This is a genomic window from Microbispora sp. GKU 823 (genome assembly GCF_002027145.1).
Classification (GTDB): Bacteria; Actinomycetota; Actinomycetes; order Streptosporangiales; family Streptosporangiaceae; genus Microbispora; species Microbispora siamensis.
The window spans coordinates 1-55,939 of the sequence record NZ_MWJN01000019.1; the positions used below are offsets into that span (position 1 = coordinate 1).

Annotated in this window: 51 protein-coding genes, 1 tRNA gene and 7 pseudogenes (1 of these 59 cut by a window edge); 27 read left to right on the forward strand and 32 right to left on the reverse strand. The window is 72.3% G+C overall.

Annotated elements, in window-relative coordinates:
* A partial coding sequence (locus tag B1L11_RS48145) for a hypothetical protein (RefSeq protein WP_218671064.1) occupies positions 1-194 on the reverse strand: 194 nt, incomplete at its 3' end.
* Positions 195-412: 218 nt separating this feature from the next.
* Here B1L11_RS48145 and B1L11_RS12630 point away from each other — a divergent pair.
* The 3 genes and pseudogenes from B1L11_RS12630 (at position 413) to B1L11_RS12640 (ending at position 3,350) form a co-directional block, all read left to right on the forward strand.
* Positions 413-1,351 (forward strand): mechanosensitive ion channel family protein, encoded by a 939-nt coding sequence (locus tag B1L11_RS12630; RefSeq protein ID WP_256862479.1) that lies wholly within the window; start codon positions 413-415, stop codon positions 1,349-1,351.
* Between the two features lie 52 nt (positions 1,352-1,403).
* Positions 1,404-1,763 (forward strand): annotated as a pseudogene (locus B1L11_RS12635) (globin); the annotation flags it as partial.
* Positions 1,764-1,799: 36 nt separating this feature from the next.
* Positions 1,800-3,350, forward strand: a complete 1,551-nt coding sequence (locus B1L11_RS12640; RefSeq protein WP_079314652.1) for a glycoside hydrolase family 13 protein — start codon at positions 1,800-1,802, stop codon at positions 3,348-3,350.
* Between the two features lie 49 nt (positions 3,351-3,399).
* On the opposite strand, the gene B1L11_RS12645 is transcribed toward B1L11_RS12640, so the two are convergent.
* The 12 genes and pseudogenes from B1L11_RS12645 to B1L11_RS12695 all read right to left on the reverse strand — a co-directional run bounded on the left by B1L11_RS12645 (position 3,400) and on the right by B1L11_RS12695 (position 17,734).
* Positions 3,400-3,834: a thioesterase family protein gene (locus B1L11_RS12645; protein ID WP_256862480.1), complete on the reverse strand. Its 435-nt coding sequence runs from the start codon at positions 3,832-3,834 to the stop codon at positions 3,400-3,402.
* A gap of 70 nt (positions 3,835-3,904) precedes the next feature.
* A complete protein-coding gene (gene ettA / locus B1L11_RS12650; RefSeq protein WP_079314653.1) occupies positions 3,905-5,569 on the reverse strand; it encodes an energy-dependent translational throttle protein EttA in 1,665 nt (554 codons plus the stop codon).
* A 10-nt stretch (positions 5,570-5,579) separates the two neighbouring features.
* Positions 5,580-6,881: a GGDEF domain-containing protein gene (locus tag B1L11_RS12655; RefSeq protein ID WP_079314654.1), complete on the reverse strand. Its 1,302-nt coding sequence runs from the start codon at positions 6,879-6,881 to the stop codon at positions 5,580-5,582.
* A 219-nt stretch (positions 6,882-7,100) separates the two neighbouring features.
* The gene (locus B1L11_RS50570; RefSeq protein ID WP_256862481.1) at positions 7,101-7,310 is read right to left on the reverse strand and encodes a hypothetical protein; all 210 of its coding nucleotides are present in this window, start codon (positions 7,308-7,310) and stop codon (positions 7,101-7,103) included.
* Positions 7,288-7,692: a pyridoxamine 5'-phosphate oxidase family protein gene (locus B1L11_RS12660; RefSeq protein ID WP_256862482.1), complete on the reverse strand. Its 405-nt coding sequence runs from the start codon at positions 7,690-7,692 to the stop codon at positions 7,288-7,290. Before B1L11_RS12660 ends, B1L11_RS50570 begins: the two co-directional genes overlap by 23 nt.
* 289 nt (positions 7,693-7,981) lie before the next feature.
* Positions 7,982-8,734 (reverse strand): single-stranded DNA-binding protein, encoded by a 753-nt coding sequence (locus B1L11_RS12665; RefSeq protein WP_079314655.1) that lies wholly within the window; start codon positions 8,732-8,734, stop codon positions 7,982-7,984.
* A 222-nt stretch (positions 8,735-8,956) separates the two neighbouring features.
* On the reverse strand, positions 8,957-10,588 hold the full coding sequence (locus B1L11_RS12670; protein WP_079314656.1) for a GTPase: 1,632 nt from the start codon (positions 10,586-10,588) through the stop codon (positions 8,957-8,959).
* Between the two features lie 7 nt (positions 10,589-10,595).
* Positions 10,596-12,767, reverse strand: a complete 2,172-nt coding sequence (locus B1L11_RS12675; protein WP_256862483.1) for a dynamin family protein — start codon at positions 12,765-12,767, stop codon at positions 10,596-10,598.
* Positions 12,764-13,995, reverse strand: a pseudogene (gene cobA, locus B1L11_RS12680) (uroporphyrinogen-III C-methyltransferase). The gene B1L11_RS12675 and the pseudogene cobA overlap by 4 nt, the downstream one beginning before the upstream one ends.
* 128 nt (positions 13,996-14,123) lie before the next feature.
* Positions 14,124-15,280: pseudogene (cobT, locus tag B1L11_RS54755) on the reverse strand (nicotinate-nucleotide--dimethylbenzimidazole phosphoribosyltransferase).
* Positions 15,231-16,427: a sirohydrochlorin chelatase gene (locus B1L11_RS12690; protein WP_256862484.1), complete on the reverse strand. Its 1,197-nt coding sequence runs from the start codon at positions 16,425-16,427 to the stop codon at positions 15,231-15,233. Before B1L11_RS12690 ends, cobT begins: the two are co-directional and overlap by 50 nt.
* Positions 16,428-16,645: 218 nt before the next feature.
* A complete protein-coding gene (locus tag B1L11_RS12695; protein WP_079314657.1) occupies positions 16,646-17,734 on the reverse strand; it encodes a GNAT family N-acetyltransferase in 1,089 nt (362 codons plus the stop codon).
* Between the two features lie 134 nt (positions 17,735-17,868).
* Between B1L11_RS12695 and B1L11_RS12700 the strand changes: the two genes are divergently transcribed.
* The gene (locus B1L11_RS12700) at positions 17,869-18,288 is read left to right on the forward strand and encodes a DUF2795 domain-containing protein (RefSeq protein ID WP_079314658.1); all 420 of its coding nucleotides are present in this window, start codon (positions 17,869-17,871) and stop codon (positions 18,286-18,288) included.
* A gap of 10 nt (positions 18,289-18,298) precedes the next feature.
* Entirely contained in the window at positions 18,299-19,474 is a 1,176-nt protein-coding gene (locus tag B1L11_RS45115; RefSeq protein ID WP_143737215.1) for a Vms1/Ankzf1 family peptidyl-tRNA hydrolase, read from the forward strand.
* Here the strand turns inward: B1L11_RS45115 and B1L11_RS12710 are convergent.
* The 3 genes and pseudogenes from B1L11_RS12710 to B1L11_RS12720 all read right to left on the reverse strand — a co-directional run bounded on the left by B1L11_RS12710 (position 19,383) and on the right by B1L11_RS12720 (position 22,137).
* Positions 19,383-19,993, reverse strand: a pseudogene (locus B1L11_RS12710) (lactate utilization protein C). The gene B1L11_RS45115 and the pseudogene B1L11_RS12710 overlap by 92 nt on opposite strands.
* Positions 19,990-21,403, reverse strand: a pseudogene (locus B1L11_RS12715) (lactate utilization protein B). Before B1L11_RS12715 ends, B1L11_RS12710 begins: the two co-directional pseudogenes overlap by 4 nt.
* Positions 21,400-22,137: a (Fe-S)-binding protein gene (locus B1L11_RS12720; protein ID WP_079314660.1), complete on the reverse strand. Its 738-nt coding sequence runs from the start codon at positions 22,135-22,137 to the stop codon at positions 21,400-21,402. Before B1L11_RS12720 ends, B1L11_RS12715 begins: the two are co-directional and overlap by 4 nt.
* Before the next feature lie 91 nt (positions 22,138-22,228).
* On the opposite strand from B1L11_RS12720, the gene B1L11_RS12725 reads away from it, so the two are divergent.
* Positions 22,229-22,969, forward strand: a complete 741-nt coding sequence (locus B1L11_RS12725; RefSeq protein ID WP_079314661.1) for a FadR/GntR family transcriptional regulator — start codon at positions 22,229-22,231, stop codon at positions 22,967-22,969.
* Positions 22,970-22,989: 20 nt separating this feature from the next.
* Complete coding sequence (locus tag B1L11_RS12730) at positions 22,990-24,003, forward strand: LLM class F420-dependent oxidoreductase (protein ID WP_079314662.1); 1,014 nt, start codon at positions 22,990-22,992, stop codon at positions 24,001-24,003.
* Here B1L11_RS12730 and B1L11_RS12735 read toward each other — a convergent pair.
* Positions 23,972-24,682, reverse strand: a complete 711-nt coding sequence (locus tag B1L11_RS12735; RefSeq protein WP_079314726.1) for a hypothetical protein — start codon at positions 24,680-24,682, stop codon at positions 23,972-23,974. The genes B1L11_RS12730 and B1L11_RS12735 overlap by 32 nt on opposite strands.
* Before the next feature lie 75 nt (positions 24,683-24,757).
* On the opposite strand from B1L11_RS12735, the gene B1L11_RS48150 reads away from it, so the two are divergent.
* Both B1L11_RS48150 and B1L11_RS48155 read left to right on the forward strand, forming a co-directional pair.
* Positions 24,758-25,090 carry a LysR family transcriptional regulator gene (locus B1L11_RS48150; protein WP_256862485.1) on the forward strand — a complete coding sequence of 111 codons (333 nt, stop codon included), beginning with the start codon at positions 24,758-24,760 and terminating at the stop codon, positions 25,088-25,090.
* Positions 25,087-25,632, forward strand: a complete 546-nt coding sequence (locus B1L11_RS48155; RefSeq protein ID WP_218671065.1) for a LysR family transcriptional regulator substrate-binding protein — start codon at positions 25,087-25,089, stop codon at positions 25,630-25,632. The genes B1L11_RS48150 and B1L11_RS48155 overlap by 4 nt, the downstream gene beginning before the upstream one ends.
* On the opposite strand, the gene B1L11_RS12745 is transcribed toward B1L11_RS48155, so the two are convergent.
* The gene (locus B1L11_RS12745) at positions 25,593-26,069 is read right to left on the reverse strand and encodes a hypothetical protein (protein WP_079314663.1); all 477 of its coding nucleotides are present in this window, start codon (positions 26,067-26,069) and stop codon (positions 25,593-25,595) included. The genes B1L11_RS48155 and B1L11_RS12745 overlap by 40 nt on opposite strands.
* A 199-nt stretch (positions 26,070-26,268) precedes the next feature.
* On the opposite strand from B1L11_RS12745, the gene B1L11_RS12750 reads away from it, so the two are divergent.
* Both B1L11_RS12750 and B1L11_RS12755 read left to right on the forward strand, forming a co-directional pair.
* On the forward strand, positions 26,269-27,294 hold the full coding sequence (locus B1L11_RS12750) for a DUF4328 domain-containing protein (RefSeq protein ID WP_079314664.1): 1,026 nt from the start codon (positions 26,269-26,271) through the stop codon (positions 27,292-27,294).
* Positions 27,295-27,882: 588 nt separating this feature from the next.
* A complete protein-coding gene (locus B1L11_RS12755) occupies positions 27,883-30,012 on the forward strand; it encodes a GDSL-type esterase/lipase family protein (RefSeq protein WP_143737217.1) in 2,130 nt (709 codons plus the stop codon).
* Between the two features lie 79 nt (positions 30,013-30,091).
* Here B1L11_RS12755 and dnaE read toward each other — a convergent pair whose 3' ends face one another.
* The 4 genes from dnaE to B1L11_RS12770 form a co-directional block, all read right to left on the reverse strand.
* Positions 30,092-32,668: a DNA polymerase III subunit alpha gene (gene dnaE / locus B1L11_RS12760; RefSeq protein WP_306291647.1), complete on the reverse strand. Its 2,577-nt coding sequence runs from the start codon at positions 32,666-32,668 to the stop codon at positions 30,092-30,094.
* 492 nt (positions 32,669-33,160) lie between these two features.
* Entirely contained in the window at positions 33,161-33,643 is a 483-nt protein-coding gene (locus tag B1L11_RS50575; RefSeq protein ID WP_256862486.1) for a PHP domain-containing protein, read from the reverse strand.
* Between the two features lie 79 nt (positions 33,644-33,722).
* Complete coding sequence (locus B1L11_RS12765; protein ID WP_079314666.1) at positions 33,723-33,989, reverse strand: DUF6504 family protein; 267 nt, start codon at positions 33,987-33,989, stop codon at positions 33,723-33,725.
* A 161-nt stretch (positions 33,990-34,150) separates the two neighbouring features.
* Complete coding sequence (locus tag B1L11_RS12770) at positions 34,151-35,380, reverse strand: hypothetical protein (RefSeq protein ID WP_079314667.1); 1,230 nt, start codon at positions 35,378-35,380, stop codon at positions 34,151-34,153.
* Between the two features lie 192 nt (positions 35,381-35,572).
* Between B1L11_RS12770 and B1L11_RS12775 the strand changes: the two genes are divergently transcribed.
* Entirely contained in the window at positions 35,573-36,694 is a 1,122-nt protein-coding gene (locus B1L11_RS12775) for a glycosyltransferase family 4 protein (protein ID WP_079314668.1), read from the forward strand.
* Between the two features lie 72 nt (positions 36,695-36,766).
* Here the strand turns inward: B1L11_RS12775 and B1L11_RS12780 are convergent, their stop codons facing one another.
* Complete coding sequence (locus B1L11_RS12780) at positions 36,767-37,465, reverse strand: GntR family transcriptional regulator (protein ID WP_079314669.1); 699 nt, start codon at positions 37,463-37,465, stop codon at positions 36,767-36,769.
* A gap of 188 nt (positions 37,466-37,653) precedes the next feature.
* Between B1L11_RS12780 and B1L11_RS12785 the strand changes: the two genes are divergently transcribed.
* Genes B1L11_RS12785 through B1L11_RS12805 form a run of 5 tightly spaced genes read left to right on the forward strand, consistent with a single transcriptional unit; the run spans position 37,654 to position 42,030 of the window.
* The gene (locus B1L11_RS12785; RefSeq protein WP_079314670.1) at positions 37,654-38,895 is read left to right on the forward strand and encodes an NRAMP family divalent metal transporter; all 1,242 of its coding nucleotides are present in this window, start codon (positions 37,654-37,656) and stop codon (positions 38,893-38,895) included.
* Positions 38,896-38,911: 16 nt separating this feature from the next.
* Positions 38,912-39,676, forward strand: a complete 765-nt coding sequence (locus B1L11_RS12790) for a LamB/YcsF family protein (protein ID WP_079314727.1) — start codon at positions 38,912-38,914, stop codon at positions 39,674-39,676.
* A complete protein-coding gene (locus B1L11_RS12795) occupies positions 39,673-40,287 on the forward strand; it encodes an allophanate hydrolase subunit 1 (protein ID WP_079314671.1) in 615 nt (204 codons plus the stop codon). The genes B1L11_RS12790 and B1L11_RS12795 overlap by 4 nt, the downstream gene beginning before the upstream one ends.
* A 25-nt stretch (positions 40,288-40,312) precedes the next feature.
* A complete protein-coding gene (locus tag B1L11_RS12800) occupies positions 40,313-41,245 on the forward strand; it encodes a biotin-dependent carboxyltransferase family protein (protein WP_256862487.1) in 933 nt (310 codons plus the stop codon).
* Positions 41,245-42,030 carry a putative hydro-lyase gene (locus tag B1L11_RS12805; RefSeq protein ID WP_079314673.1) on the forward strand — a complete coding sequence of 262 codons (786 nt, stop codon included), beginning with the start codon at positions 41,245-41,247 and terminating at the stop codon, positions 42,028-42,030. The genes B1L11_RS12800 and B1L11_RS12805 overlap by 1 nt, the downstream gene beginning before the upstream one ends.
* Positions 42,031-42,039: 9 nt before the next feature.
* On the opposite strand, the gene B1L11_RS12810 is transcribed toward B1L11_RS12805, so the two are convergent.
* Complete coding sequence (locus B1L11_RS12810; RefSeq protein WP_079314674.1) at positions 42,040-42,777, reverse strand: GntR family transcriptional regulator; 738 nt, start codon at positions 42,775-42,777, stop codon at positions 42,040-42,042.
* Between the two features lie 112 nt (positions 42,778-42,889).
* Here B1L11_RS12810 and B1L11_RS12815 point away from each other — a divergent pair, with 112 nt between their 5' ends.
* The 6 genes and pseudogenes from B1L11_RS12815 (at position 42,890) to B1L11_RS12835 (ending at position 47,411) form a co-directional block, all read left to right on the forward strand.
* Complete coding sequence (locus tag B1L11_RS12815; protein WP_256862488.1) at positions 42,890-44,041, forward strand: ABC transporter substrate-binding protein; 1,152 nt, start codon at positions 42,890-42,892, stop codon at positions 44,039-44,041.
* A gap of 4 nt (positions 44,042-44,045) precedes the next feature.
* Positions 44,046-44,882: an ABC transporter permease subunit gene (locus B1L11_RS12820; protein ID WP_239108758.1), complete on the forward strand. Its 837-nt coding sequence runs from the start codon at positions 44,046-44,048 to the stop codon at positions 44,880-44,882.
* Positions 44,870-45,745 carry an ABC transporter permease gene (locus tag B1L11_RS12825; protein WP_079314676.1) on the forward strand — a complete coding sequence of 292 codons (876 nt, stop codon included), beginning with the start codon at positions 44,870-44,872 and terminating at the stop codon, positions 45,743-45,745. The genes B1L11_RS12820 and B1L11_RS12825 overlap by 13 nt, the downstream gene beginning before the upstream one ends.
* Positions 45,742-46,170, forward strand: a pseudogene (locus tag B1L11_RS50580) (ABC transporter ATP-binding protein); the annotation flags it as partial. The gene B1L11_RS12825 and the pseudogene B1L11_RS50580, both read left to right, overlap by 4 nt.
* A 283-nt stretch (positions 46,171-46,453) precedes the next feature.
* Positions 46,454-46,822 carry a TOBE domain-containing protein gene (locus B1L11_RS50585; RefSeq protein ID WP_256862489.1) on the forward strand — a complete coding sequence of 123 codons (369 nt, stop codon included), beginning with the start codon at positions 46,454-46,456 and terminating at the stop codon, positions 46,820-46,822.
* Complete coding sequence (locus B1L11_RS12835) at positions 46,812-47,411, forward strand: HAD family phosphatase (RefSeq protein WP_256862490.1); 600 nt, start codon at positions 46,812-46,814, stop codon at positions 47,409-47,411. The genes B1L11_RS50585 and B1L11_RS12835 overlap by 11 nt, the downstream gene beginning before the upstream one ends.
* 202 nt (positions 47,412-47,613) lie before the next feature.
* Here the strand turns inward: B1L11_RS12835 and B1L11_RS12840 are convergent, their stop codons facing one another.
* A complete protein-coding gene (locus B1L11_RS12840) occupies positions 47,614-48,405 on the reverse strand; it encodes a helix-turn-helix domain-containing protein (RefSeq protein ID WP_079314677.1) in 792 nt (263 codons plus the stop codon).
* A gap of 88 nt (positions 48,406-48,493) precedes the next feature.
* Here B1L11_RS12840 and B1L11_RS12845 point away from each other — a divergent pair, with 88 nt between their 5' ends.
* From B1L11_RS12845 to B1L11_RS12855, 3 genes and pseudogenes are all read left to right on the forward strand, one after another.
* Positions 48,494-48,874: a nuclear transport factor 2 family protein gene (locus tag B1L11_RS12845; protein WP_079314678.1), complete on the forward strand. Its 381-nt coding sequence runs from the start codon at positions 48,494-48,496 to the stop codon at positions 48,872-48,874.
* A 9-nt stretch (positions 48,875-48,883) separates the two neighbouring features.
* The gene (locus B1L11_RS12850; RefSeq protein ID WP_079314679.1) at positions 48,884-49,387 is read left to right on the forward strand and encodes an MBL fold metallo-hydrolase; all 504 of its coding nucleotides are present in this window, start codon (positions 48,884-48,886) and stop codon (positions 49,385-49,387) included.
* A gap of 139 nt (positions 49,388-49,526) precedes the next feature.
* A pseudogene (locus B1L11_RS12855) lies at positions 49,527-50,488 on the forward strand (quinone oxidoreductase).
* A 26-nt stretch (positions 50,489-50,514) separates the two neighbouring features.
* Here B1L11_RS12855 and B1L11_RS12860 read toward each other — a convergent pair.
* The 7 genes from B1L11_RS12860 to B1L11_RS12885 all read right to left on the reverse strand — a co-directional run bounded on the left by B1L11_RS12860 (position 50,515) and on the right by B1L11_RS12885 (position 55,690).
* Positions 50,515-51,567, reverse strand: coding sequence for a CdaR family transcriptional regulator (locus B1L11_RS12860; protein ID WP_079314680.1), 1,053 nt, complete (start codon positions 51,565-51,567; stop codon positions 50,515-50,517).
* Positions 51,567-52,367: an ABC transporter permease subunit gene (locus B1L11_RS12865; protein ID WP_079314681.1), complete on the reverse strand. Its 801-nt coding sequence runs from the start codon at positions 52,365-52,367 to the stop codon at positions 51,567-51,569. The genes B1L11_RS12860 and B1L11_RS12865 overlap by 1 nt, the downstream gene beginning before the upstream one ends.
* On the reverse strand, positions 52,348-53,256 hold the full coding sequence (locus tag B1L11_RS12870) for an ABC transporter ATP-binding protein (protein ID WP_079314682.1): 909 nt from the start codon (positions 53,254-53,256) through the stop codon (positions 52,348-52,350). The genes B1L11_RS12865 and B1L11_RS12870 overlap by 20 nt, the downstream gene beginning before the upstream one ends.
* A 92-nt stretch (positions 53,257-53,348) precedes the next feature.
* The gene (locus B1L11_RS12875) at positions 53,349-53,732 is read right to left on the reverse strand and encodes a thiol-disulfide oxidoreductase DCC family protein (protein WP_179155112.1); all 384 of its coding nucleotides are present in this window, start codon (positions 53,730-53,732) and stop codon (positions 53,349-53,351) included.
* Positions 53,733-53,742: 10 nt separating this feature from the next.
* Entirely contained in the window at positions 53,743-53,889 is a 147-nt protein-coding gene (locus B1L11_RS46750; RefSeq protein ID WP_179155113.1) for a hypothetical protein, read from the reverse strand.
* Positions 53,886-54,830 carry a cobalamin biosynthesis protein gene (locus tag B1L11_RS12880; RefSeq protein WP_079314729.1) on the reverse strand — a complete coding sequence of 315 codons (945 nt, stop codon included), beginning with the start codon at positions 54,828-54,830 and terminating at the stop codon, positions 53,886-53,888. Before B1L11_RS12880 ends, B1L11_RS46750 begins: the two co-directional genes overlap by 4 nt.
* 41 nt (positions 54,831-54,871) lie before the next feature.
* Positions 54,872-55,690, reverse strand: coding sequence for an aminoglycoside phosphotransferase family protein (locus B1L11_RS12885; protein WP_079314730.1), 819 nt, complete (start codon positions 55,688-55,690; stop codon positions 54,872-54,874).
* A gap of 241 nt (positions 55,691-55,931) precedes the next feature.
* On the opposite strand from B1L11_RS12885, the gene B1L11_RS12890 reads away from it, so the two are divergent.
* Positions 55,932-55,939: transfer RNA gene (locus tag B1L11_RS12890), tRNA-Arg, on the forward strand; it runs 66 nt beyond the window's last position.

Sequence of the window (55,939 nt, forward strand, 5' to 3'; positions counted from 1 at the left end):
GCGACGGCCACGCTGCGGCGTCCCGCCGCCCGACCCGTCCGCATCTCGCGGCCGACCGGTTCGCCGGTCGTCATCGGACCGCCGTCCGGCCCTGTCGAGCAGGTGGGGCCGGACGGTGATCGAGGGGGATCCCGCTTGGAGAACGGCGCCGGGCGCGCTTCCGGGTGCGCGCCCGCGTCCTGCCACACCGTCACTGGAGCGTGTCCGGTCCGCCCTCCGCGGCCCCGGACGGGACGCGCTTCCGTCTTCCCCGGCGATGTGACGGAGGCCGGATCAGTCGGCAGTATTGGCTACGTTCAAGAACTGCCGTTGATCCGATCCGGGGGGGATCCACCTCGTGTTACCGCTGTCGCCCGCGACGCCCAGTCCTGAGCCGACCATCGTGCCCGACGCGGACGCAATGGTCGCGAAGGTGTCGGAGGCTTGCGAGAAGAGCGAGGGCATCTTCTGCACCGTCCTGAACAGTGCCTTGCCCGGCAGGACCTTTCCCGCCTGGGTCCAGCTCGTGGCGGGCATCGTGGACGTGCTGCTGATGATCGTCCTGATCCTGGCCGGAGCGCTGATCATCCGGAACGTCGTGCACCGGCTGATCACCCGGCTCACCATGCGGGCCAGCGTCGGGGTGCTGCCGGAGCGGCTGCGCGGCAAGAACGTGCTGACCAGCACGGAGGCCGCGGCGGCGATCATGACGGAGCGCCGCAGGGCGCGCGCCGAGACGATGGGCTCGGTGCTGCGGAGCCTCGCATCGGTCGTGATCCTGGGCACCGCGGCGTTGATGGTCTTCGCGAAGCTCGGAGTCGAGCTGGCACCGCTGCTCACGAGTGTCGGCATCATCGGTGTGGCGGTCGGCTTCGGCGCCCAGGAGCTGGTCAAGGACTTCATCGCCGGCATGTTCATGCTGCTGGAGGACCAGTACGGCGTGGGCGACGTGATCGACACCGGGGTGGCCGTCGGCACGGTGGAGGCGGTCACGCTGCGCATCACCCGCCTGCGCGACGCCGACGGCAAGGTCTGGTACGTGCGCAACGGCACGATCACGCGGGTCGGCAACGAGTCGCAGGGCTGGTCGAGGGCCCTGGTGGACGTGCCGGTGCCGTACGACAGCGACGTGGCGACGGTCCGCGAGCTGCTCAACGGCATCGCGCACGACCTGTGGGAGGACCCGGAGTACCGGGACACGGTCATCGTCGAGGAGCCGCAGGTCTTCGGCCTGGAATCGGTCTCGGGCTCGTCCGTCATCTTCCGGATCAGCGCGAAGACCGTGCCCGCGCGGCACCTGGAGGTCGCCCGTGAGCTGCGCCTGCGGGTGAAGCGGGCCTTCGACGAGAAGAGCCTCACCTTCGCCGCCTGACCTTACCGATCGGTAGCTGACTTAGGCTGAAATCGTGACCAGCGAGCAGACCCTGTCCTTCTACGAGGCGATCGGCGGCGAGGAGGCCTTCGAGCGGCTCGTCCGCCGGTTCTACGAGGGCGTCGCGGAAGACCCGCTGCTGCGCCCGATGTACCCCGAAGAGGACCTCACCGGGGCGGAGGAGCGGCTGCGCCTGTTCCTCATCCAATACTGGGGCGGCCCGAGGACCTACAGCGAGCAGCGCGGCCACCCCCGGCTGCGGATGCGGCACGTGCCGTTCGTCATCGACGAGGCGGCACGGGATGCCTGGCTCAGGCACATGGGCGACGCCGTGCGTTCCCTCGGTCTGCCGGCCGAGCGCGAGAAGGAGCTGTGGGACTACCTCGTCTACGCCGCCCACAGCATGGTCAACGCATAAGTAACGGAAACAGCGGGCAGCCCAAGACTCATGGAAACAACCCCCTGGTGGCGTGATGCCGTTGTCTATGAGATTTACGTCCGCAGTTTCGCCGACGCCTCCGGCGACGGTACGGGCGACCTGGCGGGAATCCGCGACCGCCTGCCTTACCTCGCCGAGCTCGGCGTCGACGCGATCTGGCTGACCCCCTTCTACCCCTCCCCCATGGCGGACGGCGGCTACGACGTGGCGGACTATCGCGACGTCGATCCGTTGTTCGGGTCGCTGGCCGACTTCGACGACCTGGTCGCCGACGCGCACGCGCACGGCCTGCGGCTGATGGTGGACATCGTGCCGAACCACAGCTCGTCGGCCCACCCCTGGTTCCAGAAGGCCCTGGCGTCCCCCAGGGGCTCCCAGGAGCGCGAGCGGTACATGTTCAGGGACGGCGGTCCCGAGGGCGGCGGAAGCGGCCACGGAGAGCCGAACAACTGGCTGTCGACCTTCGGGGGCCCGGCGTGGACCCAGGTGCCCGACGGGCAGTGGTACCTCCACCTGTTCGCGCCCGAACAGCCCGACTTCAACTGGCGCAACCCGGAAGTGCGGGAGGAGTTCCTCGACATCCTGCGGTTCTGGCTCGACCGGGGGGTGGACGGCTTCCGGATCGACGTCGCGATGGGGCTGATCAAAGCGGAGGGACTGCCCGACACCGATCCGGGCTTCACCTCGAAGTCGCCGATCTGGAGCCAGCCGGAGGTGCACGACGTCTACCGCGACTGGCGGCGGGTGCTCGACTCCTATCCCGGCACCCGGGTCGCCGTCGGCGAGGTCTGGACCGACTCGGCCGAGGACCTCGCACTGTACGTGCGGCCCGACGAGCTTCACCAGAGCTTCAACTTCGCCTGGCTTGAGGCCCCCTGGTCGGCCACGGCCTTCCGGAAGGTCATCGACGACACCCTCAAGGCCGTCACCTCGCCGACCTGGGTGCTGTCCAACCACGACGTCGTACGGCACGTCACCCGCTACGGCCAGGGGTCGCTCGACCCGGGGGCAGGTCTCGCCCGGGCCCGCGCGGCGTTGCTCGCCATGCTCGCCCTGCCGGGGTCGGCCTACCTCTATCAGGGCGAGGAGCTCGGGCTGCCCGAGGTCACCGACCTGCCTCCGGAGGCACGGCAGGACCCGATCTTCGCGCGGTCGAACGGCGAGGTGCCGGGCCGCGACGGCTGCCGGGTGCCGCTGCCCTGGTCGGGCACCGAGCCGCCGTACGGCTTCGGGCCCGGCGGGTCGTGGCTGCCGCAGCCGGCGGACTGGGCGGACCTCACGGCCGAACGGCAGGCGGCCGACCCGTCCTCGACGCTGTGGTTCTACCGCCGGGTGCTGCAGGCGCGCCGGGAGCTGCGCGGCACGCTGCCCGACGCGATCACCTGGCTGGAGTCGCCCGAGGAGACGCTGTTCTTCCAGCGGGGCCGGCTGATCTGCGTGATCAACTGCGGTGAGGGCGCGGTCGCGCTCCCGCCCCACGACCAGGTGCTGGTCACCAGCGGCCCGCTCGACGGCACCGCTCTTCCCACCGACACCGCGGCCTGGCTGCTCGCCGGCTGACCTCGCCCCGTCTCCGTGACCGGCCGCGGGCTCGCGCCGTCGCGACCGGTCACGGAGCGATGGAGAACCGCTTGAGGTAGGCGAGCTCGTCCTCGTCGAGCCTGCGGGGGCGGGCGGCCGCCGCGTCATAGGCGACCATGACCGTGCGCGCCTCGACGTAGAGCGTCTCGTCGTCGCGGATCTCGTACGCGAGGGTGAACCGGACCCTGGAGATCTCGGTGACCCACACCTCGACGCGGACGGGATCGGCGCGGAAGGTCAGGGGCCGCCGGTAGTCGATCTCGTGCCGGGCGACCACCAGGTCCTGCCGGCGGCCGGTGGTCTCACGCGGCCGCTCCCACAGCATGGACACCCGCGCGTCCTCGAGGTAGTCGAGGAAGCGGACGTTGTTGACGTGGCCGAAGCTGTCGATGTCGGCGAAGCGCACCTTGCGCTCGAAGACGAAGCGGGTCAGCTGCTCTGGAGGATGGCGTAGCTCGGTCACCGGTCAAACCTAACGGGCCCCGTCCCCCGCGCGGCGGCGGGGGCACGGGGCCCGCGGAAGTGAACTCGGCTCAGTCGCGGGTGAGCTTGCGGTAGGTGACCCGGTGCGGGCGGGCGGCGTCCGCGCCCAGCCGCTCGATCTTGTTCTTCTCGTAGTCGGCGAAGTTGCCCTCGAACCAGAACCAGTTCGAGCCCTCTTCCCACGCCAGGATGTGGGTGGCGATGCGGTCGAGGAACCACCGGTCGTGCGAGGTGATCACGGCGCAGCCCGGGAAGTCGAGCAGCGCGTTCTCCAGGCTGGACAACGTCTCGGTGTCGAGGTCGTTGGTGGGCTCGTCCAGGAGCAGCACGTTGCCGCCCTGCTTGAGGGTGAGCGCGAGGTTGAGCCGGTTGCGCTCGCCGCCGGACAGGACGCCCGCGAGCTTCTGCTGGTCGGGGCCCTTGAAGCCGAACGCCGCGACGTACGCCCGCGAGGGCATCTCGACGTTGCCGACCTTGATGTGGTCGAGCCCGTCGGAGACGACCTGCCAGACGTTCTTGCTCGGGTCGATGCCGGCCCTGCTCTGGTCCACGTACGAGATCTTGACGGTCTCGCCGATCGTGATGGACCCGGTGTCCGGAGTCTCGGACCCCGTGATCATCCGGAACAGCGTGGTCTTGCCGACGCCGTTCGGGCCGATGATGCCGACGATGCCGTTGCGCGGCAGGTCGAAGGACAGCTCGTCCATGAGCAGCCGGTCGCCGAAGCCCTTGCTCAGCTTCTCGGCCCGGATGACCGTCGTGCCCAGACGCGGGCCCGGCGGAATCTGGATCTCCTCGAAGTCGAGCTTGCGGTACTTGTCGGCTTCGGCGGCCATCTCCTCGTAGCGCTGGAGACGGGCGCGGCTCTTGGTCTGGCGGGCGCGCGCGTTGGAGCGCACCCACTCCAGCTCCTCCTCCAGGCGCTTCTTGCGCTTGACGTCCTTCTGGCCCTCGACCTTCAGACGCGCGGCCTTGGCCTCCAGGTAGGTGGAGTAGTTGCCCTCGTAGGCATAGCAGCGGCCGCGGTCGAGCTCCAGGATCCAGCCGGCCACGTTGTCGAGGAAGTAACGGTCGTGGGTGACGGCCAGGACGGTGCCGGGGTACTTCTCCAGGTGCTGCTCCAGCCACTGGACGCTCTCGGCGTCGAGGTGGTTGGTGGGCTCGTCGAGCAGCAGCAGGTCGGGCTGCTCCAGCAGCAGCTTGCACAGCGCGACCCGGCGCCGCTCGCCACCGCTGAGCGTGGTCACGTCCGCGTCGGGCGGCGGGCAGCGCAGCGCGTCCATGGCCTGTTCGAGCTGGCTGTCGAGGTCCCACGCGTTGCGGTGGTCGAGCGCGTCCTGCAGGCGGCCCATCTCCTCCAGCAGCTCGTCGCTGTAGTCGGTGGCCATCTGCTCGGCGATCTCGTTGAATCGGTCGAGCATCGCCTTGGTCTCGGCGACGCCCTCCTCGACGTTCCCGAGCACGGTCTTCGACTCGTTGAGCGACGGCTCCTGCAGCAGGATGCCGACGGTGAAGCCGGGCATCAGCCGGGCCTCGCCGTTGGACGGCTGCTCCAGCCCCGCCATCATCTTGAGCAGCGTCGACTTGCCCGTGCCGTTCGGGCCCAGGACACCGATCTTGGCCCCCGGCAGGAACGACAGCGTGACGTCGTCGAGAACCACCTTGTCACCGTGCGCTTTGCGCACGCGCTGCAACGTGTAGATGTACTCCGGCATACCTTCAAGCCTAGGGGATCGCACCGGCAGCGCCGTCCGCGCTGCGGGGAGGTGGGGCCACTGGGGCGGCTGGGAGGCAGACCCTGTCCCTGCCGAGCTCTTTCGCACGGTAGAGGGCGAGGTCGGCGGCGGCCAGCAACTCGATCAGGTCCTCGCCGTGAACGTTCATGATGGCCACGCCGGCCGACACCGTGACCGTGATCGTCGCCTGCTCCGCGGGGACCACCATCCGGCCCACCCGGGTGCGCAGCCGCTCGGCCACCCGCCTCGCCTCGTGCACGTCGGCGCCGGGCAGCAGCACGACGAACTCCTCGCCGCCGAAGCGCCCCACCACGTCGTACTCGCGTAGTTGCGTACGGAGGGTGGCCGCCACCTGGGCGAGGACCTGGTCGCCCACCAGGTGGCCGTAGGTGTCGTTGACCTTCTTGAAGTGGTCGATGTCCACCAGGACCAGCGCGAGGGCGTCCCCTGTCCGCTGGGCCCTGGCGATTTCGGTGTCCGCCTCCCGCTGCCAGGCGGCCGCGTTCAGCAGGCCCGTCTTCGGGTCCGTACGGGCCGCGGCCTGGAGCTGGGCGTGCAGCAGGCTCCGCTGGAGCAGCACGACGGGCGGCAGCACGAGCAGCAGCAGCGCCAGGTTGAGGCCGCAGACGACCGCGACGAGCACGCCGAGGCAGAGCTCGACCGCGTCGAGCAGGACGCGTTCGCGGTCCCACAGGACCTCGCCCCAGCGGCCCTCCGGGTCGGACGCGTGCGCCGCGACCGCGATCAACGCGGTGTTGAGCACCGTGAACAGCACCGCGCAGGCCGCCGCGATCGCGATCGGCCCGCCCTCTCCCGCCGACAGGTGCGCGGGGACGGAGACCGAGCGATGGAAGACGGCCGAGGCGGAGGCCGCCGCGAGCCCGATCGCCGCCGCGCTGAACACGCGGCGATACAGCACGGTCGCCCGCACCCTGAGCTGCAGCAGGATCTGCATCGGTATGGGTGCGAGCAGGGCGTAGACCGGCGGAAGCAGGAACGCCACCGGCAACCACCAGGCGGACAGCAGGTCACGGGACACACCGGCGGGCATGCCGAGGCGGCGGGTCGCCTCGATGCACACCGCACCGCACACGGTGAGCGCCCCGAACATGGCGACGTGGTGAGCGTGGAACGCGGTCGACTTCGCCAGCACCGCGATCAGGACCGCGTCGAACGCCACGATCGCGCACACGTACGACACGAGGGCGGGCGGCTGGGCCAGCAGCGGCCAGCGACTTCGCGAGCAGATCGCGCTTCGCGGCCTGGCCGAGGTCTGACCGGTTGCCGTCATCCCGCCCCCCAGTAGCCGAAGCCCATCTCACGATGAGTAACACAATAGTTGCGGAGGGTGCGATGCGCGACGGGAACCGCTACCTTGGCACGATGGCCATCTGCATCTGATGGGCTAAGGAGGCTTCTGCGGCGGTTTGCCCGACCCGGGATTCGTGCTGTTCCGGCCGAGGCCGTGGCGCCGCCCAGGGCGGCGAGCAGGCCGGCTCACCCGCCGGTGCTATGGGGTGCGGGGAAGCGGCGGCAGCGGCAGGGGCAGACCAGGCAGGCCGTCGATGCTGGTCGCGACGTGCTCCTTCTTGTGGAAATACGCGTCGAGCGACTCATCGGTCTCGCGTTCGAAACGCGACCCGTGCAGCGGGCGGTCCCCTTCATAGGTCATGAACGGGACGGCGTACCCGCACGTGTCACGGATCTTCTCGGCGGTCACGACGATGATCGCGCGCAGGCCGTGCCGGCTCGGGTCGATGTCCGGGAAGTGGCGCATCAGGCCGGCCCACCGTGGATCGTCGCGGAAGACCGGCTCTCCGCGACCGTGCACGCGCACGATGTTGGGTGGCGTCGAAGGCGCACCACATCAGGGTGATGCGGCCGTTCTCGCGCAGATGGGCGATCGTCTCGGCGTTGCTGCCGGCGAAGTCGAGGTAGGCCACGGTGAGCTCGTCGAGCACGGCGAACGATCCGCTCAGGCCCTTGGGCGAGAGGTTGACTGTGCCCTCGCCGTCCAGCGGCGCCGTCGCGGTGAAGAAGATGTGCTGCGCCTCGATGAAGGCACGCAGTCTCCCGTCTATCCGCTCATAGCTCTTCCCCATGACCCGATTATGACCGGGGTGATCCGGTTGGCTAGGAGCGGGGATGGCGCAGCCAGAGCGGCCCGCGGTGACCTGCGGATGGCGTCCGCAGGCAGCGGGCCCGAAGACGGCTCTGCCCTTTGGCCCGCTGGGTCGCGGCGGGCCAAAGAAGCGAACATCTCTGCGGCGACCACCTCCAGCCGCCGCCGGACACGCGCGAGTTCCCCGGGGATCACGCCCGCATCGCGCTACTCCCTGCCTGTCGCTGCCTGAACCGACCGGACGCACACGGCTGACCTGCGAGACACTGCTACGCCGCCAGTGCGGGTGGGAGCCAGGCGGCCTCGGCGCTTTCCCGCGCGCCGCGCTCCGGGCCCGTCGCCCCGTCCAGCGCGCTTTCCTCCGTGCCGGTCTCCCCTGTGCCGGTCTCCTCTGTGCCGGTGTCCTCCGTGCCGGCGGCCGGCGATGTCGCGCACCAGGCTCCGTCGGCGTGGTGGGCGCCGGCGGTCCCCCGCGCTCCGGCCGCCGCCAAGGCCGTGCCATTCGTGCTCCGTTCGCCGACGAGGGCGTCGAACGCCTCGTCACCGCCTCCGTCGACGACGGGCGCCGCGCCGAGGGCGGCGGGACCGGTCAGCTCCCACTCCCGCGTCGCGTCCTCCATCGCATGGCGCTCGTCGTCGCTCGGCGCGCCCGCCGAGTAGGCCCGGATCGGCTTCTCGAACGTGGCGATGCCCCACTTCAGGTCATGGCCCACCGAACTGGCCTCGATCTCGGCCCAGAACCGCTGCTCGCCGTCGCGCTCGAACTGCTTGATCCGCAGCTTGCCGTACACCACGACCGGGTGGCCCTTGCGGATCGACTGCTGCACGTTGTCCGCCAGGCCCCGGTAGCAGCGCACGGTGTAGTAGGTGGTGTCCCTGGTCTGCCAGGTGTTGGTCTGCTGGTCGAGGACGCGCCTGTTGACGGCCATCCGCATCGAGGTGACACGCGAGCCGTCGCGGAACTGGTACTGCCGGGGGTCGTCGGTGACGTTCCCGCTCAGCGTGACGTAGATGTCGTTCATCGAAGTGCCTCCCCGGCCCGGTCACTCGCCGGGCTCGGGGGACACACTGGCCGCGCCCCCCACCGCCGCACGGGCCAGAAACCCGTTCTGTGGACGAAGCCGCGCCTGTGGACAACGCTTCCGGCTCGTGCACGCAGCCGCCGGGCACGGGCGGGCGGCAGGCGTTCAACCCCGGCCGCAGGCGTTCAACCCCTGGCGGCAGGCGTTCACCCCGGCAGGCGGTCAGCGCCGGGCGGCCGCCATCGCGCCGAAGAACTCGTTGTAGCGGTTCAGCTCGCGCTCGACCGGCTGGACGACCATGTCCTGCGCCAGGACGCCCACGCGACGTCTCATGTCGTGCTCCAGCCGGTCGCGTTCCTTGCCCGCGGCGAGCACCACGAAGTTCCTGCTCGCCATGGCCGAGAACAGGCCGAGCCCGAGGACGCTGATCATCATCAGCCCCACCCAGGGCAGCACGGCCACGTCACCGAGGACCTCGGCCGGCGGACGGCCCGCCTTGAACACGCCGTACGCGAGGATCGCGCCCGCCCAGGCGAGGCTCGCGACGAACATGACCACCAGGAGGTACTGCCAGATCTTCAGCAGCCACCACCAGGCGGGCACCCGGTCGAGCGGCGGAGCCACCTCCGACAGCTCCTCCGACAGCGCCTCGGGAAGCTCGTCCGCCCGCGAGCGGGCCGCCTCGCGCACGCCGTCGCGCCACACCTCGGGCATGCCTCCCGTCAGCCCGTCGGCGAGCGCCTGCACCGCGTTGTCCACCTCGGCGGGCTGGGCGGTGACGGCACTCGCGACCAGACCGCGGATGTCGTCCTTCACGGCCCCCAGGCGCAGGCTCTTGAGCGGGTCGGGCCGCAGCCGCGCCGCCCAGCGCGCGTACGGCCAGCCGACCCAGTCGCCGGACCGGACGGCGTACACGTTCTCGAGGGCCTCGCCCAGCGCGGAGACGCCGATCGCGTCGCACAGCGCGTCGACCAGCCCGGCACGCCGCGCGCCGTCCACCGTGGGCTCGACCCGCAGCAGCTCCGGCACGTCCTTCACCAGGCGCAGCACCAGCCGGTCGAGGTCGGCCTCCAGGCGCTGGTAGGCCGCACGCCGGGCGGCCACGGACTCGGCCAGGACGGCCTTCAGGCTGTCCACGCCCTTGCCGGTGGTGGCGGACGTCGCGACCACCCGGGGATGGGTGACGCCCTCACGCCGGAGAAGATCCTCCAGGTCGGCCACGCACTCCGCCTGCTCCTCCGGGGTGAGCCGGTCGGACTGGTTCAGCACGAAGACCGTCACCGCGTCGTGCCCGGTGAGCTCGGTCACGTAACGCCGGTGCACCGAGGCGTCGGCGTACTTCTGCGGGTCGAGCACCCACACGATGAGGTCGGCCACCTGGATCAGCCGGTGGGCCTCGTGGTCGGTGAGCGCTCGGATCGAGTCGTGGTCGGGCAGGTCGAGCAGGATCAGCCCGTGCAACTGGCTCTCGCCCTTGTCGAGGGCGCTGGCGCGGGCGAACCGGTGCCGCCACTGGATCTGCAGCCAGTCGAGCAGCGGGCCCGCGCCGTCGATGCCCCACACGCAGGCGTGGGTGCGCGCCGTGGTCGGCCTGCGTACGCCGATGGGCGAGAGCTCCAGCCCGGAGACGGCGTTGAACAGGGACGACTTCCCGCTGCCCGTGCCACCGGCGAGCGCGACGACCGTGTGGTCTGACGACAGCTTGAGCCGGTCGCCCGCGCGCAGCAGGAGCTGGGCGGCCTCCGTGAGCAGAGCCGGGTCGAGCCGCCCCTGTCCCAGCTCGACGATCTTGGCCAGGGCGGCGAGCCTGGAGCCGAGCCCGTGCTGGGTTTCGGCGGTGCTGACAGCCGTCATGGATTCCTCACCGTTGTGCCGGACCGGAGGCGTACCCGGGCGTGATCTGCCGGATCGGCTCCGTCATCGTGCGACCTCGAGGTTGTACGTTGCCTGGTAGAGCCGCGTCGCCGCGGCCTCGTCCGGGATGCCGGCGCTGTCGAGCGCGTCGACGTACCGGAGGGTCTCCTCGTCGAAGAGCAGTCCGACGCGAGCGCGCAGGTCGCTCCGGGCCTTGGCGCTGATGTTGCGCAGCGACTCGGCGCCGAGCAGGCCGCGCAGCAGCCGCTGGGGGCAGCGCACCGGCGCCAGCGCCCGCCGGCGCGTCCGTGGCGCCGTAGCCGAGCAGGCCGATCATGAAGATCAGCGAGAGCGACTCCACGTCGAAGGAGATCAGCTTGGCCACCGAGCGCTTGGTCACGCCCTCGGTGCGGATCAGTTCGGTGACGTGGTCCTGCCAGGCGGTGATGGTCCTGGTGGTCCTGCGGGCGATCTCCTCCGAGGGGCGGCCGAGCCCCGGTGTCGCGGCCAGGCGGTCGCCCGCGCCCGCCCGCTGCCGCCAGCGCGCCACGGCCTCCTCGGCGGCCTGCTGGACGGCCGAGTCGACCAGCGCTTCGAGGCCCGCCCGCAGGGCGGCCTTCAGCCCGCGCACCCGCTCGGGGCCCTGCTGGTGGCCCTTGGCGCCGCGGCGCAACTGGAGCGTGCGCATGAGGTCGCCGGAGCCGGCGAAGTCCTGCCATCGCGCGAGCACCTCCCCGCGCAGCAGCGAGCCGTCCCTGGTCGCCTCGTCGATCCGCGCCAGGGCGCCCATGTACGCCGCGTCGACGTCGGAGCGCAGGTCGGCGCGCAGGGCGACCTGGGTTTCGAGGTGCCGGGCGAGCGCGGGCAGGCGGGTGCGGAAGCTGTTCAGCACGCCGTTCAGCGTGGCCTTGACCGCCGCCTCCCGCCGCTCGTCGTCGACCGACAGCGCGGACAGCCACATGCGGAGATCCGCGATCTCGATCTCGGGCAGCCGCCCGTCCTGTACGGACGTCTCGTTGATGACGAAGCGCTCGACCTCGCCCAGGCCGTACTCGTTCAGCATCCGGCCGAAGTGCTTGACGACGACCTCGCGGGACTTCGGCGGCACGCGGGACAGCACGATGACCAGGCGCGCCCCGCGCTCCTTGGCCCGGCGCAGCAGGCCCCAGGACGGCGCGTCGGCGTACCGGGACGCCGTGGTGACGAACACCCACAAGTCGGCGGCGTCCAGCATTCGGTGTGCGATCTCGTGGTGCTCCTCCACGACCGAGTCGATGTCGGGCGTGTCGAGCAGCGCGAGCCCCCTGGGCAGGGACGGGCTCGACGTCAGCACCACACTGCCGGGCGGGGCGTCCCGGGTGGGTTCTTCGAGCCTTTCCAGACCGCCCAGGAGATCGCCCCGCGCGTACCACTCGTGGTCGCCGGGGTGGCACACGATCACGGGCGTCGCCGTGGTCGGGCGGCGCACCCCCGTGGCCGAGACCTTCCCCCCGGCGAGCGAGTTGACGATGGTGGACTTGCCCGCCCCCGTCGAACCGGCCACGGCGATCAGCGCGGGCGCGGTGCTCATGTGGACGCGCGGGATGACGTAGTCGTCGAGCTGCGCCAGGACCGCCGCCTGCGCCTTGCGCGCCTCCTCGGCACCCGGCACGTCGAGGCCGAAGTGCAGGCCCTTCACCGCCGTACGGAGCTGGTTGAGCGCCTCGGTCAGCGCCGCCGAGACCGGCTCCGGCATCGGGAACGAACGGACCCCGTCGTCGTCGGCGTCCTCCGCGTTCCCGGCGTCCTCGACGTTCTCGGCCTCGTCGGCGTTCTCGTCGTCCTCCGCGTGCTCCGTGTCTTCGGCGCCCTCCGAGTCGTCCTCACGGTGCTCCGAGACCTCAAGGTCCTCGGCGTTCTCCGCGTCCGCCGCGTCTTCGGCGTCCTGCTCGCCGTCCTCGATCGCATCCTCCGCCGCGTCGGCGGCGGACCCGTCGGACGGGGCGGACGGCCGCCCGCGCGAGCCCGAGGGATCCGAAGCGGGCTCCGGTGGGGGCTCGTCGTCGCGGATCGGGCGGAACGCGATGGTCTGCTCACCCGGCGACTCCGGGTGCTCCCCGATGTCCGGCTCCTCGGTCACGGCGTCGCCGGAACCCGCACCGGTCCCGTGGTCGGGCGTGTTCCTGGCTGCCGATCTCACGGGACCCGCTCCGCTCGCACCATTTCGATCTCCTGGCCGACCTTGACGACCTCGCCGACGATCACGATCGCCGGAGGCCGCACTCCGGCCGCGGTCACCCGTTCCGCCACGGTCGACAACGTGGCGGCAACGGCTCGCTGGGTCGGAAGAGTACCGTCCTGTACCACCATCACGGGAGTTTCCGGTGAACGTCCGTCTCGCACCAGCGTTTCGGCGATCTCCTTGATCCGTTCGACCGCCATGAGAAGTATCAGGGTTCCGGCCGATCTCGCCAATCCGGGCCAGTCGACGGTGGACCTGGGGTCGCCGGGCGCGACGTGCACGGAGATGACGTGGAACTCCTGGCTCACCCCGCGATGGGTGACCGGGACCCCGGCGGCCCCGGGGACCGCGACCGCGCTGGTGATGCCGGGCACCACGGTCACCGGGATGCCCGCCCGGGCACAGGCGAGCATCTCCTCGCCGCCGCGGCCGAAGACGAACGGGTCGCCGCCCTTCAGCCGTACGACGAACCTGCCCTTGCGGGCGTGCTCGATGAGCAGTTCGTTGATCTTCTCCTGGGGCAGCGACCGGCCGTACGGCACCTTCGCCGCGTCGATCAGCTCGACGTCGGGCGACAGCTCGTCCAGGAGCGCGCGTGGGGCGAGCCGGTCGGCCACGACCACGTCGGCCTGGGCCAGGAGCTGGCGTCCCCGCACGGTGATCAGACCGGGGTCGCCGGGACCGCCGCCGACCAGCGCGACGCCGACCGGCTTGGTGCGGTGCCGCCGGGCGTCCACGGTTCCATCGCGCAGCGCGCCCACGATCGCGTCGCGGATGCCGGCCGCGCGGCGGGGGTCTCCACCGGCGGTGACCGCCACGCCGATCTCCTCCACCCGCCCGCTGGCGGGGGTCCAGGCCGCGGAGGCGTCCTTGTCGTCGGCCCGCACGCACCAGATGCGCTTGGCCTCGGCCTCGGCGCGACCGCGGTGTTGACGTCGCGGTGGTCGGTGCAGGCGTGCACCAGCCAGGCGCCGTCGCAGTCGCCGACCTGGTAGGGCCGCCGCTCCCAGGTCACCCGGCCCGTGGCGATGAGGTCGTCCAGCGCCGGGGTGACACTGGGCGAGACCAGGGTGACGGAGGCTCCGGCGTCGAGCAGTGCGGGGACCCGTCGCTGAGCGACGCGTCCGCCGCCGACCACGAGCACACGCCGCCCGTCGAGGCGGAGGCCGAGCAGGTAGGGCGCCATGACCCCTGTCTCCCTATTGCGTCAAGCGTGCATTGTTAGGAGGCAAACCTACCCGCTGGGCTCGGGCGACATTCACAGGATGAGACTTGTGAGTCCACGGGGCGGTCGCCCGCGGGCCCGCGCGAAGCTCACTCGCCCTTGTCCGCCACACCCGCGGAGTCGAAGGTGGCGACCTCGTGCATGACCCGCGCCGCCGCGCTGACCAGAGGGTGGGCGAGCAGCCCGCCGGTTCCCTCCCCGAGGCGCAGCCGCAGGTCGACGAGCGGGTCGAGGCCCAGGTGGGCCAGCGCCGCCGCGTGGCCCGGCTCGGCCGAGCGGTGCCCGGCCAGGCAGTAGCCGATCGCGTCGGGTGCGAGCGCGCCGGCCACCAGGGCCGCCGCTCCGGCGATCACCCCGTCGAGGATGACGGGCACCCGGGCCGCGGCGGCGCCGAGCACGAAACCGGCGATCGCCGCGTGCTCCAGGCCGCCGACCGCCGCGAGCACGCGCAGCGCCTCGTCAGGCCCGCCGGGTACGGCTCCCGCCTCGGTGATCCCGTTGGCCCGCAGGCCCTGCCGTACGATCTCGATCTTGTGCTCGTAGGTGGCGTCGTCGACGCCGGTCCCCCGCCCGGTGACCCCGGCGGCGGGCCTTCCGGTGAAGGCGCAGATCAGGGCGGCCGACGCGGTGGTGTTCGCGATGCCCATGTCGCCGGTGACCAGGCAGCGCCCGCCCGCGTCCACCAGGTCGCGGGCGACCTCGATCCCTGCCGTCAGGGCGGCGACGGCCTGCTCCCGCGTCATCGCGGCCCCTGCGACAGGTCGGCCGTGCCGTACGCGACCTTGCGGTCGAGCAGCCGGGGCGCGGGCGGCAGGTCGGCCGCGACACCCACGTCCACCACGGTCACCGACGCGCCCACCTCGGCGGCGAAGGCGTTGGCGACCGCTCCTCCCGCCGTGAAGTTGGCCACCATCTGCGCGGTGACCTCCTGCGGCCAGGGGCTCACCCCCTGCGCGTGCACGCCGTGGTCGGCGGCGAAGATCGCCAGGGCGGCCGGGACCGGAAGCGGCGGCGGGCAGGTCCCGGCGATGCCGGCGAGCCGCACCGCGACGTCCTCGAGCACCCCGAGCGAGCCGCTCGGCTTGGTGAGCCTGTCCTGGTGGGCCCTGGCCTCCGCCATGGGACCGGGCTCGACCGGGCGGATGGCGCCGATCGTCTCGCCGAGGGACGTCATGCTCTCTCCTTCTGCGCGGCGTCTACACCGCGCTGGCGACTCCGGGCTGGGCGAGCGGCCCGTCCGGCGCATCGCCGCGGGGCTCCTCCCCCGCCTCGCCGCGGCCGGTCACGCCGATCATGCTATCGGCCTCGATCTCGCCGTCCGTCTCCGGTTCCGGCGTCTCGGCGTCGAGCGTCTCCACGTCGAAGGCGTCCAGGTCGAGCGGTTCCAGCTCCAGGGGCACGGAGTCCAGCGGTTCAGAGTCCAGCGGCCCGGGGCTCGGCGGCTCGGCGCCGGCGTCCCTGGTCGTGTTCAGGCGCGGGGCGATGGCGGTCACGAGCCCGGCCCCGGTCTCGGCGTCCGGCGTACGTCCGGCGGGGAACGGCCGGGTCACCGGCAGCAGCGTGGACGGGCGGCGCGCCGCCGGGGCCGAGGACTGACCACCCCCGGCGAGCGCCTCCTCGTACCTGTCGATCACCACGTCGGCGAGGCCTTCGCAGTCGCCGATCACCTCGGCGCAGCGGATGTCGAGGCCCTCGTGGTTGGCCCCGTACGCCAGCGCCTGCGCCCAGATGCGTTCGAGGACTCCGCCGGCGAACAGGACGTACGGCAGGACGATGACGCGCTTGGCGCCGAGCCTGCGGCATCGCTCCAGGCCGCCCGGCACGCCGGGGCGGGTGTGCGACACGTAGGCGGTCTCCACGGTCAGCAGGTCGGCGGCGTGGGTCTCCCAGAACAGCCGCGAGACCCGGTGGACCTCGGCGTTGACGGCGGGGTCGGTGGAGCCGTGCCCGACCAGGACGACCGCGGTCTCGCCGGGACCGATCTCGGCGGGCGGCTCGTCGGTCACGAACCGCGGCATCTCCGCACGGGCGTCGGCGAGCCGCTCCGCGAGCAGCTTGAGCACGCGCGGGTCGGGCCCGAGGGGGCGGCCGAGGTCGTATTCGAGCGTTGGGTGCCGCTCCTGCTCCAAAGCCATGGTGCCGGGGATGTCCCCGAGCGCGCGCCGGTCGCCGGTCAGGCTGAGCGGCACCGCGATCAGATGGTGGTGCCCCCGGGCCACGAGAGAGGCGATGGAGTCACCGAGCGGGGGGCGGGCGTTCGTGATGAAGCCGCCGCTCACCTCGGCGGGAAGCCCGTCGAGGCGGCAGCGAAGGCGGTGAACGAACCTGCCGAACTCGGCGACGCCGGTCTCATCGTGGCTGCCGTGGCCGATGAGCAGCAGCGGCGGTTTCATCTAGCTGATCTCCCCTGCAGTTGACCTGCGTGTCGTTCACAATCCCCGCTCCCGTCCGGGCCGGCGCCGCCCGTGTGCATGCCGGGGCGAGGTCTCCCGCTTCAGGGACGCGCGCTCACCGGCCGGCGGGAGGCTCACGGCTGGCGAGGATAGCCTTCCGGCCCTCAATCATGGTGGTCGCTTGACCGATGGGCACAGCGACTAGGGGGATTCTTTACCTATTGCCATGAAATTTCCCCGTTGAGCATGCCGAACAGGACGGCGTCGGCCCAGCCCCCCGGGACCGGCAGCGCCTGCCGCATGATGCCCTCCTCGATGAACCCGGCCTTCCTGGCGACCGCCTGACTCGCGCGGTTGCCCGTCGCGACCAGCAGGTGGACCCGGTGGAAGCCGAGGTCGAACAGGTAGGCCGTGGCCAGTTGCGTGGCCTCCACCGCGTACCCCCTGCGGCGGGCCCACGGCGCGATCCAGTACCCCAGTTCGGCGTCCCCACGCTCGTGGTCCTCGCGCTGCACCCCGATGGCTCCGGCGAGCCGCTCCCCGTCCTTCGGCTGTATCGCGAAGTTGCCACCATAGCCGGGGCCGTTCGCGTGCGCGAGCCGGGTGCACCACTCAAGCGCGCGCTCCAGCGTGTACCCCTCGGCCCACGGCATCCAGCGGGCGATCTCGGGATCGCCCTTGACCGCGTCGACGACGTCGAAGGCGTCCTGCCGGGCGAACGGCCGCAGCACGAGCCGCTCGCTCTCGATCCTGCGGCGCGGGACCGACCGCTCGTCGCCGCGCAGGCGGCCGAAGACCACCAGGTCGTGCGGGCCGTCGTCCTCGAACCCCGCGCCGCGGAGCAGTCCCTCGCGGGTGAAGCCGGCCTTCTCCGCGACCCTGATCGAGGCGAGGTTGTCGGCGTTGGCCCGCAGTTCGATCCGCCTCAACGGGCCCTCCCGGAGCAGGCGGCCGACGAGCCCGCGGACCGCCTCGGTCGCGTATCCGCGGCGGCGGTAGGCGGGATGCACGCCGTATCCCACCTCCGCGGTGCCCGCGCCCCACTGGGCCTTGAAGACGCTGATCGACCCGACCACGCCGTCCCGGGCGTGCATCGCGAGGTGGATGCCCTGGCCCGAGCGCCACAGCTCGTGCACGCCGTACGACAGCCACTGCGCGATGCCGGACGCGTGCCCGGGCGCGCCCGGCGGCAGCGCGGTGGGATGCGCGCCGTCCTCGATGATGGCCCGCACCTGGCCCGCGTCCCCGGGGCCGAACGGCCGCAGGATCAGCCGTTCGGTGTTGATCGTCAGCCGCTCGTCGAACAATGCGTCACTCCATCACATGAGCGGATTTTTCGCCCGCCGCAGATTATGTGGGACACGGCCTCACCGCTCTCGATGTTTGGGGCAGGCGGTCCGGGTACGAGGCACGTCAGTGACCCTAATCGGGAGGTGAGGTCATGAGTATCCAACGCGGCAGCGCCAAGCACGGCCGCCGGCTCGACGAGCAGCAGAAGCACGAGACGCAAGGCCTCGTGCAGGGCGCCGGGAGCAGCCGGGCCGAGGAGTGGCGCGAGCCCGAGCCGACGCAGCAGCCCGAGGAGGACATGTCGCCGCCGCGCCGGCAGCCGCCCGGCCGCGAACCCGGGACGCCGCTCGGCATCACCCCCGCCGACGTGGAGCGGCGCAGCCACCTCGCCACCTGGCTCAGCGACGCCGGTTTCCCCGCCGACCCGGCCAAACTGCTCGCCCACGCGGAACGCAAGAACGCCCCCGACGCCGTGATCGACGCCGTACGGCGGCTGCCCGAGATGAGGTTCCACAACATCGGGGAGGTGGCGGAGGCACTCGGGCTCGGAGTGGAACGGCAGCGCTGGTAGGAGGGGCCCGGTGAGACTGGACTTCATTCGCGGGCTGTACGAGCGGGGCGGCCCGTACGCCTCGGTATACGTGGACACCGACCGGTCGTCCGAGGGCGCGGCCAACGTGATCCAGCGGCGGTGGGCCCAGCTCAGGGAGCGGCTCGCCGAGGAAGGGGCGCCGGCCTCGGCCCTCGACCCGATAAACGAGCTGATGCTCGATCCCGTGTGGGCCGCGCCCGGCCGCGCCGCCTTCGCCAGGGAGGGCGAGGTCGTGCTCACCGAGCCGCTCGCCCACCGGCCGCGCCGGCAGACCGCGCGGTGGTCGCCGCTCCCCCACGTGGTGCCGCTGCTCGCGCAGCGCGGCGAGCACGTCCCCGCACGTCGAGGTGCTGGCCGACCGGGCCGGAGGCGACGTCGCCGTCGTGGCCGACGGACAGCGGCGCGAGCTGACCGTGGAGGTGGCGGACCCGGACCGCCGCTCCAGAAGACCGGCCAGGGCGGCTGGTCGCAGGCCAACTTCGACCGGGAGGTCGAGGAGGGCTGGCGCCGCAACGCCGTGGCCCTCGCCGAGGTCGTGGAGAAGGAGGCCCACGGCATCGGCGCGGAGGTCGTGGTGCTGGCCGGCGATCCCAAGGCCCGCGCGCTCGTGACCGACTACCTCGCCAAGGACGTCGTACGGCGGCTGACGGTGGCCGAGCACGGCAGCCGCGCCCCGGGCGCCGACCTGGACCACTTCCGGCAGGAGGTCGAAGGGGCCTGCCGGGCCTGGACCGATCGGCGCTGCGAGGAGCTGCTGAACACGTACGCGTCCGGCAACGCCGTGGCGGGCCTGACGGAGACGGCACGCGCGCTCCGCGACCGGCGGGTGGGCACGGTGCTGATGCACGACGACCCGTCCTCCACGGCCATGATGTGGATCGGGCCGGAACCCACGCAGTTGTCCACCGACCCCGCGGAGGCTGGCCGCCTGGGGGGTCGAGGAGCCCATGCGGGAACGCGCGGACGCCGCCCTCGCGCGGGCGGTGGCCGCGACCGACGCCGAGCTGTGGTTCGTCCCGCGCCTCGAGTCACCCGACGGCATCGGTGCGCTGCTGCGCTTCTGATCCGGAGGCTCAGGTCACGATCAGCACTTCGAGCGTGCGGGGGCCGTGGACGCCCTCGACCCGGTTCAGCTCGATGTCGCTGGTCGCCGAGGGCCCGCTGATCCAGGTCAGGGGCCGCGCGGGGGCGAGCAGGGCGACGGCGTCCGGCACCCCCGCGACGACCTGGGCGGCCCGCACCACGCACAGGTGGTAGTCGGGCACCAGCGTGAGCGCCCGGCGGCCCTGGCCCGGCCCGGCGTCGAGCACGATCGTTCCGGTCTCGGCGATCGCGACCGCGCAGGTGGTGAGCACGCCGTCCACGGCGTCCAGGTCGGCGGCGCTCAGCGGCGGGTCGTCGGCGACCGCCTCCACGTCCGCGGCGGCGAGCCATGGCGCGGGGAACCCGGCGGGCACGACGACCGCCGCGCCCCGCGCGCGGCGAGAGACAGTGCGACGCGCTCGGCCACGCCCGCCTCGTCCACGACGTGGACCACGGCGCGGTAGTCGCGGACCCGCTCCTCGAACAGGCGGATCTCGCCCGGCGTCTGGGAGGGCCCGCGGTAGGCGCGGGTGATCTCGACGTCGGGCACGCCCGCCAGGGCGCGGCGGACCCGGGCGAGGATCAGGTCGCGGGAGCTCATCGACGGCCTCCGTCCGTGCGGTCCCACCAGTCGCGGAACGATTCGCGGGGCACCTCGGGGAGGTCCCTGGTGTCGGTCCATCCGCCGAGCGGCCCCGGCAGCCTGCGGGGCACGAGACGGCGCAGCCGTCCCCCGGCCCGTTGCAGGCGCGCCAGCCGTCCCGACCGCTCGAACACCCATCCGGCCGCCGCCATCCCCGCGCGTTCCGGCCAGGGGTGGCGGCCCGGGCCCGCAGGTCCACCAGTACGGACGGGATGTCGATGGCCACCGGGCAGACCTCGTAGCAGGCGCCGCACAGCGAGGAGGCGTACGGCAGCGAGCGGTCGAGTTCGGACTCCATGCCGCGAAGCTGCGGCGTCAGGATCGCGCCGATCGGCCCGGGATAGACCGACCCGTACGCGTGGCCGCCCGCCCGTTCGTACACGGGACAGACGTTGAGGCAGGCCGAGCAGCGGATGCAGCGCAGCGCCTGCGCCCCACCTCGTCGGCGAGCACGCCGGTGCGGCCGTTGTCGAGCAGCACGAGGTGGAACTCCTGGCCCTCGGCGGCGCCGGTCCACGTCGAGGTGTAGGGGTTCATCCGCTCCCCGGTGGAGCTGCGGGGCAGCAGTTGCAGGAAGACCTCCAGGTCGCGCCAGGTCGGCAGCACCTTCTCTATGCCGACCACGCTGATCAGCGTGCGCGGCAGCGTGAGGCACATGCGGCCGTTGCCCTCGGACTCCAGCACGACCATGGTGCCGGTCTCGGCGATCGCGAAGTTGGCCCCGGAGATCGCCACCCTGGTCTTGAGGAAGCGCTCGCGCAGGTGGAGCCGCGCCGCCTCGGCCAGCGCCGCGGGGTCGTCGGTCAGGTCCTCGGGGGCGGGCCGGCCCCAGCCGGACATGTGCTCGGCGAAGATCTCCCGGATCTCCGCGCGGTTGCGATGGATCGCCGGGACGAGGATGTGCGAGGGCCGGTCGTCGCCCAGTTGCACGATGAGCTCGGCGAGGTCGGTCTCGTAGGCGGTGATGCCGTGCTCCAGCAGCGCCTCGTTGAGGCCGATCTCCTGGGTGGCCATCGACTTGACCTTGACGACCTCGGTCTCGCCCGTGGCCTTCACCAGCCCGGCGACGATCCGGTTGGCCTCGGCGCCGTCGGCGGCCCAGTGGACGCGGCCTCCGGCCGCCGTGACGGCCTCCTCCAACTGGATCAGGTATCTGTCCAGGTTGCGGAGCGTGTGCTCCTTGATCGCCCGGCCGGCCTCGCGCAGCTCGGCCCAGTCGGGCGCCTCCGCGACGACGCTCGCCCGCCTGGCCCGGATCGTCCTGGTCGCCTTGCGCAGGTTGAACCGCAGTTGCGAGTCCCGTACGGCTCTCGCGGCGTTGCGGGGGAAGGGCCGGGTCGCCGGCATGCCGAGGAAGGTGACGCTCATCGGACCCCCGCCGTCTCGGCCGAGCAGAGGATCTCGGCCAGGTGCATCACCCGTACGCCCGACTTCTGCCGGCCGAGCATGCCGCCGATGTGCATCAGGCACGAGTTGTCGGCCGCGCACAGCACCTCGGCGCCGGTGTCGAGGACGGCCCGCACCTTGTCGGCGCACATCGCCGCCGACACGTCGGCGTTCTTCAGCGCGAAGGTGCCGCCGAAGCCGCAGCACTCCTCCGCGCCCGGCAGCGGCACCAGTTCGATCCCCCTGACCTGGCGTAACAGCGTCAGCGGGCGGTCGCCCAAGTGGATGCCGCGCAGCGAGTGGCAGGTCGGGTGGTAGGTGACCCGGTGCGGGAAGTAGGCCCCCACGTCGGTCACCCCCAGCACGTCGACCAGGAACTCGGTCAGCTCGTAGGTCTTCGGCACGACCTGCGCCACCGTGTCGGCGAAGGGTCCGCGCGATCCGGCCAGCTTCGGATACTGCTCGCGGATCATGGCCGCACACGAGCCCGAGGGGACGACGACCGCGTCGTAGCCGCGCAGCGCCGCCACGCTGCGCCGGGCCAGCCGTACGGCCTCGTCCCGGTAGCCGGTGTTGGCGTGCATCTGGCCGCAGCAGGTCTGGGCGCGGGGGAAGTCGGCCTCCACGCCGAGGCGGCGCAGCAGGCGCACGACCGCACGCCCGGTGTCCGGGAAAAGCGTGTCGTTGACGCAGGTGACGAACAGGGCTACCCGCACATGCCCTCCCGGCGTGTATGGTCAGACCAAATATGGTCAGACCATACATCCTGGTTCGCCCCCGGCGACACCGGCATCGCGAGGAGCCGTATTGACCACCGACGAACGCCGGCGTCCGGACGCCCGCCCACGCGCCTTCGAGGAGGTGCTCGCCCGCATCGAGGAGCGGATCGCGGCCGACGGCCTGACCGTGGGCGACCGCCTGCCGGGCGAACGGCAGCTCGCCGAGCAGCTCGGCGTCGGCCGGTCGTCGGTCAGGGAGGCGCTGCGCGTGCTGGAGACCCTCGGGGTGGTCGCGTCGCAGGCCGGCCGGGGCCCGGACGCCGGGGCGGTGCTCACCTCCCGCCCGGGAAACGCGCTCACCGACCTGCTCCGGCTGCACCTCGGCCTCGCGACGCTCTCGATGCGCGAAGTGATCGACACCCGGCTGATGATCGAGCAGTGGGCCGCGGCCCGGGCGGCGGCTCCCGCACTGTCGACTCGCGCGCTGACGGATTCCGCGCGGACGGCGACGGCGCGGATGGCGGAGGCGATCGCGGCCATGGACGCCGCCCGCGACCCCGCCGAGTTCGTCGAGCACGACATCGCGTTCCACCTGGCCCTCGCGGAGGCGGCGGGCAACCGGCTGATCGTGGCGGTCATGCGGGCGCTGCGCGACGCCCTGCGCCGCTACGCCGTGGACGCGGTCGTACGGCTCGGCGACACCGGCGGCCTCCAGGACGACCACCGGCGCATCCACCGGGCGATCGTGGACGGCGACGCCGAGGCCGCGGCTGCCGCGGTCGCCGAGCACCTCGCACGTGCCTATCCGGACTCTGGCCCGGATGCTTAGAACGTGTTCTAATCACCCGTGTGGCCGATGATCTGAGACTCGGGCTGAACCTCGGGTACTGGCAGCGGAACGCCGACGACGCGACCGAGGTCGTGCGGACCGCCGAGCGGCTGGGATACGAGTCGGTGTGGACCGCCGAGGCGTACGGCAGCGACGCGTTCACCCCGCTGGCCTGGTACGGCGCCAGGACGAGCCGCATCAAGCTCGGCACCAGCGTCGCCCAGTTGTCCGCCCGGCCACCGGTGACGACCGCGATGACCGCGATGACGCTCGACCACCTGACCGGCGGGCGGCTGCTGCTCGGCGTCGGCGCCTCGGGCCCGCAGGTCGTCGAGGGCTGGTACGGCCAGCCGTTCGCCGCGCCGCTCGCCCGCACCCGCGAGTACGTCGAGATCATGCGCAGGGTGTGGCGGCGGGAGGAGCCGGTGACGAACCCCGGCCCGCACTATCCGCTGCCGCTGCCCGGCGGCCTCGGCAAGCCGCTCAAGCTGATCACCCATCCGCTGCGGCCGGACATCCCCGTCTACCTGGGGGCGGAGGGCCCGAAGAACGTCGCGCTCGCCGCCGAGATCGGGCAGGGCTGGCTGCCGCTGTTCGCCTTCCCCGAGAAGATCGACGCGATGTACGGCGACGCGTTGGCCGGCGCGAAACCGGGGTTCGACGTCGCCGCCATGGTCATGGTGGTCGTCACCGACGACCTGCGGGCCGCGCTCGACGGCGTGAAGATGATGCTGACGCTCTACATCGGCGGCATGGGGGCCAAGACCCGCAACTTCCACGCCGACATCATCGGCCGCATGGGCTACGCGGAGCAGGCCCGCCGCATCCAGGAGCTGTACCTGGCCGGCCGCCGCGACGAGGCGTTCGCCGCCATCCCCGACGAACTGGCCGACGGCATCGCGCTCCTCGGGCCGCTCGGCCGCATCCGGGAGCGGCTGGAGCTGTGGCGCCGCAGCCCCGTCACCACGCTGCTCGTCATGGGCCCCCGCGACGAGCCCACGCTCAGAGCCGTACGGGATCTGGTCCTCGGCTGAGCGCGGCCCGGCCGGCGGCAGCGGCGGCGAACGCGCGCACGAGCGGATGCGGCTGGCGCTCGGCCAGCTCGGGCTGGAACAGCGTGACCAGATAGAAGGGGTGGACGGGCAGCTCGGCCACCCGTGTCTCCCCTTCCTCGTCGTGGCCGGTGAAGCGCAGGCCGTGGGCCGCCAGGGTCTCCAGATAGGCGGGATCGGGGCCGTAGGAGCAGAAGTACCGCTCCACGGTCCGGTCGGCGCCGACGATCCGCTCGGCGAGCGAGCCGAGGACGAGCCGCACCGCCGCCTCGTGCCCGGCGAGGGAACAGGCGAGCTGCCTGATCAGCGGATTCGGAGCGTCCGGGTCGTTCTCCGCGTGGCTCACGCTCAGCCCGCACACGTGGCGCGCGTACTCCAGCAGCGCGTGCTGGAAGCCGGCGCAGGTGCCGAGCAGCGGGATCGCGTGCTCCCTGGCGGTCCTGGCGGCCGTGATCGCGCCCTGCTCGCTGCGGTAGGGGCTGCCGGGCAGGATCCAGACGCCGTCGAACCCGTCGAGATCGGCGACCTCGTCGGTCCTGATCCAGTAGGCGTCCAGGTCCAGTCCCTCACGCTCGCGCAGCGCGTCGAGGATGAGCGGGATGCGGGTGTGGGAGCGGACGGCGGGCGACCGGTCGCCCACCAGAGCGATGCGGGGTCTCATGACCTCCATGCTGGCGACGTGCGAACTTAATGACAAATGATGATTTCTGGGGTCTCCATAAGCGATTCTGATGTCGTGGACCCTCATCTGCTGCGCACGTTCGTGACCGTGGTCGCCGAGGGGTCGTTCTCGGCCGCCGCGGACCGGCTCGGCTACACCCAGCCCGCGGTGTCCCAGCAGATCGCCGCGCTTGAGGCCGACCTCGGGGTGCCGCTGCTCACCCGCCGCCCCGTACGGCCGACCCGGGCGGGCGAGCGCCTGCTGGAGCACGCGGGGCCGCTGCTGCTGCGGCTGCGGGCGGCGCGGGCGGACGTGGCGCGGCTGGCCGCGCAGCCGCGGACCCTCACCGTCGCCGGCAGGCCCGCTCCGCCCTCACGGCGGCTACGACGGCGGCGCTGGCCGGGGTGACGACGCTGCGCATCGCGGGCGCGGCGGCGGCCGTGGCGCTGGTGGCCTCGGGCGAGGCCGACCTCGCGCTGGCCGACGGTCCGGCCGCGCCCTCCGACCCGCTGAACCTCCCCGACGCGGGGCCGCTCACCACCGTCGGCGTACGGGAGGAGGAACTGGTCGTCGTGCTGCCAGAGGGGCATCCGCTGGCGGGCCGGGCCGGCCTGCGGCTGGACGACCTGGCCGACGCCCTGTGGGTGGACGCCCCGGAGGTGATGCCGCTCGACCGCCTACGCGCCGTGGCACGCCTCGAAGGGCTGCGGCCCGGCATCCGTTACGAGGGCCACGACCCGGCCGTCGCGGCGCGCCTGGCCGCGGCCGGGCACGGCCTGACCCTGCTGCCGGCGTCCGCCGCGCCGTGCGGGGTGCGGGTGCCGCTGGTCGCGCCGAGGATCGTCCACCCGGGTCGAACTCGTGCACGCGGCCCTCCCGCCCGGCCCCGCCGCCGAGGTCGTCCGCGCGCTCACGTCCTGAGCGACAGGTCGCCCACCGCGTCGGCGTAGTAGTCCGACCCGCCGAGGTGGAAGGCGATCTGGCGGAGCGTCCAGCCCGCGCCGGGCGAGCGGTCGAGCTGGTCCGGGGTCAGCGCCTCCAGGCGGGCCGTCCAGATCCGGGCGAGCCGGGTGAGCCTGCTGCGGGCCTCGTCGAGGTCCTGCCCGGTGAACGGGGCGAGGTCGGCCGCAGTGGTGATCATTGAGCCGTGCCAGTGGTCGGGCAGCGGCACGCGACCGGCCAGCCGGTCCTCGACCTCCGCCAGGTGGTCGACGAGGTGGTCGGCCACCCGCCTGATCGCCTTGTGCGGGGTGTAGATCCGGTCGCCCGACGGCACGGGACGGCCGTCCCAGGCGGTCCAGGTCGCCGCCAGGCGGAGCACGTGGTCGATCATCTCGGTGACGACCCGCGCGGGCTCGCGGTCGTCGGTCGGCGGGGCGTCGGTCATGTGCGGCCTCCGGAGTGCAAGGGGTTGTTCGGCGCAGGCTAGGGCCGCGGTGTTTCCACGTCCGCCGAAACGTCCCGGCGGGCGTTCTCCGGAGATGGGCGCGAACCCGTGCGGCTGCCCGGGGGCCGGACCGGATTAGCGGGATCGCGGACGGGATAAGAGTGAGGCAGGTCACACACCCGGCGCGGGGGGAGAACGCATGCGGTCCACGTCGTCAGCGGTGAGCCGGGCGGCCGCCGGCGTGTACGCGGCCCTCGCCGCCCAGGTCGTCTCGGTGGCCGCGCTCGCCGTGTTCGAGGAGACCCGGGGCAGGCGGCTGGCCACGCAGATCGCGGCCTTCGGCGGCGATCCCGCCTCTCCCGCCGCCCGGACCGTCAGCGGCGCGGCGACGGCGTTCGCCGTGCTGGTCCTGGTGACGATCGGCGCCACCGTGGCGTGCGCCGCCGCCTACCTGTCCTGGCTGCGGCGGGTCCGCCCGGACACGCCGCCCGTCACGCTCGCGGCGGCGTGCTTCGTGCCCGGAGTCAACCTCGTGGTCCCGCCGTTCCTGGCGGACCTGGCCTGGCGCGAGGGCCCGGCGAGCCGCACCCGGCGAAGCGGTGGCATCGTGCGAAGCGGCACCGGACTGGGCGAGCCGTACGGCGGCAGGGACCGGACGCGTTGGCTGGTCGTCCTCGCCTGCTGGTGGATGAGCTGGCTGGCCGCGCTCGGGCTGGTGTTCACCGGCCCGGCACGGGACGGGCTGACCGGCCTCGGCATGCCACAGGCCATCGCGATCGCCGTCGCGGCGCTCCTGTGCGCCTCGGCCGTCCACGAGGTCACCGCCCGGCACGCGGACGCCGGACGGAAGCGGGCGGCGCGGCCCGCCGTCCGGCCGCAGGTCCGCCTCACCCCTGCCATCGACTCTGCTGTCAACCCTGCCGTCAACCAGGTCCTCGACCAGGTCCTCGACCAGGTCCTCGACCAGGTCCTCGACCAGGTCCTCGACCAGGTTCTCGACCAGGTTCTCGACCAGGCCGAACGGCCGTCCGGCAGGCCCGTCGCGACGGCGCCGGCCGCCCGTGCGGCACGCGCCGGGCGCGCGGACGGCGACGGGGAGGATCACCGACCGAGCGACGGCCCCGAGCCGTCGGAGCCGGTGTGCCAGAGCCGCCGCTGGGGCTCCCCCGGGTGGCCGGGGAACCACCCCTCCCGCACGGCAGGCGGGGCGCCGTTGTCGGAGTAGGGCGACCCCCGGTAGCCGTTGCCGTACTCGATGGGCCGCGGCCGGCATCCGCTACGGGGGTTACGACACGGCCGTCGCCGCGCGCCTGGTCGCGGCCGGGCACGGCCTGACCCTGCTGCCCGCGTCCGCCGCGCCAAGCGCGAGCACACCTGCCCGGCGGGCCGATCGCGGCGGTGTGGGACAACCAGGGTGCGCACGTCGGGCCGACCATGCGTGCCTTTCGTCGAGGCGCACGCGTGGCTGACCGTCTTCCGCCTGCCGCCCACGCCCCGAGCTCAACCCGGCCGGGGGTGTGGGCCGACCTCGGCTTTCCAGCCTCGGTATCGCCCTTTCGGTGAATGGCGCCTCTCGCGGGCCGGGCCGGCTTGTCGTGCCGCTGACGAGCCGAGATCTCTTACGTCAGACAGGGTTCACATCGTGGTCATCCGACGCATGATCGCCGTCAGTTGAACAGCGATACCTTTCCACGGGTAGCCATTGTCCCGGTATATACCACAGTTACCCATATCCGCAAAATGCTCCTCTTTTAGGTGGAATATGTATCGCACACGCCGATTAGCATTATCGTCCCGTCGTGTCCTTATTTCCGTGCTGTCCATCGTGGTGGCCACTGCGATGGTGGTGTCCCTCGCTCCCGTCACTCCGGCGCGAGCGGCGGCCCGGGACCTCACCATCACACTCAACGCCTCCGACCTCGGGGTGACCCCTTCCGTCCTTCGGGACATGGTCCCGGAGATGCAGGCGGAGATCAGAGAGCACGGCGGACTGGGCGACACGCTCAAGGAGGCGGTCGCGGACAGCCCGACCCCCGTGAGTCCCACCGTCGACACCTCGGTGTGGCCGAATTTCGGCGGCACGGTGAACGTGACTCCCGACGGCGCCGGCCTGGTCCTCACCATCCCGGCCGCGGAGATAACCACCTCCAGCTTCTGGCAGCAGGTCGCCACCACGGCGATCGCCTGGGTCGTCGGATACGGGCTCAGGATGCTGTGCATCGCGTCCTTCACAGCCAGCGGGGTGCTCGCCGCGACCATCCCGCTGATCTGCACCCCCCTTCAAACCACCGTCACCGGCATCATGGCGGCGCTCGTGTCGCACGCGTTCGCGGGAGACCTGGGCTCCCCTGAGGCGACCAGGGACATCATCATCGCCGGGATACTCGGACTGGCCGGGGGCTACATCTGGGAGAGATACCTCTCTCCGTGGGCGAAGGCCAATCTCGCCGATGCCATCAAGAGGGCCGGCACCTGGATCAGGTCCCAGGTGCCCTGGGTCGACTCCTGGTTCGGAGGCGTGGTCGCCCAGAGGGTGGAGCAGCTCGGCTGGCGGTTCCAGGAGCTGGAAGACCTCATCGCCGAAGAGACGGCGGCATGGGCCGGGGTTTCCTCGAACCTTCAGCGGAATCTGCGGATCATGGCGCTGGGCGACTCGATCACGTACGGCGCGGGCAGTTCGAACGGAGGCGGTTACCGGCCGGCTCTCAGCACCATGTTGAGAGAAGACGGGGCCACCGTCACGTTCGTCGGCTCACAGCACTCGGGCCCGGCGCCCGACGCCCACGAGGGGCACTCCGGCTGGACGATCTCCCAGATCGCCGGCATCACGGACTCGGCGATGGCCACGTATCGGCCCAACGTAGTGCTGCTGCACATCGGCACCAACGACATGAACAACAACGACAACCCGGACGGCGCGCCGGCCAGGCTCGGCGGCCTCATCGACCAGATCTTCCGGGCCGACCCCAATGTGACCCTCCTGGTCTCGACCATCGTCCCGTCCAACTGGGGGCCGACCCAGGAGCGGATCCTGCGGTTCAACAAGGCGATCCGGTCGGAGATAGGGGCGCGGTGGGTCGCCGGCAAGCACGTCTACATGGTCAATATGAACCCGGTGACGCTCACCGATCTGGCCGACCTCCTGCACCCCAACGACTCCGGCTATCTGAAGATGGCGGCATTGTTCTACCGCGGCCTGGTGGACGTGGGGCGGGCCGGATGGATAGCGGCATCCGACGGCGGGACCCCGGCCGGCGGCCCCGTCAGGGGCTGGTTTCCCCAGAACACGATCGCGTCCGGGACCTTCGGCGGAGCCACCGGCAGAGTCGTCTACGCCGACATCGACGGTGACCATAAGGCCGACTACCTCCAGGTCAACTCCAACGGCTCCGTCCAGGCCTGGCTGAACGGCGGCCCCAACCCCAAGGAGCCCACTGGCAGCGACTGGTACTGGTGGCCGCAGGGCACCATCGCCGGCGGCGTCGGCGCACCAGGCGGCAACATCCGCTTCACCGACCTCAACGGCGACGGCAAGGCCGACTACGTGAAAGTCAATGACGACAGCTCGGTGCAGGCCTGGCTGAACGGCGGCCCCAACCCCAAGGAGCCCACTGGCAGCGACTGGCTCTGGTGGCCGCAAGGCACCATCGCCAGTGGCGTCGGCGCACCCGGCAGCCGTATCCGCTTCGCCCCGCTCTTCGGGACCCGGTCCGCCGACTACATCCTCATGGGCGACGACAGCTCCGTTCAGGTCTGGCAGAACGGCGGCCCGAAGCCCAGCGGCGGCGACTGGTACTGGTTCCCCGGCGGGCAGATCGCCAGCGGTGTCGGCGTCGACGGCACCCGGATCCAGTTCGCCGACCTCAACGCCGACGGCCGGGCCGACTACCTCGACGTCGACCCCCAGACCGGCTCCACCCGGGCCTGGATCAACTTCGGCTGAACACACGGCGGGACCGGACAGCGCTGTCCGTCCCGCACCCGGAAGCGCCGGGAAGACAACACCGGCAGGGCGGGGAGGATCAGCGGCCGGGCGGCGGCCCCGAGCTGCCGGAGCTGGCGTGCCAGAGCCGCCGCTGGGGCGCGGCCGGATGGCCGAGGAACCGCCCCTCGCGTACGGCCGGCGGGGCGCCGTTGTCGGAGTAGGGCGACACCCGGAAGCCGTTGCCGTACTCGATGGCCCGTCCGCCCACCCCGGCGCCGGGCGCGGGCACCTCGCTGATCACCGCGCGTACGGCGTCGAGCCCCTGGGTGCGCCACACGTGGTCGAGATCGGCGAGGTTCCAGCAGTGGACGGCGCGCAGCGAGACCGCCCTGCCCCCGGTGCGCCGCACCACTCCCCTGGCGGCCAGCAGCCACGACCCGAACACGGTCGCGGCCGTGTGCGCCTGCACCGACTCGAAGAACGTCAGGTCGATCGGTCCGGTGGAGTCGTCCAGGGTGGTGAAGATGACCCGCTGCCCCGACCGCACGGCGGGCGTCTGGGTGGCGACCTTCACCCCCGCGACCAGGATCTCCGCGCCGTTGCGCTGCCGGACCAGGTCCCTGGCCCGGGTCACGCCCAGCGCGTCGAGCAGGTCGCGGTAGAAGTCCATGACGTGGCGGCTCACGTCCATGCCGAGGATCTCCAGCTCGGCCTCGACGGCCTCGGCCTCGGTCATCTCCGGCAGTTCGCCGGGCGTGACCCGATCGGTGAACCCCATCGGGAGCTGTCCCGCCGCGCCCACGGGAGAGCCGCGGTCGAGCGCGCCGACCTGGGCGATCAGGTCGCGCCTGGTGAGCCGTCCGGGCCGCCAGCGCGGCTCCCCCGGCCGCAGGCCGTGCAGCGCGTCGAACCCGCCGACCTCCACGATCCGCTCCGCGACCGGCCGTGAGGGCCGGGCCCGCTCCCAGAAGTCGGCCAGCGAGGTGTAGGGCCGGCCCGCGACCATGCGGTCCACCTCGGCCTCGCTCACCCCCCGGACGGCCGAGAACGGCACCCGCAGGCCGTACCCGCGTCCGAGCTCCCCGGGGCCGTCCTCCGCCGGACCCGTACGCTCGACCAGCCAGGTCTTCCCCGAGTGGTTGACGTCGAGGGGCAGGACGTCCACCCCGCACTGGCGGGCCTCGTCGAGGATGACCCGGCTCGGGTACATGCCGGGGTCGTGGGTGAGCACGCCCGCGAGGAACGCGGCCGTGTGGTGCCGCTTCAGCCAGGCCGACTGGTAGGTGGGCAGCGCGAACGCCGCCGCGTGCGCCTTGCAGAACCCGAACCCGCCGAACGCGTCGAGCACCTTCCACGCCCGCTCGACGACGTCGGGAGCGTAGCCGTTCTCCCTGGCGAGCGGCACGAACCAGGCGCGTACGGCCTCGCGGCCCTCCGGCGTCCCGAGGGCGCGGCGGACCCGGTCGGCCTCCGACAGCCCCGACCCGGTCATGATGTCGATGACCTTCATGACCTGCTCGTGGAAGACGACCACCCCGTTGGTCTCCCTGAGCACGTCGCGCAGCGACTCGTGCGGGTAACGCGCCTCGCGGAAGCCGTGCCTGGTCTCCAGGTAGGGCGTGACCATATCGGAGTTGACCGGTCCCGGGCGGAACAGCGAGATGTCCACGATCAGGTCGTGCATCGTGCGCGGCTCCATCTTGGCGACCAGTTCGCGCTGCCCCGGCGACTCGATCTGGAAGCAGCCGATCGTGCGGCTGAGGCGGATCATGTCGTAGGTGTCCCGGTCGTCGCGCGGGACGGCGTCCAGGTCGATCCGCCGTCCCTCGACCCGCTCGACCTCCTGGAGCGCGTAGGCGAGCGCCGACTGCATGCGCACGCCGAGCACGTCGAGCTTGAGCAGGCCCGCCTCCTCGACGTCGTCCTTGTCGAACTGCGACATCGGGAAATCCAGCAGGCTGCGCTCGACCGGCGTGCGGTCGCGCAGCGTGGAGTTGCCGATCAGAACGCCGCAGGGGTGCAGCGCGATGTGCCGGGGCAGCCCGTCGAGTCGCTCCGCCAGACGGAACACCGTCTCCAGCGACCGGTCGTTCAGCCCGCTGTCGCGCAGTTCGGGCAGGTCGGACAGCGCGGCCCTGATCTGCCTGGCCCGCACCTGCGGGAACGCCTTGGCGATGACGTCGATCTCGTGCGGCGGCAGGCCCATGGCGGCGCCGACGTCCCTGATCGCGCTGCGGGCGCGGTAGGTCTCCATCATCGACACGCAGGCCACCCGGTCCTCGCCGTACCGGTCGAGGATCGCGCGGTAGCAGTCGAGGCGGCGGGCCGACTCCACGTCGATGTCGATGTCGGGCAGGCCCTTGCGGCCCTCCGACAGGAAGCGCTCCATCAGCAGGCCGTGTTCGAGCGGGTTCACCTCGCCGATGCCGATCAGGTAGTTGACCAGGCTGCCCGCCCCCGAGCCGCGGATCGCGCACCGCACGCCCATCGCCCGGATCATGTCCGTGATGCCGGCGACGGACGTGAAGTAGCCCGACAGCCGCTTCTTCTCGATCACATGGAGTTCGGCGGCGAGCCGGTCGCGGGCCTCGGCCGAGCGCTCCAGGCCCCGCCGCTCCAGTCCCTCCTCGCAGCGGCGCCGCAGCAGGGGCAGCGGGTCCTCCGCCGACCTCAGGCAGGTGGAGCCGGGGCCGCTCGGGTTCGAGCAGGGGCACGATCTCGACGGGGTCGAGCACGCACCTGTCGGCCACGCGGCGCGTCTCGGCCAGCAGCCGCGCCGCCCGGCCGGTGTCGCCGCCGCAGATCCGCGCGGCCACCCGCGCCATCTCGGCGCCGTCCTTCAGGTACGCGTGGGCCGTGGGGTCGTCGAGATGCCGCCCGTCGAGGGGCACCAGCTTGCGCGCCGCGTCGAGCACGTTGCCGACCTGGTGGTCGGCGGCGTCCAGGTAGCGGACCGCGTTGGTCAGCACGACAGGCACGCCCATCGAGTCGGCCAGTCCGATCATGCGGGCGGCGGTGTTCGCGTCGCGGTAGCCGTACAGGTCGGACACCTCGACGACCAGGTCGGGGACCACCGCGCGCCAGGCGGCCAGCAGGGCCCTGGCCTGGTCGTCGCGCCGCTCGGCCACCGCGCGGCCGACGCCCGAGCGGGGCCCGAGCAGCACGGTCAGCCGCGGCCCGCCGTCCGGGCCGGTCGCGTGCTCGGCCACCATCCCCGGCGTGACGTACGGCTCGCCGCGCTCCCCCGCTTGGTGGGCGGCCGTGACCAGGCGGCACAGCGACGCCCAGCCGCCGGTGCGCGCGAGCACGACGACCCCGCGCCGGCTCGCCCCGCCGTCCCCCCGGGCCGTGCCCCGTGTCCGCTATGGCGGCCCCGCGGCGGGCGGGTGGACGGCAGGCCGCCCCCGAACAGGTCGTCCGACGAAGAACCCTTGTCGAGGGCGAGGTCCACGCCGACGACCGGGCGGACGCCCCGCTCGTGGCAGGCGATGACGTGCTTGATCGCGCCGTAGAGGCCGTCGCGGTCGGTCAGCGCCAGCGTGTCCATGCCGTGCTCGGCGGCCCGCCGGACGAGGGCGGCCGGGAACGCGGTGCCGTACCGCAGTGAGAAGGCGGACGCCACGTGCAGGTGGGCGAAGGCGTGCGTCACGGGCGCACCCCCGTCCGTCCCCCGGTCCGTCCTCCAGCGGCCCGTCCCCCGATCGTCGTGGGTGGCTGGAGCGTTCCCATCAGTCCCAGGCCCTCAGCAGGAGCCAGCCGCCGCTGGCGGTGTCGAAGCGCAGTTCATAGGTCCCGACCTCCTTGCCGGCCGCGGCGCCCAGCCGCCAGAAGCGCCGCTCGCCGGGATCGGCGTCCGAGGTCTTCCACCATTCCCTCGCGACCACCCAGTGGTCCTGGATCTCGCGGACGGTGTAGAGCCGGTCACGCCAGACGAACTGCGCAGGGTGCCCGTCCCGGACCCACACCTCGATCGGATCGCCGTAAAGTCTGCTCAAGACTCCTTCTCCCTGTGGCTTCGTGGCCACCCGGGGGAAGACGGGCGGATGATTCGGGCAGAATCGCCGCTACTTCGAACATACGTTCCCAGGAGATCCAACGCAAGTCGGCGCGGCCCGTTCCCGGGAACGAAAGCCCTGGAAGCGCGCCCGCCGGCGGATCACTCGCCGAGCCAGATCCCGCCGCCCCGGTAGGGCGGCCCCTCTTGTTCGGTGGTGTCCGCCACCGCCGCCCAGACGCGCGCCGCCCCCGGCTCCCTGGCAACGGCCGCCACCCGGGTGTGCCCGAGCGGGCCCGCCGGAAACGTCCCGTACGTCCACCGGCCGCCCGACAGGTGGCCGACCGCCGTGTTCCACTCGTTCTTCGAGTAGAACAGCCAGAACCCGCCCCGGCCGTCGGCCTCCAGCCCCACGTGGGGATCGAGCTCCGGCTCGGCCGGCAGGCTGTAACTCCACCGTCCGTTCTCACGCAGCAGGAACAGCGTGCGGCCGCAGTAGGTCACGTCCTCCTCCTGGGTGCCGCAGACCCACGCGACCCAGCCGACGGCCGCCACCCTGCCCGACTCGTCCACCGCGAGGTCCACGAGCTCGGAGAGCTGGCCGCGGTGCAGCGCGGGGACCGCGGGGAGCGGGACCGCGCTCCAGGACCAGCCGTTCCACCGGGCGAGGGCGGCCCGGCCGCGGCTGGAACCGGCCGCCCAGACCGCGCCACCGGGCAGGCCGTCCACGTCCTTGGCGACCAACGGCGGCCGTGCCGTGCGCCAGGCCGTGCCGTCCCAGTGCCGCAGATCCGCCCGGGAGCTCCAGGGCTCCTCGGCTCCCCCGGCTCCGTCCAGGAAGTTGGCGTTCACGACCGCCCACACGTCGCCGGGTGCCGCCGCGTGCACCTGCTTCAGGTCCGGGCCCGGGCCGGGCGCCGTGGTCCACCTCCGCCCGTTCCAGCGCGCGGCGGCCTCCTCCCCGAACAGCCACACGTCGCGGTCGGAGGAGGCGGCCACGGCGCGCGGCTCCATCGGCGGGATCGGGACCTCGCGCCACCGCTCGCCGTCCCCGCGCAGCAGCAGCGGTGACCTCGTCTCCGGCCCGCACGGCTCCCGCACGCGGGTGCCGGCCGCCCACACGGTTCCCTCGCGGGTCACGGCGAGGCCCGCGAGGCGGTCACGGTAGTCGTAGTAGGCGACGCGCCACCCGCCGCCCCGATCAGGGCTCGGCTCCGGCATGGGCGAGCCGGTCAGGCAGGAGGGCGAAGGCCGCTCCCGCGCGGCGGCCGAGGCGGCCGCGGCGTCGGTCTCGTTCCACGTCTCGAGATCCCGGGGCGTGGTCGACGCGCACGCCGCCGGCAGGACCATCGCGGCCAGCGCCGCCGCCACCCGCAGAATCCGCGTCCGCATAACCATAAGACGCGGCGGTCCGGCATCCGGTTCTGCCGGAACAGGAGGGGCCTGTTTGGCACTCGGGACAGGAGAGTGCTAACAGTATTGACGTCGCCGGCGCGGGCGCTCGGACCGAGCACTACGACGCGTACGCGGCGGCGGTGATCTCTACGCCGAAGACCGTGGACGCGCATCGGAGGTGTACTCGTCATGCGTTCAGTGAGCGACCTTCACCCCGCCCGTTTCCGCTCCGGCGGCCTGCGGATCGCCATGGTCGCCCCGCCCTGGTACGAACTGCCGCCCCGGGCGTACGGCGGCATCGAGGCCATGGTGTCCGACCTGACCACCGCCCTCGTGCGCCGTGGTCACACGGTGACGCTGATCGGCGCGGGACGCGCCGACACTCCGGCGGACTACGTCGCCACCTATCCGGAGGCCCCCTCGTCGCGCATCGGAGAGCCGCTGCCCGAGGTGGTGCACGCGGCGGCGGCCGCGGCCACGCTGGCCTCACTCGACGTCGACATCGTCCACGACCACTCCCTGGCGGGCCCGCTCACCGCGGCCTCCCGTACGACCCCGACGCTGGTGACCGTGCACGGCAGGATCGACGGCGACCTCGGCGAGTTCTACCGCCGGCTGGGCGGCGCCGTCTCGCTGGCGGCGATCTCCGGCTCCCAGCGGAGGTCGGCGGCCGACCTGAACTGGGCCGGGGTGGTGCACAACGCCGTGGACGTCTCGGCCTTCCCCTACCGGGAGGACAAGGAGGACTGGCTCCTGTGGCTGGGCAGGTTCAGCCCGGACAAGGGCGCCCACCTGGCCATCGACGCCGCCCGCGCCGCCGGGCGGCGGATCCTCCTCGCGGGCAAGCTGACCGAGCCGTCCGAGCACGAGTACTTCTCCCGGTTCGTCCGTCCTCGCCTGGGCGCGGACGCCGAGTACGTGGGCGAGGCCGACGCCGCCCGCAAGCGCGACCTGCTGTCGCGGGCGCGCTGCCTGCTGTTCCCCATCCAGTGGGAGGAGCCGTTCGGGCTGGTGATGATCGAGGCCATGGCGTGCGGCACGCCGGTGGTCACCCTGCGCCGCGGGGCGGCCCCCGAGGTCGTGGTGGACGGCGTCACCGGTTTCATGCGCACCTCGCCGGACGAGCTGCCGGACGCGGTCGAGCGGGCCGGCGGCCTGGATCCCCGCGCCTGCCGCGCCCATGTCGAGCGGCATTTCGACGTCTCGGTCATGGCCGAGGGATACGAGCGCCTCTACCGGCAGGTGATCGCGGAGGCGGCCCTGCGGGAACGCACCCCCGCCCCGGCCCCCGCCTCCGCCCTCGCCGGCTGACCGGCGACCCGCTCCCGGCCCGACCCGCGCCCTGCCGTACGTGCGGCGGACGGGCCGGGAGCGCTCGGCGACTCAGACCGCGCGTTCCGCGTAGGCGGCCAGCAGCTGGGCCTGCGCGGTGTCGAAGTACGCGAGCAGCTCCCGCTCGGCCCGCTCGTGGTCGCCGTCGATCAGCAGCGTGGCGATGCGCGCGTTGTCTTCCAGGTAGGGCTCGTGGAAGGTCCTCAGCTCGCCCATCACGTGGAAGGCCAGCCGCAGCTCGGCGAGCAGGCGCGCCATGGTCTCGTCCACGCGGGGGCTGGCGAGCAGCGCGGTGATCGCGCGGTGGAACCGCATGTTGGCGGTGCCGACGGCCGCCCAGTCGCCGCTCTCCGCGGCCGCCTGGCCCTCCTCCACGTGGCGCCGCACCTCCCCCACGGCCTCGGGCGTGGCCGTACCGGCCGCCCGCACGCCCGCCGTCTCCAGGATGCGGCGCATCGCGTAGATGTCCGCCACGTCGGCCGCGGCGAGCTTGCGGACGAAGACACCGCGGTGCAGCTCGTGCACCAGCAGGTTCTCGTGCGACAGCAGCCTGAACGCCTCTCGGAGCGTGTTGCGGGAGACGCCGAGCAGGTTCCCGATCGTCTCCTCCGACAGGCGGGTGCCCGGGGGCAGGGATCCGTCGATGACGTTCTCCCGCAGGACGTCGGCGACCAGCTCAGCGGCGCTGGCCCGATCGAGCACCGGCCGGGCCGCGCTCAACCGTGCCGCCCAGTCCGCCATAGCCGTCATCGCCGTGACCCCTTCTCGACCGCCCGATCACTCCCAGCTTAGGCCGCGGCACGTCGGCCGAATTCCGCGATCACCATCGGATTTCGCGCGATCACACGCGGTTGTAGCGTGGAAGTAACCTACAAGAGGGTTGATGAATCGTTGAACAATCCTCTAGCTTCCAGGGGAGGTGAGCAAAGGAGTCTCGCATGAACCGACCCCCCGGCACCCAGACGGCTTCATCCGCGGGCATCACGAGCGGAGAGCGGCGCTCGGCGCTGCTCGGCGCGATGTTCCTCATGGCCACGAGCGCCATCGGCCCCGGCTTCATCACGCAGACGACGACGTTCACGGCGCGGCTCGGGGCCGCGTTCGCGTTCGTGATCGTCGCCTCGATCCTCGTCGACATCGCCGTCCAGCTGAACGTCTGGCGGGTGATCGGCGTCTCCGGGATGCGCGCCCAGACGCTGGGCAACCGGGTGCTGCCCGGTTCGGGATATCTCCTGGCCGTCCTCGTGGCCTTCGGCGGCCTGGTGTTCAACATCGGCAACGTCGGCGGCGCGGCGCTCGGCCTGAACGCCCTCGCGGGGGTCGACGTCAAGATCGGCGGCACGGTGTCCGCCCTGATCGCCGTCGCCATCTTCCTCAGCAGGCGGGCCGGGGTGGCCGTGGACCGGATCGTCGTCGTCCTCGGCGTCGTGATGGTGGCGCTGACGCTGTACGTGGCGATCGTCTCCCACCCGCCGGTCGGCGAGGCCCTGCGGCAGACGGTCCTGCCGGACACGGTCGACTTCCTCGCCGTCACGACGCTGATCGGCGGCACGGTCGGGGGGTACATCACCTACGCGGGGGCGCACCGGCTCATCGACGCGGGCGTGACCGGGCCGCGGAACGCCGGGCAGATCACCCGAAGTTCGGTCACCGGCATCCTCGTCACCGGAGTCATGCGGGTGATCCTCTTCCTCGCCGCACTCGGCGTGGTGGCCGGAGGATTCCGGCTCGCCGCGGACTCCGCGAACCCGGCCGCCGACATCTTCCGGAGCGCGGCGGGCGAGCTGGGCCTGCGGCTGTTCGGAGTCGTCCTGTGGGCCGCGGCCATCACCTCGGTCATCGGCGCCTCGTACACGTCGGTGTCGTTCCTCGCCAGCTTCTCGCCCCGCATGGACCGCTACCGATCGTGGATCACGGTGGCCTTCATCGTGGTCTCGACCGCGGTCTTCCTCCTCCTCGGCAAGGCTCCGGCCAACCTCCTGATCCTCGCCGGAGCGCTCAACGGCCTCATCCTGCCCGTCGGCCTGGCGGTGATCCTCTGGGTCGCCGCACGCCGCCGTGATCTCATGGGCGGGTACCGCTACCCTGTCTGGCTGCTCGGCGTCGGCGTGCTCGCCTGGGCCCTGACCATCTACCTCGGCTGGAACTCCCTCAGCGGGATCAGCGCACTCTGGAGCTGACGTGCCCCACCAGACCATGTGCATCGACCTCAACTCCGACCTGGGCGAGGGCTTCGGCCAGTGGAGGCTCGGCGACGACGACGCGCTGCTGTCGATCGTCACGAGCGCCAACGTCGCCTGCGGATTCCACGCGGGAGATCCGGTGATCATGCGGCGCACCTGCGAGACCGCGGCCGCGCGTGGCGTCGTGATCGGCGCCCAGGTCGGCTATCGCGACCTGGCGGGCTTCGGGCGGCGCTTCGTCGACGTGCCGCCCGTCGAACTCGCCGACGACGTCATCTACCAGATCGGCGCCCTGGACGCCTTCGCGCGGGTGGCGGGCACCAGGGTCAGGTACGTCAAGCCGCACGGCGCGCTCTACAACGCGATCGTGCACCACGAGGCGCAGGCCGCCGCGGTGGTCGCGGCCGTGCGGGCCTACGACCCCGGCCTGCCCGTGCTCGGCCTCCCCGGCTCGGCGTGGCTGCGCCAGGCATGCCAGGCAGGTCTCACCACGATCGCCGAATGCTTCGCCGACCGCGCCTACACCCGGGAGGGCAGGCTGGTGCCGCGCGGCGTGCCGGGCGCCGTCCTGCACGACCCCGCCCGGGTCGCCGAGCGCAGCGTACGCATGGCCAGGGGCGAGCCGATCGAGGCCGTCGACGGGACGCCGCTCACCATCACGGCGGACTCGATCTGCGTGCACGGCGACAGCCCCGGCGCCGTCGCCATGGCGCTCGAGGTCCGTGACGCGCTCAAGGCGAACGGCATCGGCCTGGCGCCGTTCGTCGAGAAGCCGTGAACGCACGGCTGCACCGCTGCGGCGAGCACGCGGTCCTGGTCGAACTCGACCGCCTCGAGGAGGTGGTCGCCCTCTACGACGCCCTCGCGGCCGACCCCCCGCGGGGAATCGTCGACATCGTCCCCGCGGCCCGGACGCTGCTCGTCCGGTTCGAGCCGCCGGCGCGCCACGCCGAGGTGGAGTCCGCCGTCCTGGCCGTACGGCCGGCCGGTGGCCGCCGCACGACGACCGAGGAGGTGGTGATCCCGGTCGTGTACGACGGCGACGACCTCGCCGACGTGGCCCGGCTGACCGGGCTCACCGAACGCGAGGTCGTGGCGGCGCACACCGGGACACCGTGGACGGTCGCCTTCTGCGGGTTCGCCCCCGGCTTCGGATATCTGATCGGCGGCGACCCCCGGCTCGCCGTACCGCGGCGGCCGGAGTCGCGCGTGCGCGTGCCCACCGGCGCCGTGGGGCTCGCCGGGGAGTTCAGCGGGGTCTACCCGCGCGAGTCGCCGGGCGGCTGGCAGCTCATCGGGCGTACCGAGACCGTCGTGTGGGACATCGCGGCCGACCCGCCCGCCCTGCTGCGCCCGGGGGTCCGGGTGCGCTTCGCGGAGGCGTCGTGAGCAAGGCGGCCGTGAGCGAGGCATTGTGAGCGGGACGACTGTGCGCGGGCTTCGGCGGGCGCTGGTGGTGCTGGCCACCGGTCCCCTCACCACGGTGCAGGACCTCGGGCGGCGCCGGCACAGCCATCTCGGCGTCGGGCGTTCCGGCGCCGCCGACCGGGGCGCGCTGCGGCTGGCCAACCGCCTGCTGGCCAATCCCGAGAACGCCGCCTGCCTGGAGGTCACCCTGGGCGGGCTGAAGGTGCGCGCCACCGGCGACCTGCTCGTGACGCTCACCGGCGCGCCCTGTCCGGCCACCGTCACCGACGCCGAGGGACGCACGCGCGGCATCGGGCACGCGTCGGTCGAGAGCCTGCCCGACGGGGCGACACTGCGGCTCGGCGTGCCGCCCCGGGGGCTGCGGACCTATCTGGCGGTCCGCGGCGGAATCGACGTCCCCGAGGTGCTGGGGTCGCGGGCCACCGACCTGCTCTCGGGGCTCGGCCCGGAGCGTCCGGCGCCCGGATCGGTGCTCCCGGTCGGGCCGGCGCCGGCGGAGTTTCCCGCGGCCGATCTCGCCCCGGTGCCGGAGCCGGAGTCCGGCGTCCTCATGCTGGACGTGATACCGGGACCACGCCACGACTGGTTCACGCCCGGGGCGCTGGCGGCCCTGTGCGCCGAGCCGTACGAGGTCACCCCGCACAGCGACCGGGTCGGCATGCGGCTGCGCGGGCCGCGCCTCGAACGCGCTCGCGACGGGGAACTGCCGAGCGAGGGCATGGTCCCCGGCGCGCTGCAGGTGCCGCCGTCGGGACAGCCGACGCTCTTCCTCGCGGATCACCCGGTGACCGGCGGATATCCCGTCATCGCGGTGGTGCGCGACCACCACGTCGACCGGGCGGCACAGGCCCGCCCCGGGCAGCGCATCCGTTTCCGGGTGGCCGGAGACCGACGACTTGTCGACCACAGGAGGCTCTGATGGGACTCGACCCCGCACGTCTGACCCCTCGCGAGGCGCGGGAGCTGTTCCGGGGAGGGCTGGTCACGCCCACCTCCGGCTGGGCCGCGGGGTGGGCGCAGGCCAACCTGATCGCGCTGCCGAGGGACAGGGCGTACGACTTCCTGGTGTTCGCGCAGCGCAACCCGCGCCCCTGCCCGGTGCTCGCCGTGACCGAGCCGGGCGAGCCGTTCGCGTCGATCTTCGACGGCGACCTGCGCACCGATCTGCCCGCCTACCGCGTCTACCGGGACGGCGAGCAGGTCGCCGAGGTCACCGATGTGACGTCCTACTGGCGCGACGACCTGGTGGGCTTCCTCATCGGCTGCAGCTTCACGTTCGAGGCCGCGTTGCTGGAGGCCGGCGTCCCGATCCGCCACATCGAGGCGGGCACGAACGTGCCCATGTATCTGACCGACCGGCCGTGCGTCCCGGCGGGCGAGCTTTCCGGGCCTCTCGTGGTGTCGATGCGCCCGATCCCCGCCGAGCTTGTGCCGGCCGCCGTACGGGTCACCTCGCGCTATCCGGCCGTGCACGGCGCGCCGGTGCACGTCGGCGACCCCGCCGCGCTGGGCATCGCCGACCTCGCCAAGCCCGACTTCGGCGACCCGGTCGAGGTGCGCGACGGCGAGCTGCCGGTCTTCTGGGCCTGCGGGGTGACGCCGCAGGCCGCGGTGATGCGGTCGCGGCCGCCGTTCGCCATCGGCCACGCGCCCGGCCACATGGCGATCACCGACGCCCGCGACAGCGCCTACCTGGTGCCCTGACGGTCCCGGTCAGTCGCCGGCGCGGCGGACGAGGGGGTTGGCGGCGGTGGAGTTGCGGATGCTGAAGGTCACGCTGCCGGCGCGGTAGCGGTCGTCGGAGCACTCGACGGGCCGGCCCTCCTGGGTGGTGGTGACGCGGCGCTGGCGCAGCAGGGGGCTGCCCCGCCGCACACCGAGCAGCCGGGCGTCCTCGCTGCCTGCCGCCACCGCGTCGATCAGGTGCTCGCCGTACGCGAAGACGAGGCCGACCGACTCGTAGAGCTCCTGGGTCACCGACTCGCAGTCGGGGTCGAGCCGCTCGACGGCAGGGGCGATCCAGCCGGCGTAGACGGTGCGCTCGACCAGCACCGGTTCGCCGTCGAGCCGCCGCAGCCGCAGCACGTCGAGCACCTCATCCCCCGGCTCCAGCGACAGCCGCGCGGCCTCGTAGGGCGAGCACGGGCGGCGCTGGGAGGACAGCACGGTGCCGCTCGCGCGGTAGCCCATCGACCGGGCCCACTGGGCGAAGCTGTGCAACTCGGCGAAGCTCTGGCTGCGCTCGCTGCCGAGCACGATGCGCCGCGCGCCCTGCCGGGACCCGACCAGCCCCTCGGCGGCGAGCAGGGCGACGGCCTGGCGGACGGTCCCACGCGCCGCCGAATACCGTAAGGCCAGCTCAGCCTCGGAGGGAAGCTGAGCGCCTATCCGGTAGTCCCCCCTGACGATGGCGTCCCGCAAGTCACTCGCGATCTGTTCGTAGCGCGCCATCGTGCTGAGCCCTTCCGTTCACGCGACTGACATCGATATGCGACTTACTAGCTCTGGCTTGTTTGTACAAGTTCGCCTAAGTTCGATCCACGCACCACAGTGGGAGGGACCGTTGTCCACACGTACCGCCGGCCTCGTGGCCGCGCTCACGATAACCACCTCAGTGATCGCGGCATGCGGCGCCGCCCCCACGACCGCCGGCGGCGGCTCGGGATCGGGTGATTCCAAGGCAGCCTCCGCGACCTCCGCCCAGGACTTCGGCGGGCTGGACAAGCTGGTGGAGGCCGCCAAGAAGGAAGGGCAGCTCAACACCATCGCGCTGCCGCCCGACTGGGCCAACTACGGCGAGGTCATCAAGGCGTTCGAGGCCAAGTACGGCATCAAGATCACCAATGACAACCCCGACGGCTCCAGCCAGGACGAGATCAACGCGGTCAAGACCCTCAAGGGCCAGGGGCGCGCCCCCGACGTGCTCGACCTCGGCAGCGCCTTCGCGCTCAGCGGCGCCCAGGAGGGCCTGTTCGCGCCCTACAAGGTGCAGAGCTGGGACAAGATCCCCGACGGGCAGAAGGAGCCCGGCGGCGCCTGGTACTACGACTACGGCGGCTACATCTCCATCGGCTGCGACGCCAAGCGGGTCAAGACCTGCCCCCAGACGTTCGCCGACCTGCTCAAGCCCGAGTACAAGGGCATGGTCGCGCTCAACGGCGACCCGACCAAGGCCGGCGCCGCCTTCGCCGGCGTGTACGCCGCCTCGCTCGCCAACCAGGGCTCGTTCGACGACATCCAGCCCGGCATCGACTTCTTCAAGAAGCTCAAGCAGAACGGCAACTTCAACCCCGTCGAGGCCACTCCCGCCACGGTCGAGAAGGGCGAGACCCCGATCACCCTCGACTGGGACTACCTGCAGGCCAGCTACGCCAAGGAGTTCTCCTCCAAGGGCGTGGACTGGAAGATCGCCATCCCCGCGGACGGCCAGTACGCCAACTTCTACGCCCAGGCGATCAACAAGTGGGCGCCGCACCCCGCCGCCGCCCGCCTCTGGCAGGAGTTCCTCTACAGCACCGAGGGCCAGAACCTGTGGCTGAAGGGCTACGCCCGCCCGGTGCTGCTGCCCTCCATGCAGCAGGACGGCAGCGCGGACGCCGCCATGGTCGCCCAGCTCCCCAAGGTCGAGGGCACCCCCACGTTCCCCACTCCCGACCAGGTCAACAAGGCCAAGGAGGTCCTGGCGAGCGGGTGGGGCGCGGCGGTCTCGGGCTGAGATCGTGCGCGACAGCCGTACGCGGTCGAAGAGCCGGTGGGCGGCCCTGCCCCTGCTGGTCTTCGTCGTCATCGTCTTCGGCGTGCCGATGCTGGTCCTCCTCGGTGGCACGTTCACCAAGGAGGGCACGCTCAGCACCGCCAACCTCACCGAGTCGCTCCAGGGCGCGTACCTGACCGCCCTGGCCGGGAGCGTCAAGCTCTCGGCGCTCGTGGCGGTGCTGGGCGGGGTGCTCGGCACCTTCCTGGCCCAGGCCGTGGTGACCTCCAGGTTCCGGGCACTGCGCGAGGCGGTGCTGACCGCCTCCGGGGTGCTGGCCAACTTCGGCGGCGTGCCGCTGGCCTTCGCCTGGATCGCGACGCTCGGCAACTCGGGCGTCGTCACCACCACCCTCGGCCTCGGCGCCCACGGATGGAGCCTGTACAACTTCTGGGGTCTCACCCTGGTCTACCTGTACTTCTCCATCCCCCTTCAGGTGCTCACGGTCGTGCCCGCGCTCGACGGGCTGCGCCCGCAGTGGCGTGAGGCCGCGCAGAACAACGGCGCGAGCACCTGGCAGTTCTGGCGGTACGTCGGGATCCCGGTGCTGACCCCTGCGCTGCTCGGCGGGGTCGTGCTGCTGTTCGGCGGCGCGTTCTCGGCCTACGCCACGGCGCAGGCCATGGTCGGGTCCACCGTCCCGCTGGTCACCCTGAAGATCGCCGACGCGCTCACCGGCAACGTCCTGATCGGCCACGAGAACGTCGCGCTGGCCCTCAGCCTCGACATGATCGTGGTCGCTGGCCTGGTCATGGCCGTCTACCTCCCGCTGCAGCGAAGGAGCGCCCGATGGCTTCGCTGACCCCCCAGGTTTCCACACAGCTCGCCCCTGCCACGGCGCCCGGGCGCGGCGGCCGGCCGCGGCGTCCCCGGGTGTGGCGCGGCGTGGTCCTCGTGCTCGCCGCCGTCTACTTCCTCGTCCCGCTGATCGCGTCGTTCGTCTTCACCGTGAAGGCGCCCAACCAGGGCTTCTCGCTCGACGCGTACGGCCAGATCTTCTCCGCCGAGGGCTTCGGCGGCAGCCTCCTGCTGTCGCTCGGGCTCGGCGTCGCCACGATCGTGCTGGTCCTGCTGCTGACGCTGCCCGCCGCGGTGGCCGTACGGCTCGGCGCGCCGGGGCTGCGGCCCGTGCTCGAGGTGGTCTGCACGCTGCCGCTTGTGGTGCCCCCGATCACGTTCGTGGCCGGGATCAGCACCGTGCTGCGGTGGGGGCCCGACTACCTGGCGAGCACACCTCTCTACCAGACGATCATCGCCGTGCAGAACCCGGACTTCCCGGTGGTGCTCGTGCTCGCCTACGTCGTGCTGGCGCTGCCGTTCGCCTACCGCTCGCTCGACGCGGGCCTGGGCGCGATCGACGTGCGCACGCTGTCGGAGGCGGCCAGGAACCTCGGGGCGTCGTGGCCCCACGTGCTGCTGCGGGTGATCATCCCCAACATGCGGTCGGCGATGGCCAGCGCGTCGTTCCTCACGCTGGCGCTGGTGCTCGGGGAGTTCACGATCGCCCGGCTGCTCAGCTTCCAGACCTTCCCCAACTGGATCTACCGGATCTCCGGCTCACAGGCGCAGGTGTCGGTGGCCGTCTCGGTGTTCAGCCTGCTGATCACCTGGCTGCTGCTGCTCGCCCTGTCGTCCGCCGGTGCGAGGCAAAGGAGTGGATCATGAACGGCGCCCGGGTCGAGTTCCGCGGCCTGCGGCGGCGGTTCGGCAGCACGGTCGCGCTGGACGGGCTCGACCTCACGGTGGAGCCCGGCGAGCTGATCGCGCTGCTCGGCCCGTCGGGGTGCGGCAAGACCACCGCGCTGCGCTGCCTGGCCGGTTTCGAGCAGCCCGACGAGGGCGAAGTGCTGGTGGACGGCGCCGACATCACCCGCGTGCCGGCCAACCGGCGCGACGCCGGCATGGTCTTCCAGTCCTACAGCCTCTTCCCCAACCTCAACGCGAGGGACAACGTGGGCTTCGGCATGCGGGTGCGCAAGGTGCCCGCCGCCAAGCGGCACGCCCGCGCGCAGGAACTGCTGGAACTGGTCGGCCTGCCCTCGGTCGGCGACCGCTACCCCCACCAGTTGTCCGGCGGCCAGCAGCAGCGCGTGGCGCTGGCCCGCGCGCTCGCCCTGGAGCCCAGGGTGCTGCTGCTGGACGAGCCGCTGTCGGCGCTCGACGCCAAGGTGCGGGTCACGCTGCGCGAGGAGATCCGCCGCCTGCAGCTCTCCCTCGGCATCACGACGATCTTCGTGACGCACGACCAGGAGGAGGCGCTGTCGATGGCCGACCGGGTCGCCGTGCTGCGCGACGGCCGCCTGGAGCAGGTCGCCGCCCCGCCACCCTGTACGACGCCCCGCGACCCCGTTCGTCGCCGAGTTCGTCGGGGCGATGAACCACCTGCCCGGCCTGGTGTCGGGCGACCGGGTCACCGTCCTCGGGCAGACGCTGCCCGTGGAGGGCCAGGCGCCGGACACGGCACAGGCGGACGTGCTGGTGCGGCCCGAGGCCGTGCTCGTCACACCCGACGCCGAGGGCGACGGGATCGTCATGGTGTCGTCGTTCCGCGGCTCCACCGCCCGCCTGCGGGTCCGCCTGGGCGACGGCACCGAGGTGCTGGCCGACGTTCCCGGGCACGACTCGGCGCGCTTCGCGCCCGGCACCGCCGTACGGATCGGGCTGGTCGAGCGGCCCGTGCTCGTGTCGGCCCGTTCGGAGACCGGAGCCGCGGCGGCGGTCCCCGAACCCGATGTCGTCTAGAGAGTGCGGCCCGGCTGCGGTCCTGTTCGACATGGACGGCACGCTGGTGGACACCGAGGACCTGTGGTGGGACGCCTGCGTGGAGGTCGCGGACGGCCTGGGCTCCCCTCTCGGGGAGGCCGACCGCGAGGCGCTGTTCGGCCTGTCGGTCGAGGACGCCGCCCTGCACATCACGGCCGCCCTGGACACCACCGGGGCTCCCGGGGCGCGGGCCGTCGAGGCCCTGCTGACGGACGCGTTCACCGACCGGCTCGAGAACGGGGTGACCACGCTCCCCGGCGCGGTCGCGCTGCTGGAGGCCCTGTGCACGGCCGGGATCCCGGCCGGGCTGGTCAGCGCGTCCCCACGTCCGGTCGTGGACCTGGTGCTCGAGACCGTCGGCGAGCACCGCTTCCGGCTGTCGGTGGCCGCCGGGGACAGCGTCAGGAACAAGCCGGCCCCCGATCCGTACCTGGCCGCCGCCGCGCGGCTCGGCGTCGATCCGGCGGCGTGCGTGGCGGTCGAGGACAGCCCGACCGGCGTCGCCTCGGCCCGGTCCGCCGGGTGCGCCGTCATCATGGTCGGCTCCTCGGGCGCGTCAGCGGGGTGACGGCGGTGCCGACGCTGGAGAGCGTCGACGTGCCGCTACTTCGCCGGCTCGTCTCCCGCGGCCCCCAGTGAGCGGGCACAGGTGAGCGGGCACAGGTGAGCGGGCACAGGTGAGCGGGCGCAGGTGAGCGGGCGCAGGTGAGCGGGCACCGGTGAGCGGGCACCGGTCACTCCGCCCGGCATGGTCGAAGTGTCGTGCGCTCTCATTCAGGGGGCCCTGTGACTCCTGTCCGGAAGAAGCGGGCGGTGTCGTCATCGGCGGGAAAGTACGCCTCGACGGCGATCTCTTCGAGCGTGACGTCGAAGGCGGCGCCGAACGTCGTGATGGTGTTGATGAAACACAGCTCCGCTCCGCGATGGCGGATTCGGATGGGCAGCGCGATGTCGGCGGGATCGGGTGGCGGTGGATCACCTGCGGGGCCGTAGGACAGCATTTCCTCATAGAGCGCGCTCAGTTCAGGATCACCGCTCTGCGCCACCTGGCGGGCGAGCCTGGGCAGCAGGTAGGCGCGGACCTGTTCGAGGTTGCGCAGCCGCGGCGCGAACCCGCCCGGATGCAGGCCCAGCCGCATCATGTTGACCGGCGGTCGCAGCAACGACGCATCGACGCCCTCCAGGAAGACGTCGATCGCCGTGTTGGCGAACAGCAAGTTCCAGCGACTGTCCACGGCCAACGCCGGATACGGCTCGTGCCCTCGCAGGATCTGCTCAAGGGCATTCCGTGCTGATGCCAGATGTGGGTCTTCCAGCGGCCGTTCTCGGACGACGGGCGCGTGCCCGGCCGCGACCAGCAGGCGGTTGCGTTGCCGCAGCGGGACGCCCAGATGCTCGGCCAGGCGCAGCACCATCGCGCTACTGGGAATGGTCCGTCCCGTTTCTACGAAGCTGACGTGCCTGGCGGACACGTCCGCCTGAATCGCCAGATCGAGCTGGCTGAGCCCTCTGCTGTGCCGCCACTCACGCAGCAGTTCGCCGATCGGCCGGTCCTGAATCATGCGGCGATTATCGTCCCGCCTCATCGATCACCTCGATTACATGGCATGTAATCGACAGAGCTGAGCGGCTGCTGCGACGGTGGCCCGCATGAACGACAGCAGCAAAGCCGCACGCAACAGGCACCTGGTCCTCCACGGCTTCACCCGGTTCGCGGCGGGGGACATCGACGTGCTCCGCACGCTCCTGCACGAAGACTTCATCGAGCACAGCCCGGGGAACCCCTCCGGGCGGGAGGCGTTCATCGCGTTCATCGCCGAGGCTCCCGTGGCCCGCGCCCGGCTCGACCTCAAACGGGTCATCGCCGACGACGATCACGTGGTGATGCACTACCACATGGCCACGGATGACGACCCGCGCGGCGTCGCCGTCATCGACGTCTGGCGACTGATCGACGAGCAGATCGTCGAGCACTGGGATGTGGTCCAGCCGGTGCCGGAAGCGCCGCAGGTTCCCCACGGAATGTTCTGAGGCAACGGCGTGAAGCACGGCGTCCCGGTGTTCGTGCATGCCGCCGACGCCGTCCGCACCCGCACGGGAGAAAAGCCCAAGGTCGCGATCGGCCCCATGCGTCTCGGCCCGACGCTCAGGTTCATCGGCTACTCCATCCGCAAGAACGGCCTGCGCACCCGCTACGTCCGCGACGTCACCGAAATCGGCGACGGCGACGTCCTGGACCTGCCCGGCAGCCCGATGATCGTGAGCATGCCGGGACACTCACCGGGCAGCGTAGCGGTGCACGTCCCCCTCGCCGACGCAGTCTTCGTCGGCGACGCCCTGACCACGCGGCACGTCCTCACCGGGCGTGCGGGCCCCCAGCCGGCGCCCTTCACCGACGACCCATCCGAAGCACTCTCCTCCCTCGGCCGGATCGCCGGACTGTCGGCGTCCTGGGTGCTCCCCGGCCACGGCGCCCCCTGGCGTACCTCACCGGCCCAAGCAAGCGAGGCGGTTAAGTCGGTATCGGCCGAAACTCGCACATGAACCGGATCCTCGAATCGGGCACCGCGATCGGCAAGATCACTCCTACGGGCTTCTGAACAACCCTTTCCGACGGGAACAACCGACAAGGCCCGGCCGGTTGGGGATCACAGGAGCCGAGCCCGAAAGACAGGAGTTGCGCATGCATGCCATCGTCGTCCCCGCTTACGGTGATTCCTCGGTGCTGGAGTACGCCGAGCGGCCCGACCCCGAGCCCGGCCCCGGTGAGGTGCTGGTCGAGGTGGCGGCGACGGGCGTCAACTTCATCGACGTCTACCACCGCGAGGGCCGCTACCCGCTGCCGCTCCCGCTGATCCCGGGCGCGGAGGCGGCCGGGACCGTCACGGCCGTCGGCCCCGGCGTGACCGACGTGGTGCCCGGCGACCGGGTCGCCTCCGCCAGCGCGGTCGGCGCGTACGCGACCAAGGCCGTGGTCCCGGCGGACAAGGTGGTCCGGCTGCCCGACGGGCTGTCACCCGACCTCGCTGCGGCGGTGCTGCTCCAGGGGCTGACCGCGCACTACCTGACCCACTCCACGTACGCGATCCGGTCGGGCGACGACGTGCTCGTGCACGCGGCGGCCGGCGGCATGGGCCTGCTGCTCGTCCAGATGGCCAAGCTCCGCGGCGCCCGGGTGATCGGCACGGTCTCCAGTCCCGAGAAGGAGAAGCTCGCCCGGCAGGCGGGCGCGACGAGGTCGTCGGCTACGAGGGCTTCCCCGAGGCCGTCAAGGAGATCACCGACGGCGCCGGGGTGCACGTCGTCTACGACGGGGTCGGCGCCGCGACGTTCGACGGGTCGCTCGCGTCGCTGCGACCGCGCGGCATGATGGCGCTGTACGGCGCGGCCAGCGGCCCCGTCCCGCCGTTCGACCCGCAGCGGCTCAACGCGGGCGGCTCGCTGTTCCTGACCCGGCCCACGCTCGCGCACTACACGGCCACCCGCGAGGAGTTGCTGTCGCGGGCGAACGACCTGCTCGGCTGGGTCGCCTCCGGCGCGTTGAAGGTGCACATCTCCCAGCGCTACCCGCTCGCCGAGGCCCGGCGCGCCCACGACGACCTGGAGGGCAGGCGGACGACCGGCAAGCTGCTGCTGATCCCCTGAACGTCCAGTCGCGGGGGATGTTCCGATCAGACCAGAGGGTGGGCCGGCCACTCCAGGAGGCGGGCCCCGAGCACGGCCGTCTCCAGTGTGAACCGTTGCGTGGGATCGCTCGGCGAGAAGCCGGTCAGCCTCCTGATCCGCTCCAGCCGGTAGGTGATGGCCCGTGTGCTGACGCCGAGCCTGCGCGCCGCCGCCGTGTGGTTGCCCTGGGAGGCGAAGACGGCCTCCAGCGTCTCCAGCAGCGGCTCGGGCCCGCCGCGGGCGGAGGTCAGCGGCCCGAGCACGGTGGAGACGAGGTCCACGATCGCCTCCCTGTCCCGCAGCAGCACCGGGAAGACCAGCAGGTCGGCCGCTTTGAGCACCTGGGCCCGCAGGCCCAGTCGCTCACCGAGGTCGATCGCGTTGACCGCTTCCCGGTAGGAGGTGACGATCCCGCCGGGGCCTTGGTGAGGGCGCCCCACCCCCACCCGCCAGTCCGTGAGCGCGGAGCGTACGCGGTGGGTGAACTCGCCGCTCGCGGCGGTCAGCGCGCCCGGGGACACGCACACCAGCAGGCCGTCGCGGACGGCGACCAGGATGTTGTGCGACCCGAACCTCGCCACCAGCGCCTGCTCGATCCTCCCGGCCAGCGGGTCGCCCGCCGCCACCGGGGTGTCCGGCCTGGCCACGGTCACGACGTACGCCCCCGCGAGCCGTAGGCCGAAGTGCTCGGCCCGCTCGGCGTCCGCCCTGCCCTGCAGCAGGTCGTCGACGAACATGCGCCGGGCCTCCTCCTCCTGCCGGAGTGCGGCGCGCTGGGCCTCCTCGTATCCCTCGATGTAGGCCGCCATGCCGCGGCGTACGGCGCCGAAGGTCCCGCCGGCGGTGATCTCGGCGGCGTGCAGGCAGGCGTCGGCGAGCACCCGCAGCGGGATGCCGCGCTCGGCGGCGAGGGCGCCGCACTCGCGCAGGCCGTCCATGTCGGCGCGGCCGGGCAGCCTGCCGGTGGCGGCCGACGCGGCCAGAACCGACAGGAACCCGCCGAGTAAGTCGGCGGGCACCCCGGTCGCCTCGCTCACGCGAGCGAGAACGCTGTCCATCAGACTCCTACGTCACGCCGTTCGAAGGCGAGCAGCGCCGTCATGAGGAGGACGGCCGTCGCACCCAGCAGCACAAGGTAGTCACCGTACGGCCAGCCCTGATAGAGCGGCCTGCCGTCGAGGTAGTAGTGGACGGGCGAGATCCAGCGCAGCCAGGAGATCGCGTCGATGCTCTTGCCCATGGTCTCCACGATGTATCCGGCGACACCCCACACGCCGACCACGGCGAGCGCGACCTGCTTGCGCCCGAACGCCGCGCCCACGCACAGCGTCAGCGTCCCGAAGAACAGCACGAGCAGGAACAGGCCGGTGTGCGCGGCGAGGATGCTGCCGAACGGCACGTCCATGTCGGCGGCGGACGAGGCCCCGGTGGCGACGGCCAGCGTCACCAGCGCCACCGCGAGCAGGCCGAGCGCCAGCGCGGCCCAGCGCTCCAGGAGCAGCCGCCTGCGGTCGATCGGCAGCGTCAGCGTGAGCTCCAGCGTCTTGGCCTCCTCCGGGCCGGCGATGGCCCGGTTGCCGAGGATCGCGGCGCACATGGTGAACAGCAGCGGGCCGAGGAGCTGGTAGGCGACCGCCTGGAGATAGCCGCGCCCGGTCGCGATGTCGGCCATGCCGCCCATCAGGTCCCTCAACGCGCCCGGATACTTGGCGATGGCCTGCTTGCTGAACGTCTCGGGGTCGTTCATCATGCTCGCGTAGATCGAGATGTACATCCCGAGGAACGCGCACAGCCCGACCGTCCAGCCGACGAGGGCTCGGCGGTACTCCCCCAGGCTCTTACGCACCAGCGTGGGCATGGCGGCCCTCCTCCTCGCTGTAGTAGGTCAGGAAGATCTCCTCGAGGTCCGGCTCCGCGCTGACCATGTGGACCACGGTGTAACGGGCCGCCGCCTTGATCAGCGCGTCGGGCCTGCCGTCGATCGTGCAGCGCAGGCTCGCCCCCTGGACGACCACGTCGCGTACGCCCGGGAGCCCCTCGAACGACTCCTTCGGCACCGGCGCGTCGAAGTGGAGCTCCACGTGCCGTACGGCCCGCTCGCGCAGCGCGGCGATGTCCTCGACCGCGACGAGGCGGCCCGCGCGCACGATGCCCACCCGGTCGGCCACGTGCTCCACCTCGGCGAGCACGTGCGACGACATCAGGATCGTGTGGCCTGCCGTGCGCGCCTCCCGGACCATGGCCAGGAACTCCTGCTGCACCAGCGGGTCGAGACCGCTCGTCGGCTCGTCCAGGATGAGCAGCTCGGGCTCGTGCATGAACGCCTGGATGAGCCCGACCTTCTGCTTGTTGCCCTTGGACAGCTCGCCCATCCTGATGGACAGGTCCGCGTCGAGCCGCTCGGCCAGTTCGTCGAGCCTGCCGCGGCTCACCCCGCCGCGTACGTCGGCGAGGAACTGGAGGTAGTCGCGGGCCCGCTCCCTGCCCTCCAGGGCCAGCTCGCCCGGGAGGTAGCCGATCCGGGCGCGTACGCGCGGATCGCGGGTGTCGGCGCCGAGGACGGTCGCCCGGCCGGACGTCGGCCGGATCACGTCGAGGAGCAGCCGGATCGTCGTCGTCTTGCCGGCGCCGTTGGGGCCCAGATAGCCGAAGACCTCGCCTGGCCGGATTTCGAGGGTGAGGTCCTCGAGGCCTCGTCTCGTACCGTAGAACTTCGTCAGTCCTTCGGTCTCCACCACTGCTGTCATGCCGCAATGGTGGCGCTCCCGTCAGGCGCGGGGTATGCCCGCTTCCGGACACTTGCCGGTCGTGTTTGTTCCCACCTTCGGCAAAGCGGAGGTCACGACGTGCCGCACGTGGTGGAGCCGGGCAGGAGGTGGCGGTAGCGGGAGACCAGCCGGTAGCCCGCCTCGGCGACCCAGCTCACCGGCGGGGTCAACATCACCCGGCCGGCCGCGCGCCAGGCCGCGCGCGGCTGCAGGGCGAGGAGCAGCGCGACGGCGCGCGCGCCGTGGGCGCGCAGTCCGTCCGGGCCCAGGAACTGCACGGAGGCCGCGACCTCCTCGCGCGTCAGGCCCGCCGCGCCGAGGTCGAGGCCCTGCCACGCCCGCACGACGGGCATGTACGGCAGGAACCGGTGCCCGGCGTTCACGCACGCCTGGCAGAAGGCGCAGTCGCCGTCGAAGACCAGCAGGACCGGGTGCTCTCCGCTTTCTCCGCCCATGCCGTCGAACCTACCAATCCTGGGGCGGATCATTCCGATCTCGTGGTGGCGGCGCGGGCTGCCGTGACGCGCGCACCACCAGCACGGCGACCACGACCACCGCGACCACGACGCTGAAGACGACCGCGAGGACCAGCAGCAGGACGAGTGCACTCATCGTCGATCCCTTCCGCGGACCAGGCGTGCGGCGACGGCCAGGCCGACCGACGCGTACGACACCGCGCGCGCCAGCCGTACGGACCTGGGGATGTCGGAGACGGCCGGACGGGGGCCGTCGCCCAGGTCCGGGCGGTGCTCGACCCGGCCGCCGTAGTCGTTGGCCCCGCCGAGGCGTACGCCGAGGGCGCCGGCGAAGGCCGCCTCGCAGCGTCCGGAGTTGGGGCTGGGATGGCGGTGCCCGTCCCGCACGAGGACGGCCGCCGCGCGGCGCGGGGAACCGCCCACCAGGCCGGCGAGGCCCGCCGTGAGCAGGGCCGTCAGCCGGGCCGGCACGTAGTTGGCCACGTCGTCCAGCCGGGCCGAGGCCCAGCCGAACCTCTCATAGCGCGGCGACCGGTGGCCCACCATCGCGTCGAGCGTGTTCACCGCGCGGTAGCCGAGCAGGCCGGGCACGCCGAAGAGCGCGCCCCACACGAGCGGGGCGACGACGGCGTCCGAGGTGTTCTCCGCGATGGACTCGACCGTGCCCCGCGCGAGCTCCGCGGCGTCCAGCCCGGACGGGTCGCGCCCGCACAGGTGCGGAAGGCGTGCGCGGGCGGCGGCCAGGTCGCCGTCATCGAGGGCCCTGGCCATCAGCGCGCCCTCCCTGCCCAGCGTCGTGCCGCCGAGCACCGCCCAGGTGGCGGCGGCGGTGACCGCGGCCCGCGCGACCGGGCTCGACCGGGTCATCCGCTCGGCGAGCAGCCCCACGACCGTCGCGGCGCCGACGCAGACGGTGGTGTACGCCAGCCCCGCTAACCGCGAATTCCGATATATGCGCTTTTCTAGGGCGGCGGCCCGGCTGCCGAACACCGCGACGGGATGGCCCCGCCGGGGATCCCCCACCGCGGCGTCGATCGCGGCCCCGGCGAGCAGCCCCGCCGCCGTGGCACCGTCCATGATCCGGATCACGCAGGCATTCTGCCGTACGTGCCCGTTTGTCACGAGATGGGATCGTCGCCGAGGAGGCGGCGCTGGATCGCGTCCTCGTTGGCGTCGAGCCAGGCGGCGGCGCGTCTGATCCGTCCGCCCGCGCCGCCGTCCCACATGCGCGCCCAGCCGCCGCCGAGCGTCCTGGCCCGGTCGCGCATGACTGCGTAGGAGCGGCCGAACCGCACTCTGGCCGTCTCCACCAGCAGGAGCCGGTCCCGCGCCGGCAGGCCGTACGCGTCGCAGAACAGCCGCACGCGGGCCGCCGCGTCCAGGGACCGCTGCAGCCGATCGCGGTCCAGCGGATCGGCGAGCGGGGCCCAGTGCCGCAACGTGGTGACCACGTCGAACAGCCGCGTCGTCGGCCTGGCCAGGTCGAAGTCGATCAGCGCGTACGGCAGGAGCCCCGCGCCGGGCCGCTCGCGGAAGACGACGTTGGCCGGGGTGACGTCGCAGTGGCCCACGAGCTCGGCGGGGCCCTCCGGCGCCGAGCCGTTCTCCCATACGGCGCCGGGAGGCGGATTGAACGAGGCCGCCGCGTCGTGGAAGCGCCGCAGCAGCCGGGCCAGCGTGGTCAGCGCCTCGTCGCTCACCGCGTACGCAGGCAGGGGGTGTGCGGGCACCACGCCCTCGACGTACGTGAGGATCGCCCTGCCCCGCTCGTCGATCCCGAGAACCCTCGGCGCCCGGTCGAACCCGGCGGACTCCAGGTGCCGCAGCAGCGCGTGGACCGACGGCGACGAGGGCCGCATCGGCCGCCGTACGGTCGCGCCCACCCGTACGACCCCCTCGGAGACATCTCCGACGAGTGGGATCTCGCGTACGGACATGGCGATGCAGTGTAGCCGCGAGATCACCCGACCGCAGTCGGCCAGGCGAGTTCCCTGCATCAGGGACGCCCTCGCGCGCAGGGGCCCGGACAAGGACCTGAGCAGCGCCGGCGCTGGGCCGGCCGGCCATCCCTGACGAGCACCGCCACCAGGCTCGAAGGCCCGCCGGAGGGGTGGTCCGGCCCATGTCCGGGAAACCGGGTGTGTACCCGGTCCCCGGATCATGCAGAATTAGGCACGAGCGCCCTT

What these genes read in the sequence shown, in the direction of transcription:
- B1L11_RS12655 (WP_079314654.1), bottom strand. Translation starts at nt 6,881, where the DNA reads ATGACGGCAACCGGTCAGACCTCGGCCAGGCCGCGAAGCGCGATCTGC.
- B1L11_RS12665 (WP_079314655.1), bottom strand. Translation starts at nt 8,734, where the DNA reads ATGAACGACATCTACGTCACGCTGAGCGGGAACGTCACCGACGACCCC.
- B1L11_RS12860 (WP_079314680.1), bottom strand. Translation starts at nt 51,567, where the DNA reads ATGGACAGCGTTCTCGCTCGCGTGAGCGAGGCGACCGGGGTGCCCGCC.
- B1L11_RS46750 (WP_179155113.1), bottom strand. Translation starts at nt 53,889, where the DNA reads ATGAGTGCACTCGTCCTGCTGCTGGTCCTCGCGGTCGTCTTCAGCGTC.
- B1L11_RS12880 (WP_079314729.1), bottom strand. Translation starts at nt 54,830, where the DNA reads ATGGACGGTGCCACGGCGGCGGGGCTGCTCGCCGGGGCCGCGATCGAC.
- B1L11_RS12640 (WP_079314652.1), top strand. Translation starts at nt 1,800, where the DNA reads ATGGAAACAACCCCCTGGTGGCGTGATGCCGTTGTCTATGAGATTTAC.
- B1L11_RS12660 (WP_256862482.1), bottom strand. Translation starts at nt 7,692, where the DNA reads ATGGGGAAGAGCTATGAGCGGATAGACGGGAGACTGCGTGCCTTCATC.
- B1L11_RS12690 (WP_256862484.1), bottom strand. Translation starts at nt 16,427, where the DNA reads ATGAAACCGCCGCTGCTGCTCATCGGCCACGGCAGCCACGATGAGACC.
- B1L11_RS12785 (WP_079314670.1), top strand. Translation starts at nt 37,654, where the DNA reads ATGAACCGACCCCCCGGCACCCAGACGGCTTCATCCGCGGGCATCACG.
- B1L11_RS12805 (WP_079314673.1), top strand. Translation starts at nt 41,245, where the DNA reads ATGGGACTCGACCCCGCACGTCTGACCCCTCGCGAGGCGCGGGAGCTG.
- B1L11_RS12885 (WP_079314730.1), bottom strand. Translation starts at nt 55,690, where the DNA reads ATGTCCGTACGCGAGATCCCACTCGTCGGAGATGTCTCCGAGGGGGTC.
- B1L11_RS12745 (WP_079314663.1), bottom strand. Translation starts at nt 26,069, where the DNA reads ATGACCGACGCCCCGCCGACCGACGACCGCGAGCCCGCGCGGGTCGTC.
- B1L11_RS12780 (WP_079314669.1), bottom strand. Translation starts at nt 37,465, where the DNA reads ATGACGGCTATGGCGGACTGGGCGGCACGGTTGAGCGCGGCCCGGCCG.
- B1L11_RS12865 (WP_079314681.1), bottom strand. Translation starts at nt 52,367, where the DNA reads ATGCCCACGCTGGTGCGTAAGAGCCTGGGGGAGTACCGCCGAGCCCTC.
- B1L11_RS12770 (WP_079314667.1), bottom strand. Translation starts at nt 35,380, where the DNA reads ATGCGGACGCGGATTCTGCGGGTGGCGGCGGCGCTGGCCGCGATGGTC.
- B1L11_RS12790 (WP_079314727.1), top strand. Translation starts at nt 38,912, where the DNA reads ATGTGCATCGACCTCAACTCCGACCTGGGCGAGGGCTTCGGCCAGTGG.
- B1L11_RS12835 (WP_256862490.1), top strand. Translation starts at nt 46,812, where the DNA reads ATGTCGTCTAGAGAGTGCGGCCCGGCTGCGGTCCTGTTCGACATGGAC.
- B1L11_RS12700 (WP_079314658.1), top strand. Translation starts at nt 17,869, where the DNA reads ATGAGTATCCAACGCGGCAGCGCCAAGCACGGCCGCCGGCTCGACGAG.
- B1L11_RS50585 (WP_256862489.1), top strand. Translation starts at nt 46,454, where the DNA reads ATGAACCACCTGCCCGGCCTGGTGTCGGGCGACCGGGTCACCGTCCTC.
- B1L11_RS12735 (WP_079314726.1), bottom strand. Translation starts at nt 24,682, where the DNA reads ATGAGACCCCGCATCGCTCTGGTGGGCGACCGGTCGCCCGCCGTCCGC.
- B1L11_RS12775 (WP_079314668.1), top strand. Translation starts at nt 35,573, where the DNA reads ATGCGTTCAGTGAGCGACCTTCACCCCGCCCGTTTCCGCTCCGGCGGC.
- B1L11_RS12845 (WP_079314678.1), top strand. Translation starts at nt 48,494, where the DNA reads ATGAACGACAGCAGCAAAGCCGCACGCAACAGGCACCTGGTCCTCCAC.
- B1L11_RS12810 (WP_079314674.1), bottom strand. Translation starts at nt 42,777, where the DNA reads ATGGCGCGCTACGAACAGATCGCGAGTGACTTGCGGGACGCCATCGTC.
- ettA (WP_079314653.1), bottom strand. Translation starts at nt 5,569, where the DNA reads ATGCCGGAGTACATCTACACGTTGCAGCGCGTGCGCAAAGCGCACGGT.
- B1L11_RS12825 (WP_079314676.1), top strand. Translation starts at nt 44,870, where the DNA reads ATGGCTTCGCTGACCCCCCAGGTTTCCACACAGCTCGCCCCTGCCACG.
- B1L11_RS12870 (WP_079314682.1), bottom strand. Translation starts at nt 53,256, where the DNA reads ATGACAGCAGTGGTGGAGACCGAAGGACTGACGAAGTTCTACGGTACG.
- B1L11_RS12840 (WP_079314677.1), bottom strand. Translation starts at nt 48,405, where the DNA reads ATGATTCAGGACCGGCCGATCGGCGAACTGCTGCGTGAGTGGCGGCAC.
- B1L11_RS12750 (WP_079314664.1), top strand. Translation starts at nt 26,269, where the DNA reads ATGCGGTCCACGTCGTCAGCGGTGAGCCGGGCGGCCGCCGGCGTGTAC.
- B1L11_RS12875 (WP_179155112.1), bottom strand. Translation starts at nt 53,732, where the DNA reads ATGGGCGGAGAAAGCGGAGAGCACCCGGTCCTGCTGGTCTTCGACGGC.
- B1L11_RS12670 (WP_079314656.1), bottom strand. Translation starts at nt 10,588, where the DNA reads ATGACGGCTGTCAGCACCGCCGAAACCCAGCACGGGCTCGGCTCCAGG.